Genomic DNA, 57,671 nt, shown 5'->3' on the forward strand with positions numbered 1-57,671 from the left:
TGTTTATTTGGTGTGGTAACCTTAAACTTCGAGAATTTGGGGAGGTACTCCTTTTTTGCGTGCTTAAAACCCTTGCGGTAGCAAGGGTTCTAAATTATGAAATTGACTCCGGAATGCAACAAATTCCATTTTTACGATAAAAATCAAGAAAATTGTTGTACACAGTACAATTTGCAAAAAACGAAGCCACCCATTTCTTCCCAACGCGCTCGAATCCCAGGCGCTTGTCGTAACGCAGCCTCATGACGTTGGTCAAAACCGACTCCTTCTGGTTGGCAAAATCATAGTTCCCAAAGTTGGTATTCCTACTTACCGCCACATTGAAATTCACTCACTTACCACTTGGATAAATGTGAGAAACTAATCGCCTTTAAGCTGAAGGATCCCATGAAGAGCTTGCGATTCCGTATTTCATTAGCAATTAAGCCGTTTCTAACCGAAAAAAGACCTCCCATTTTCATGAAATGGGAGGTCTTTTCCATTTTAACCTTTTACAAAATAATCCAACAACTCTGCAAATACGCAGCCGTCTTATCCTTTCACAGCAGATCCTACGGTTAGCGCCTTCTCCACTTGCTCACTAAAGAGTACATACACAAGTACGGTCGGCAAGCTCGCGATCGTCATCGCCGCGCCCATTGCTCCCCAATTGGTGGTGAACTGACCTTGGAAGAAGAGCAGTCCGAGCGGCAAGGTTTTCAAGGATTCTTTGGTAATCAGAATTAATGCCATCGTAAATTCATTCCACGCCGACAAGAAGACGAAGATCACCATCGTTGCAATCGCTGGTTTAATAATCGGCAATATGATTGTATAGAAGGTCCGGTAAATGCTGGCACCATCCATACAAGCTGATTCTTCCAACTCAACCGGAATACTGCGGAAAAAACCATAGAAAACCATACTGGAGAATGAAATATTGAAGGCAATATAAGGAACGATCAGCGCCCAATACGTGTTCGCCAGATGGAACTCACGTACGAGAATCGCCAGCGGAATCATGATCACTTGCACGGGAATGAACATCCCAATCACGACATAAATACGAGCGGCTTCCTTCCAGCGCCATTGCATTCTGGCAACGGCATAGGAAAACGTAACCGAGAGTACAATCGTACCCACAACGGTAGCTGCAGCTACCAACAAGCTGTTACTGAAGTAGACGGGTACATTGAACCTTGACCAAGCATCTACATAGTTCTCGAATCGTAGATGAGTCGGAAAGCCGAATGGATTCGTTACGAAGATTTCATTGTTATTTTTAAGCGAATAAAAGACCATCCACAGCAGTGGATACACTGACAACCCCGCATATACCCACAATAAGATGCCCAGGAGCGGATTCTTTTTACGCAATTTGAGTATTCCGTTCATCTGTCATCCCCCTTAAAATGTAATCCGTTCTCTTGCGATCAGTCGGTTAATGGCCAAAGTCACAATCAAGCATTCGATGACCAGGAAAGCAGCCGCGGCGCTTCCATAACCGAATTCACCCACACGAAACGCAGAGCGGTACATCAAATAGGTCAATGTGTACGTGGAATTCCCTGGGCCCCCGCCGGTCATAATGAACATATTAGCGAAAGCATTCAATCCGCCTGTAATCGCTAGGACCAAACAAAACTTATATGTTTCAGCCAGCATGGGTATCGTTATTGCCATGTGCGCTTTGAATTTGGAGGCGCCATCAATACGTGCAGCCTCTAGGTACTGCTCTGGAACAGACTTGACAGCCGCCAGCAGCAATGCGAACTGGTAACCCATATACTGCCAAGCATTCACGAACGCAATGGCGAAAATCGCTGTTTTGTTGTTCGTTAGCCAATCCTGACGATACGAGAAGCCGAGCGCTTCAAATATTTTATTAATCAAGCCATACTCGCTGTTATACATCGCCAGCCACAGCTGACACACCACCGTAATGGAAAGAACCACAGGAATGAAGTAGCTAATTCTTAGAAACTTGCTTCCTCTGAACCCTTCTGCGACGGCAAAAGCAAGCACGCTGCCGATGCCGATTTGAACGACAGCCAAAATACCGGCAAAAACGAAACCGTTATATAGCGATGTGTAGAAAATACTATCTTGAAACAATCGAATATAGTTATCTAGAAAAATAAAAGTGCCTTCGCTTAATCCATCCCATTCGAATGTACTGCGATAGAAAGTTTGCAAAATCGGATAAAACACAATCACTGTATACAAAAGGAGTGCCGGCAGTGTGAAAAGCATAATAGCCGCCTTATTTCCCATGAATTTGCGCATGTCATCACTTCCCTTTTTTAGTAGAAAACTCACACCGGCGCATAGCGGTCCAGTGTGAGTCTCCTTTTCCATAGAAACTTCGGTTATTTCGCTGTTACTGCCGCTTTATTCAAATCTTTCGCGAATTGATCCGCTGTATAGTTACCTGTCAACAGGTTTTGTGTGGCATCTTCAAGCGCTGCTTTGAACTTAGGATTAGACAATCCCCATGAGAACGCTGTTGTGCTTGTGATTTTCGGAATATCTTTGGATAGTTGTTCCATCATAGGAGGGAACTGTTTCACAATCGGCTTATCTACTTTGGTAGCTACGATTGGATTGCTGCGGTTTGTGAACTTGTACTCCGCATATTTCAAGGAAATGAAGGATGCCACTTTTGCTGCAAGTTCTTTATCCTTGGTGTTGGCTGATACGGCATATCCACCAGGACCACCGCTGCCGCTGAATGCTGTTTTACCTTTTTCATAAGCTGCTGCATCAGCAGCTGGAATGTACATGTAGCCTGCTTTGTCACCAAGCGCTTTTGTAGCCGCTTCGATTTCCCACTGACCGTTAATGAACATCGCTGCTTTACCTTCATGGAAGAGCGCTGCTGCTTGATCGTAATTTAAGTTCGTTGCGCCTTTTGGCAGCATGCCTGCTTTAACCAGCTCGATGATTTTCTCTGCAGCTGTTTTGTAAGCAGCATCATCTGCTTTGGCAAGGCCTTTATCAAGCTTCGTTACACCAGCTGGTTCAGCGCGTGAAACGAACATGTCATAAAGGGCTACGCAGGGCCATTTTTCTTTAGCGAAAATGGAAAGTGGCGTAATGCCTTTTCCGTTGAACGCTTTGACAGCCGTCATCAATTCATCATAGGTAGTCGGCACTTTCACACCATTTTGTTGGAACAAATCTTTGTTGTAGTAAAGCAGTGCAACTTCATTACCCGCATAAGGGAATGCGTAAGTGTGGCCGTCATCGGTTGCAAGTGTATTCAATGCGCTCGGCTGCATTTTGTCTTTGAAGCCAAATTTAGTTACGTACTCATCCAAAACTAGAATATTATTGGATTTCTTAAACGTATCGATAATGTCTAATCCTGCTCCGAAAATGTCAGGCAGATTGCCTGTAGCTGCATAAGTCTTCAGCTTCTGGCCATCATCTTGCGCTTGAATATCGAGCTCTAGCTCAACATTCGGCATTTCCTTTTTCAATTCCGCAACGGCATAATCATAAGGTGTTTTCGTATCTTCATCTGCGTACTGAGCATAAATTCTAAGTTTGACTGGCTTTGCATCCGTCTTCACGGGTGCTGCTGTTGCCGCAGCCGTTGGCGCGCTAGTTGCACCCGCATCTCTTGTTGTGTTTGTAGTTCCGCAAGCTGCAAGGCTAGTAGCCGCGAGCAAGCTTACAAGAGTAACTCCCATTTTTTTCATTCGTTGGACCTCCCAGGCATCATGTGCTTTCTCTTCTTTACAACATGAGTATAAAAGGAAAAACCCCTTATGATAATGGAATAATCGAGGGGTTCTTGTAAAATCCGCACATTTAGGAAATTTCGTTATAAGCGGTTATTCTCATACTCACTAGGGGAATATCCAAAAAATTTCTTAAAGCTTTTACTGAAGTAGCTAGGATCGTTAAAGCCGATTTTATCGGCAATATCGGCAAGACGTATGTTCCCTTTACCGAGTAAATCCTTCGCTTTATGCATTCGAACATGCGTGACATAATCAGTCACCGTCATGCCGATTTCTTTCTTGAAAACAGCCCGGAGATAGCTGGGATTGATGAACACCTGCTGGGCAATCTGATCCAATTGCAGCTCGGGATCTCCGTAATGAAGCTCGATATATTCTTTGGCGGATTGAGCAATTTTCGACGATCGGGTCTTTCGGTGCTTCCCCGTATAAAGAATAGCTTGATTAAACAATTCCTTGATCCATACAGATGTGGCGTCAATGGATTCCAACCGTTTGATTTCACTATAGGGAAAAAAGGCTTCTCCGAAGCAATCTTCAATCGGATGTCCAGTTTCTGTAACATAAGACAAACAAACAGAAACAAGTCCCATGCTAATGACATAGGTATAGTCTAAGGATAGCCGCTGATCACGAATTGTTTGGAAAATTTCTTCCAACTTAGCATCTACCTTATCCCCATTTTGCATGCGTAATTGTACGAGCAGCTCTTCATTCACTTCCGTGGGATAGAAGGCTTGAGTCCCTGACTCCAAAGCTCCTGATCCGTATGCGATAACACGATCATTCCCCAATACAAACTTATTTTGCAAGGCTTCAAGCGCCTCCAAATAAGAAGAACGGATCCCTTGATAGCCGGATTGACTCCGACCTACACCGACTGTGATCGTAAATTTCAAATATTTCTTGATCAGGAAACATAATTTCTCGTAACCGCCTAACGCAGGAGTTTCCATCTTACCATCCCCTTGGTGCTCCACCAAGCAAATAATGCGCCCCTCAGGCCCATTGAAAATCAAGTGATTCTCCGTTTCCTCGAGCGCCTCGTTCAGAATGTTCGTCACCGCATATTTCCAAAGTAAACGTTCACTCACTTTGTTCCACTTGAGATCCATGTTATCAATCTCAATACAAGCCACAACAAAGCATAATGAGTCGAAGGATTCCCCGAACTGTTGAAGTCTTAAACGGGTCTCCTCATCGGAATGGTTATAATCACCGCTTAACAAATGATTAAGAAAGCTCTCCTTCATCAACTGCTGATTTTCCTTCAGTGTGGACTTCTCTTCTTGAGCCCTCTGATGCTCCTTCTGAAGCTTAAGCAGTGTCAGCACCAATTCATCCTTCGAAAACGGCTTAAGAATGTAATCTTCAACCCCAAGCTTAAGCGCCTTTCGAGCATAATCAAATTCGTTATGGCCCGTAATCAGCACCACGCTTGTAGCTGGATATCGCTCCTTCAATTGCTCCGTCAGCGTGAGTCCATCCATAAACGGCATGGTAATATCCACAAGGGCAATATCAGGACGATGCACGTCAACTTGCTCTAACGCCTCGACCCCATTTTTGGCTTCTGCGCATATTTCAAATCCATAAGCTTCCCAATCTAATGCCGTTCGCAAATATTCTCGGAAAATGGATTCATCATCAACAATTAGTATTTTCTGCATATTTTAACCTTCCTCACTTTGAAAAGGGAGCCATAATGTAACTTCTGTGCCCTGCCCCAGTTGACTTTCAATTTGTAGGCCATAAGCATCGCCAAAATAAAGCTGTATACGGTCATTCACGTTCCTTAACCCATAGCCGACAGCTTGCTCTGGAGATTTCGGCTTCTTCACAAGAGCCTCAAGCCGCTCCGGCAGCATGCCAACCCCGTCATCGCTGACGATAATCTTGATTTTACCCTCCACAATTTCACCTGTTACTCTTAGAAGACCTAGGCTGCCCTTCGTTTTAAGACCATGGTAGATCGCATTCTCTACGAGCGGCTGAATGGTTAATTTCGGAATAAGCCCCCCGAGCACCTCACCCCGGATATCAAATTCAAAGGTAAACACATCCGAATAACGGATACGCTGGATGGATAAATAATCCTTCACATTGCGGACTTCTTCCTCGATCGTTATCATCTCTCTTCCTTTACTCAGAGCAACGCGATAGAAATCGGCCAACGCTTTGGTTGTTCGCTGTACATCCCGTGCTCGTCCCATTTCTGACAAGGTGTAAATAACATCTAACGTGTTATACAGAAAATGCGGTTTAATTTGCGCCTGAATAAGCGCTAGCTCGTATTCACGCTTCTTCTTTTGCTCAAAATTAATGTTTGTCAGCAGCTCTTGAACTCGCCTTATCATCGCATTGAAGCCCGAGGCTAATAAGCCAATCTCATCCTCGGAATTCACCTGGAATTCAATGTTCAGACTGCCTTCTTTGACCTTCTTCATATGTTTGGTTAGCCCCATGATCGGTTTGGCAATCAATTGCGACAGCATACCCGCACCAAGTAAAGCAAAAAATAAACAGATCAACCCAATACATACAATAAGGACAGTGATTTTACGCGTATCCGCGGTTAAGGATTGCAGAGGAGCCATCGAGATGAGCTTCCACCCAAAGCTCGGAACATCGGTGCTTACTACAAGTGTTTTCTCATGTTGAAAAGAGGTTAGATCCGACGTATCATCGCTGGATGTAATCCAGTTTTTCAGTGTTGGATCTGCGACGTCATGCAGCAAATCCTCCGGATGCTGCGATGAAATAACGACGCCTCCCTCATTCACGATAAAATAGCTGCCATCCTGGATCGAGCCGATTTTCTGATAAATCGCAGATAAGGTGCTTTCTTTGATATTCAGAACGAGCATACCGAGCTTTTGCCCCGTATAAATATTTACAATCCGCTTACCTAGCGTCATGACAACATCTTGAGAATCAGGGGTCAAGTAATTACGTTGCTGCATAGGAAACCAAATATTATTACCACTGGAGACGTCAATCTGTTTCAGCATTTCACTGCCCGCGATCAACTTCTGGTTCCGTTCCATAAGGAGATTAGAGCCAAAAACCCGGCCATTCGCATCTATATACGCAGCCGATTGGACATCGGGAAATACAAGCATAGCAAAGCTCAACTGATTCGTAATCTGCGTGTACATCTGTAAGCTCGTTTCCGCTGCCCCCTGAGCTTGCGGATCTTCCACGATTAATTTGTTGAGATTGATCGTCAGCATATTGGCGCAGCTTTCTACATTCGTTAACATGCCTGTGATGCGCGTAATAATGAGGGACGAGTTATCCGAAACATTTTTAATCGTCTTTTTGACAATCGCATTCGTGTACACCTGATTCGAAACAAAACCTAGTACAAATAAAGGCACGAAGATTAGAGGGAAATAAATCATGATAATTTTATAGCGAATACGTTGATTACGAAACCAAGGCATGGTTATATATTTTTGTAGAAACTGCATGGTTTGCCCCCTACTTATCAAAAACTGAAAAAACCCTATACAATCCACCGTCAGGCAATACCTGTCGGTTATATTGTATAGGATTCGCCTACTCATTGAAACTAGCCAAATCTATATGCGCATTTACACATTAATTCGTTGAATAGATAATCGCATTTCATCCGTTAATCCGCTCAAAGCCGTTGCTGAGTCAGCTATTTCTTGGGCAATCTTAAGTTGATCCTGTGTCAGCTTGTGAATGTTCAGCGTTCCGTCGGATGAAGCTTTTGCAATATTCGCTATGTCTATAACAGATGCTGTCACCTCTTCAGCCCCTGCCGTCATCTGTTCTGTTGCTGATGAGATATCATGAATTTGCTCAGACACATAACGGAACTGTTCCACGATATGGCTAAAGAACGCCTCCGCTTTCATCGTGAGACCAGCCCCGGTCCGGATCTCCCTCATACCCGCTTCCATGGCTTCACCCATAAGCTGAGATTCCTTCTGAATATTTTGCAGCAGTCCAGCAATTAAATGAGCTGAGCTTGTTGCATTGTCCGCAAGCTTACGCACTTCACCCGCGACTACAGCGAAGCCTGCACCGTGTTCTCCCGCCCGCGCGGCTTCAATAGACGCATTGAGTGCAAGCAGTTTCGTTTGTTCTGCGATATCCGAAATAGCCGATAAGGCTACCCCAATTTCCTGTGAATGGCCGCGCAGTAAGGCAGCTCGATTTAGCGCTTCTTCCGTTGCAGAAGTTATGGTAATGAATTGACCGTTCATATTCTTTACGATCGTTTGTCCGGATTCCGCGCTCTCCAGCGCATTCATGGATGCGTCAGAGGCCGTCAAAGAAGCCTCCGAAATACGTTGGATGGCCGTGGCCATCTCCTCCATCGAATGTGCACTCTCATTGGTGCTTGACTGCTGGGTATTGGCTCCTTCAGCAAGCATTTGTATCGAGACGTTAACTTTTGTGTTCATCTCCAGCAGATGATGGGCTTCCGTGTTGAAACGTTCCGTCGTCGCTACAAATTGATCCGAGGTGTGCGATACATTAGAGACAATCGTTTTTAAAATGTTATTGATGTTGCCTGACATCTTATTCATCGCCTGATAAACGGCACCAATTTCATCGATAGAATGAACAGGATTTTCAGCTAATTGCTGCTTTGCAAGGAGCAGGTCTCCCTTCGCTATGCTTTCCGCACCTGCAACAATCCGTTGTAACGGACGCAGCGAACGGGATATTAGCAGCGTAACCGCCCCAATTCCAAGTAAGGTGAAGAAAAGCATAAGCAGATACACGGATATATTCCCCATGATCAAGCTGTTAGAAATACGTTCGATGACCCCTGCCTCCGTATCGATGCCTAGAACACCGATGGTTTTACCATCAGCGCTTTTCAGAGGTGCATAAGTCGAGACATATTTACCGTATTGCGGATTTACGATCAGGGGTGAACTCGCCGAACTCCCCTTGAGCAATGCCTGAACAGCGTCTTCTGGAATATCTGTCACTTCATTGATCGGTGAAGCCGAACTTTCTCCTTTTGGTTGTCCGTCAATCATAAGGAGAGGCTGATTTTTCTCATCAATTCGAACAAGATACACATATAGCGCTCCTATTTGCGTACGGTATTGGTCTAGTTCCTGCCTGATATTCCAATACAGCTCGTTCTCCTTTGGATCTTTTAAAAATTGTTCCCATCTATTTGCATCGATTCCTTGCACATAGCTCTCTGCTAATCGAATGCCATAGCTGGATATGGCTTCCATCCCTGCTTTCTTGGCATTTCTGATTTCAATGAAAATATTGCCTGCAGATAGTGCCAAAATGACTATCATCACGGCCGCAATGATGCGCACGACCAATCGTTTTCTTATCCATGTAACGAAACGAAACATAAAAAATCCCCTCTTTATTCAACATGATTCGATTATTTTCGACATAAAATTGGGAAATCCTTCTTCCCACAAGAAATTAAATGACAAAATCGAGAGATAAAATGATTAAATTAGTCGTTTTGACCTATATCAACAATATAAAGCTGATCTGAACAGTTGCCACTGTCCGGATCAGCTTTATTTTTAGCTTCAAGCACGGCTTATACCAAACTTTCTCATTATGTACTCTGTCTAACAATGAGCTTAGGCTCCAGAACCGTCAGCTTCTTCACTTTTTCCTTCTGAATTAATCTCGATAATAATGCCATCGCTTGACTCCCAAGCTCTTCACTATGCTGCGAAACGGTTGTCAGTTCGGGATTCATCGCAGAAGCTAATTGGGTGTCATCGAATCCCGCAATCGCGATGTCTTCGGGAATCCGCAGTCCGCGTGAAATAGCCGCTTTCATAGCACCAATGGCCACGTAATCGTTAATACAAAGAAAGGCCGTTGGACAATTTGGCTGGGTAAGGAACTGATCCATCAACTTGCGGCCGCATTCCATGGAGAAGTCTCCCAAGCGTACGATTTGTTTGCGAAAAGGGAGATCATTTGCTCCTAGCGTACTTTTGTAGGCTTGCAGCTTTTCCATCGTTGTTGTCGTTTCAGCGCTTCCCCCTAAGAAACCGATGCTTCGATGCCCGCGATCAATAAGGTGCTGCATAATGAGCTGGGTACCCGCATACTCGTCCGTTTTCACCCGATGACAGGGATGCCCCGGGAGACTGCCATTAATCAAGACAATTGGAATTCTCTTCTGGATATCCACGACTTCCTGTACGAGCAGCTCGGGGCATTGGCGTGAATTAATTCGTCCCCCCATGAAAATGAGTCCTTCCACCTGCCTTTCACAAAGCAGATTTAAATATTCAGATTCTCTGCTGAAGTTGCTAAATGTATTACATAGAAAGAGTGTGAAACCCAGCTTCATCGCAGCTCTCTCTGCCCCTCCGAACACCTCAGGGAAAAACATGTTACTGCTATCTGGGAATAAAACGCCAATCATGCCCGTTTTCTTATTTACCAGACTGCGTGCCAACGCATTGGGCTGAAACTTATGCTTTTCGATAATCGCCATTATCTTCTGCCTTGTTGAGGTTCGAACGGGTGCGGTATCATTGAGAACTCGGGAAACCGTCGCGACGGAGACGTTCGCTTCTCGGGCAATATCATAGACGGTTATAGATTCCAAGACTACACTCTCCGTTACGTCAAAATGTAAAGATCGAAGGCCTGTTCAGAGACAGACCTTCGATATCTTAATCCTTATTTGCTGCTTTCAACTGTGACTTTGAAAGCATCCAATTGTTTCTGAACTTCAGCCATCAGTTTATCAAAACCAGCTGTTTTCAGCTTCGCGCGGAAATCATCAACGGCTTTGACAGGGTCTCCTGCTTTGCCATAAAGAATCGCAGGTCCCATTTGTCCAACAACTTGGGTAACGGCTGTCAACTCATTTGATACAGGTCCCTTATCGAAAACGAATCGGCCATATGGAAATGGCTTTTTGATTTTGTCATAGGATGCATAAATCGCGCCTTTTCCTGAATACTCATTGCCATCTGGAATTTCATTCTTATCGATACGTCCACCCCAGAAGTTGGAATAGAATTCGTCTCTTTGTACATCATAACCATCTGGACGGAAACGTTTGCCATCCTTGACGACGTACTGCACGCCTTCCAAGCCGTAATTCATCAAACGATACACTTCCGGGTCTTGACGAATCAGCTCGTAGACCATCAGAGCGCGCTCTGGATGCTTGCTTTTCGCACCAATGGACGTTCCGCCGTGTGTGATTGACATGGATACGAGATTGTTGCGTGTAGACGAGAATGGGAAGAACTGGAGATCCGAGCCTGGCTGCAGCTTATCCATTTTGATACGTTCACCAAGGAAGGTTTGCGTATGATGCTGATCAACACTTGTCTTACCAGCCTCAAGCTCTGAACGGTTATCGCCTTTATAGTTCAGCACGTCATCACGCCAGAAGCCTTTGTCGCCCCAATCCTTCATGAGTTTGGCAAAATTCACGAAGGTATCATCAAGAACAGGACTGTAGGCTTTATATTTCTCATCATAGGATTTACCGTAGATTAGACCGAAGAGACCTGTACTAACCGGAAGTTCAATCGCATCTGTGTAAGAGTTGATGTAGCCACCAATATTACCTGCGGCGGTACCATTCGCATCCCAAGGAACAACGCCTGGCTTCTTATCCTTCACACCTTGGAAATAGGTCTCCAACTGCTTCCAATCTGTAATCGGCGCCGTGATCCCAAACTCTTTGGCCCAATCGCCCCGATACAAGAAACCGTGATTAACCCACTGCGTATAATGATCTTCAGGAATCAGCATGATCTGATTCTTGTACTTCGTCTCAGCCCAGTTCTCTGGCGGTACTTCCTTCCAAGTTAACGGCGCATACACAGGAAGCAGCTTATCCAGCGGCTGGAAAGCACCTTTTTGGGCATTCTGCCACGTATCCAACCAATCTGTTGCAACCGTAATCAAATCAACTGGTTCTCCTGAAGCTAGCAAAAGATTATATTTGGTTTGCCAATCGGCCCATTCAACCCATTTAATTTCCAGTTTTGCATTTGCTTTTTGTTTCAAAATGGCGTTGACCTTTTCCATTACCTTTTCAAATTGACCATTTTTCGGTTTATCCCCCAGCATCACGTAGGAAATCGTTTGGAACTCGGAGGTGTCAATTTTGCCGGATGGTGCTGCTGTCCCTGTTGCCGCAGCAGTCGCTGTCCCTTTATCCGTGGAGCTAGTTCCTGTACTGCTAGGTGTGGTACACGCCGTCAAGCTTACAGCAAGCGTCGCTGCCAGAGCTACACTAAGCGCTTTCTTTTTTCTCTTGAACATACGGATTTGCCTCCCCATAATCATTTTGGTATATGCTTTGCGTCAGCCTTTAACAGCACCAACGGTAATACCTTGGATAAAATATTTCTGCACCATCGGATAAAAGAGAATGACCGGTCCCGTTGCAACTACGGCGGTAGCCATTTTCATCGACTCTAGCGGCATATCCCTTGGCTGTACATTGGAGGAGACCGATGAGTTTTTGATAAAATCGGCACTTGTTACGACGTTGTACAGGAACAATTGAAGCGGCCTATACTTCAAATCGGGTGATAGGAACAGCATCGCATTGTACCATTCGTTCCAATAACCCAAAGCAATAAACAATCCAATGGTAGCAAGCGCCGGTGTTGTCATAGGCAGGATGAGCTTGGTGAAAATCTTGAAATCACCCGCCCCGTCCATTTTGGCCGATTCTGTAATCGCATGCGGAATGGATCTAACGAAGCTTTTCATCATAATAATGAGAAAAGGGCTCATCAGTCCGGGCAGCAGGACAGCCAAATAGTTATCCTTCAGATGCAGCCACTGCGTCATTATTAAGTAAAAGGGGACAACCCCGCCTTGAAACAACGTTGTAAAGTAAATGAAGAAGGAGATCCGATTGCGATAAGGGAAATCAGGACGCTGCAAGGAATAACCCGTCATGGCTACGATAAATAGTCCAATGGTTGTTCCAATCAGCGTAATGCCGAGCGTGACCCCATAAGAGCCGATGATGACGCCAGGGTTCTCGAAGACAATTTTATAAGCAAACGTACTAAACTCTCTAGGCCACAAATTATAGCCGTGTAACGTGATTGATTTCTCTGCTGTGAACGACGTCCCAAGGACGAGAAGAAAAGGTGCTAAACAGAAGATTGCAAATAGACCAATAAAGAAGTAGCCGAATAGCCGAATGGCCACCGATGAGAAATCAGTTCCTCTTTGACGTGCGATGACTTGTTCCACGTATGTCCCTCCTAACCAATCTAAATTGATGAACACTTACATGTTGAATTAGAACAGCGTGTTTTCAGGCGAAACTTTCTTAACCAGCCAGTTGGCTGTGATGACAATAAAGAAGCCAAACACGGACTGATAAAGACTGACAGCGCTTCCTAGAGAAAAGTTAAAGTTATTCATCAAAGAGCGGAACACGAACGTTTCAATAATATCTGTCGCATCAAAAAGGGCTGTATTGTTGGCACCGACCAAGTTATAGAACAATCCAAAGTTCCCTCGGAGAATACCGCCTAATGAAAAAAGCAACAAAATAATGAACGTCGGCTTTAGCCAAGGAAGCACGATATAACGAATTCGCTGCAGGGCATTTGCCCCATCAATTTCTGCGGCTTCTACGATTTCCGAGTCCAATCCCATTATCGCAGCGAAATAGACGATTGAGCCGTACCCTGTCGATTGCCAAAGAAACGTAATGACGATGATAAAAGGCCAAATCGTTGGATTCGAGTACGTCTTAAGCGGCTCCCAACCGATCGATTTGAGAATCCCATTGAGCAGTCCAAAGTCATAACTGAGAATGTTATAAGCAATAAGGCCAACAAGGACAAAGGAAATGAAAAATGGCAGGAACATCAGTGATTGTGAAAGCTTTTTAAACCACTTTTTACGAAGCTCGTTCAGTAAAATGGCAATACCAATCTGCAATATATTTCCAAAAACAATAAAAGCTAAATTGTAAGCAATCGTATTAAACGTTAATTTCCAAAGTGCCCCAGAGGTCACTAGAAATTTGAAATTGTCAAACCCAACGAACTGACTGCCGAAGATCCCCGCAGAATAGTTATAATTAATGAATGCGAGATAAAGTCCTGGCATTGGAAGGTAAGACATGACTAAGAAAAATAAAATCGCAGGAACACACATGAGGACTAAGGTTCGATACGACCAAAATCTGCGCAGTGGGGTTATACGCTTTTTGACAGAAATAGGCGCCACTTCTAATGAGCTTGCTGATATGGCAGTTTTCATGCGTACTCTCCTTTCAATTTAAACTGCGGCTACGGGTACGAAGCGAAGAGGCTCTAGTAAGGCATCTTCAGAGGCCGATACCGCCTCCAATAAGATGGCTATTTCATTTCCAGATTCGCCACCCTGAAACCACGGTCCCGGTAAATAAAAGGATTCATCGCTGCCGCCACGGAATATCGGTCTGTTGGCACCGCCTTGCGTCCACAAGCGGCCAACTAGGTGTCCGTTGAAGAATACGGTCAGCTTCATATTGCTGCCTTTGACATATACCCTCCAACCTAATCCTTGATTATCATCAGGGAGGTCACCGTACAGCCATGACAGGGTACCCGGTATCAAGGAGATAGCTCCTTCTACGGGGAGAGCCTTAAGCGCCGAAGCTTTGGCATGCTGCAGTAAGCCATTCTCCTGACATGAGGATAATGTCCACTGGTTAGCAGCTGTTCCTTCGTAGAGACTTATATTTCCGCTAAGAGAACCATACGTTTTATCCAGAAATAGCGTTAATGTTGCCGTATCTCCCGCCCTTACATAAGGCGTAATATCCAGATAAGGATTGAGCGGATTCAATTGACCAAGTGCGTGCCCGTTCACGTAAGCATAGGCGTGCGTGAAATTACCAGGCGTGTGGAGAATCCACGTATCCGCTTCTTTCGACAGCTTTACTTGATTGCGGTAGCATTGATGGGCGGGCTGTTCTGCGGAGAGCCACCCTCCGACGCTCACAATCGGCCATTGTTGATCGTCATAGTCCGATGCTGCATAATCGTCCTTGTCCTCTCCGTATGGCATAAGCTTGAATCGCCAGTTTTGGTTTATTTCCCTAACCGACGTTACTCCAGCTATGCCCGTCAGCCCTTTCAGAGCATTTAAGTGCAAACCCGGCAAATTCGTATCATGGAAATTGGTATGTCCCCATATCTCGACACGAGCAACCAGATTTGGCTCTACGCGCGAGCCGGAAGGAATCGGAAGGAAGTGACTTCCTCCACCCGGTGTTGCAGTACCAAGGTACGTTTCACCAGAATAGACAGAAACGACATCACTTGCCTGTTGAATGATAATGCCTAGACAGCTTTTCTCAAGCGGTAGTGATAATTGCGAGGTGTACCAGGCGAAACCTCGGTAAACACCATGCTTCTCCAGATAATCGGCAGTGCCACCGATCGATAAGCTTTCGTCCGCAAGGGTATCCAAGGGATTCACTAAGCTTTGAGACCAGCTGAGTTCAACATCGCGGCTTTCGGAGACTGGTTCTACCCATTTGCCAACATGCAGCTCGCCTTCATCTTCCATATTTTCTAACATCAAAGCACGTGAACGACTCATCCCGATCAATTCGATAACGTGACCGCTTACTAAGTGAATCCGAGCAAATCTCTCTTGCTCGCCCGATTGAAAGGATACCGTTACCTGATCTCCTGTCGCAGCTTCGTGTAACGTCATTGTGCCAGCCTCTGTCTGCACTTCCGTATTAAAGCAGAGACGAATTTCGCCTTCGCCCTCCGTATGAAACACGAACAACGTGCGTTGATCAAGCTGCTTCACGAGCAGCAGTTCTGCAGTTGCGTAGGCCAGTGTCCCTTCAGCGATTCCCCAAGTCAGCAAAGGCACTTGCAAGGGGAGAATCGGACAGCGGCTAGCTTTTGCGACAAGTGTGGTATAACGGGGTATGACATCTTCTTCCACATGAAAGTAAGCGCATTCATCTTGCTCATTGACTTGGCATAGGAAGAGCAGCTCGCCGCCTTGCTTTAACGTTAACCGATATGGGGCTGAGTCACTACTTGTGAGCTCAGGCTTAGCCTCTGCCAAGGAAGCGCCATACGTTTGAATCACACGATGCAGCATTCTTCCTTCATAAGCTTCCTCTCGAATGTGTCCTTCGGGCGTTATCATCCCATGGAAATCATAATCCGAGGTAAGAAAAGAAAGAGGATTACCCCAATTGTTGGCTGCATTGGTAAAGCCAAAATTCGTCCCTGAAGCCTGCAAGTAGGGTCCAAGCAGCTTCGCTCCTGCCGATAACAATCTGCGAAGCAGGAAGTGCGAACGATTCGTCTCTGTGACGAGTAAGGGCAGCCCCCGACGAGCCAACTCCTCTCTATAGAAGAGCACCTTTTCTTCGAAAACAGGATCTTGGTCATTTGGATAGAAGTTACATGTTGGCACCACGCCTTCAGCAAAACCTGAAGCCTCGTACAAGCCGCCTTGTCCGGCGCAAGCAATGAGCGGTACGGTTATCCCATGCTGCAAAGCTAGATCTCTTAGCGCCGAGATGTACCCTTTGGGATCAGAGCAAGGATAGAAATCAAGCTCGTTGTCTAATTGGACAGCAATGATGGTGCCACCTTGACCCGCTTCATACTTCTTCAGGATGGGAAGAATCTGTTCATACCACCTGGCCACATGCTGCAAGAAGGCAGGATCGTTATCCCTTAAGCGAAGATTCTCTTTCACGAAAAGATAAGCGGGAAGTGCTCCCCCATCCCATTCCGAGCAAATATACGGCCCTGGTCGTGCAATCACCCATAGTCCTGCATCTGCAGCATCCTGAAGAAACTGAGCCGCATCCTTCTCTCCGGTAAAATCCCAAACCCCTTCCGCTACCTCATGATGATTCCAAGGAAAGTACACATCAATAGCGTTATATCCAAAGGCTTTTACTTTATTTAGTCTCTCTTTCCATAAACCGCGTGGTAATCGAAAATAAAATAAGGAGGCACAAAGTATAATTTCTGATTTTCCATCTATACGCAGTGCTTCTGACGATAATTGAATCACTGCTTCCTCACTTTTTGCTAAATACAATGGTTACCCCCCTTGATCTACCCTCATTCATTTATGAAACCCGTTTCATCCGCTTGGGATGTCTAGCTTGCTGTTCTTTATGAAGTTAGTATAAGCTGTTTTAAAAGCGCTTACATTGAAAGAAACATCAAGTTATATAACAAAACTACGAAGATATAGCCCCACGCAAAATAAAAAAAGCTCCGAATTTTATCTAAATTCGCAGCCTCTTGCATTCTATATAACACTGATTTCTTATACAATTCACAGAATTTATCATTATTCATCTCGAACCATTAACCATTGCGCCTAAATTCCTTGACCGTTTTCCCTTCTAGCTCTTTAAATACTTTGCAAAAGTAAGAAGTTTCTTGAAATCCCGTTTTCTCAGCAACTTCATATACTTTCCATGCAGGGTCTTGAAGCAGCTGTTTCGCTTTCTGAATCCGGCATCGATTCATATATTCAACAATCCGCATCCCCGTCTCGCTTTTAAACAAATTAGATAAGTAATTCGCGCTCAAATGGAGAACTTCTGCGAGTCTTGCCACCGTGATGTCTTCAGCATAGTGCTCTTCCATATAGTCGATTGCTCCTTGGATTTCCTTCCGCATCATCGTGTGCTCAGCCTTATTCCCAGCAATTTGCTTATTCAAGTTTAGAAATAACGGCTTCACTTGCTGTAGAGGCTGAAGGGCTTCTATCGCCTGGCTAACCTGTTTATAATCATGTTCAAACTGATCTGAGAACCTGTTCCTCTCCATTGCCAATGTTCTCAGCTGCATCATTAACTCTGCTAGCAGGCTCCGCAGCTCGGCTATAGGCGGCTTCCTTTGAATGAGGCCTTGAAACAAAAGCTCAGTTTGCGTTTCAATAGCAGTGAATAAACTACTTTTCATCGCTGCAACCAGAGGCTGAATCGTGATTCCGGCCAGCGTTTCAACCTTGTCATTGATCTGAAGGGACGTGTAGGCATAGAGTTGGCCCGTTCCTTCATAAACGTATTGATCTAAGGCAGTTTCAGCTTGCTTATACAGCACTGCCCAATCCTTCAATCCATAGCCGATAGAGCTAATTCCCATTGTTACAGAGGCGATCTTCTTCATCCGGGTATATAGCTGCGATGCTTGCCGGAGTGTCTCCTCCATACATTTGTGTTCACTCTTCTCCTGCGGAAAATATGTAATGACCGCAGTTCTCCGCTCCGAAATCGGTATCACCATGTTTGAGTCCACGGCCTGTTCTTCGTTAGAAGCATCGACAAGAACTTTAAAGCTAGCGTCGATCAATACAACTGCCGTAGGACCTCCATGAATGGGAAAATGAACGGCGCTCGCTTGATCTTCGATGTCCTCCATTCGCTTCAACTCGCCTAAGAGAAGCTTACGCCCCAACAGGCATCGCACCTCTTGAAAGCTGGCATCACGAATACTGGCTTGTCTTTTTCGCCTATTTTCTTCCATAATCTTACCGCTCATTTGTTCTAATAGCTGCTGTAAAGCGGTAGGTTCGAGGTCATGCTTTAACAAATAATCCTCAGCCCCGAGTTTGAGGGCTTCCTTCACGAACCGGAAATCATCGAAGGAGCTGAGTGCCACAATTTTGATAGATTCATCCTTTTGTTTGACCTGCTGAATTAGATCAATACCGTTCATTTCGGGCATTGAGATGTCCGTCACAATGAGATCAACCTGTTGATGCTGCAGTAGTTCAAGTGCATGTACACCATTGAGTGCTTCGCATACAATCTGGAAACCATAATCTTCCCAACGAATGATCGTTTTAATCGCATACCGATATATCGCATTATCTTCAACGATCATGGCGTTCAACATGCTCATTCCTCCTTTGACGATGCGTTCTATGCGGAATTCGAACAATAGCTTTCGTACCTAATCCTGGTGCACTTTCGTAGCTAAGGCCATATTTCTCCCCATAATACAGCTGAATACGTTCATTCACATTGTGAATGCCGATACTCGTCACTCCAGGAACCGATTCTTTACGTGTTGCTGTGTTCAATAGATTAAGCGCCTGTTCAGCTTCCATACCAATTCCGTTATCTTCGACAATGAGTAGGAGCTGCTTCTCTTCTATGCGTGCATATAGTACAATACGTCCACTCCCCTTGGACATTTCGATGCCGTGAAGAATCGCATTTTCGACAAGCGGCTGGAGAATGAAATAAGGCACCTCACTTTCCAATAACCGTTCATCCACTTCATAGTCCATATGAAAGGCATCGCCATAACCAATTTTTTGAATATAAATATAGTTTTTTAATTGGTTAATCTCTTGCTCCAAGCTGTGAAATTCACCGACACGCCGTACCGAGGATTTCAACAATTCAATAACTGAGGTGACCATTTGCTCAATCTCGGCTTGATGGTTCATACGAGCGTACCATTTCACAGTACCTAGTGTGTTATAAAGGAAATGAGGATTAATCTGACTCATGAGGACGGTAAATTCAGCCTGTTGTTTGGCAATTTGCTCTTTATACACCGTGTTTATTAACTCGTTAATCCGAGACAGCATAAAATTGAACCGTATCGATAAACTCCCAATCTCATCTCGCCCAAGCGGGATAATGCGGACATCGAAGTTGCCATCTTCGACCCGGCGCATCGTTTGTTCCAAGATTTTGATATTTCGCGTCGTAGAATTTGAAAGTAATACGGCAATTCCGGTAGATATCAGAACGGCAAGCAGCGAAACGAGAGCAATCACAAAAACTAACACGCGTGTATTAGACAGAAGCTCTGACATCGGAATAAAACAAAGCACCCGCCAGCCCAACGTTGCTGTTCGTTCTTGGACGAATAAATAACTCCCCTCCCCAGCATTATCGACATTTGCCATAGAGACATCATTTTCCTTAAGCGGATGACTTAGGCTCCTCGAGATCAGATTGTCCATGCCAGGGGTCCCGCCACCCGCTAGCAGTTCATTCAAAGGATTGAGAATTGCAACATTATTTTGCTTAATAATTGAGCTATTACTCCCCAGGGATAAGAAATAATCCGAATCGATACTGATTACAATCGTGCCAAGACTTTGATCTATTTGACTCAGATCAACGAAATCTCTGATAAGGAACACTTCTTTTTGCTTTCTCAGAGAAGGCGACCAGCTGATGCTTAGGTCATGATTTTTCAAATAATCAGAAGATTTGCTTGTCATCGCGGTTACTTCTTCATGATTTAGTGTATGATCCAAGCCTTTTTTATTTTCCCACCAGTACACCTGTCCCTTTCGTGTTTGAATCATTATTGCGTTCATGTATGGATTTCCATTCCCGTACTGTGCCAGCAAGAACTCCATACGGCTGCGGAAAGCTGGATAGTTGTCACCTGTAACTTGTTCACCTTGTTCAGCAGCAATTTGCCGAATATTACTGTCACTAAGGACATATACGGAGGAAGTGAATGCTTCCTTCGCCCTAATTTCAATATTGTCGGAAACTTGATGAATGACCTGCATCGAAAGATCTCTTGTATTCGATTCAATGAATTTCGTAGAGGCATAGATGGCAACTCCGCCAATCGCTGATGAAATGAACAAGATAAGAATCATATTAGATAGAAATATTTTCGTTCGGATGCGAAAGTCCTTGACCCGATCTAAGTTCCACGTGGTGGCTGTCATACGCAGATCTCCTTGCCGTCATTTAGTTGGTTTACGAATCCGATCGAATGCTTGATCCAACTCTTGAATACAAAGATCCACATTGTGGCTTCGATCAATAACGAATTTCGTGAGAGCATTGACAAACACCTTTTGCAGATCCTGATTCATAAAATCTGTCGGCAAACTCGACCAGTCATACGTTTTGCCTGTTTGGATATACGTTTCATCCAGCTCCACATAAGTCGGATCAAAGTCATTCGGCAAGCCTTTAATCACAGACAAAGCCTTCTTATTCGTCTGAAAAATGGTCCCCATTTCCTTCGAGGCGAACAGTTCCAGCATTTGAAGCGCCGCTTCCTTATGAGATGATTTGGGATTGATCACAATCCCACCTGTTGATTTTAATCCAAACTTGGCATCTTGGGGATCATTTGAATAAGGAAAAGCGAACAGTCCTAAATTACTCGCAGGATTCTTGGATTTAACACCGTCTACCGTCCACGTGCCATTAATAATCATGCCGGCTTTCCCCTCAGCAAGGAGCCCTTGGGCTTGGTTCCAATCGGTTTCGAACGGCTTGATGTTCACATAACGCAAGCGTTCTCCATAGCGTTTCAAAATGTCTTTGAAGTGAATTTGATCCTCAGCGAACGAAGTTCGACCTGCTTCAATCTCAGCAATCCAGTTGTGGCCGGCAGCGTACTGATTAGCCAAAAGATCCGCTGCTATGTCCCAAGTCAGGGTCCAACTATCCTTGTAGCCTGCTGCAATAGGAATAATTCCTGCCTTCTGCAGCGCCTCACACGCAGCTAAGAATTCCGGCCATGTTGTTGGCGGATTTAGAATGCCAGCGTGGGCGAAAGCTTCTTTATTGTAAATGACACCCGCTCCATTCACGTCTATCGGGAGTGCCCATATTTTCCCATCGGCTGTCTTCACACCATTCAGGAACCTATCGTCGATTTGCGATAAAAAAGGTTGACCCGTTAAGTCCATCGCATATCCTTTATGAATAAGATCCTGAGCGGATTCCATATTATCCAGCATATAGATATCTGGCATGTTATTCGAAATCACACGCGTGCGAAGCAAGCTCATATAATTGCCGCCATCCACGCCTGTCAGCGTAAACGCATAAGAAGGATGTTGTTTAGTAAATAGCTGTGTCCCCGTCTCCAGCCATTTCCGCGCACCTTCCTCATCAAAGTGATGTATCCACGCAAGCGTCTGCTCCTGGGGCTGCTGTTTAGGAACGACTGTTACTGTTTGGGTTTGACAAGCGGTAAGTATCAGAGTTACAGTCATGCCTAGAGCTAACAATCGAGTCTTCATTCATCCCCCTCATTCCATGATAACGTTTACAAACAGTATAACGGACATGGCCGATTAAAAAAACAGCCTATTTCCTCTTCAGAGAAAATAGACTGTTCTATGTTGTATATACAAGCGAATCATCACTTATTGAATTCTAGTTATTCCTATCTTTCATTCACTGAATTCCAACCATCATTGGCTTCAATGATATTCATCATTTTCTTCATCGAAAGTTGGATTTGTTCAGCGGAGGGCAAGGGTAAGTTGCAGTACGTTTGCTTCACAACATCCGTTAACACAGAATCGAACATGCAATCAATTTGCTCGTTTTTCAATATGAATTCCCTCCTTATTTACTTAATTTTGGAAGAATACCTATCCTTATCATATATAGAAACGCCTTCGATAACAGCGCAATATTTTCTTTCGCAAACCCACATTTTTTTCCATAAATGCGCAGCTTTTTTTGCGTATAACGAAAAAAGACGCAAAATCAGATCAATAAAATCTAATTTGCAATCTTTTTGTGAAATTTGGTAAAATTAAGGAAAGACTTGAACAGCGACGTTGAATTCACCATTCGGATCCCCTTACCAACTGAGGAAGGAAGTATCAGATGATTAAGAAATCGAAGATTCTGATCGTAGATGATCATCCCTTAATGGCGGAAGCGACATCGAATACACTGCAGCAAATCGAGGGCATACAGATTATAGGGATAGCCGGTACGGGCAAACGATGCTTGGAACTCGTAGATTTGCATGTACCGAATATTGTTTTTTTGGATTATAATCTTCCGGATCAATACGGCGATGAGGTTGCCAAAATCATTAAAGCGAAATATCCCGCCATCCACCTTGTCATTTTTTCGGGCATAGAATTATCCCATCTTTACAATTATTTGATCGGACTTGAGGTTAGTGCTGTTATATCTAAGGAATCTAGCGGTACGCTTATTAAAAGTTTAGTTACCCTTTTGTTAGAGAATTTCACGGTAATACCCGTCCCTGTTTTCCATAAAATGAGAGTGGACAGCGGCAATTTGCATCAGACCGATTCATTGGATGACGATGAAGTACATATGATGACCATGATTGTCCAAGGCCTAACCAACGAGCAAATGGCCGAGGAAGTCCATATGAGTAAGCGAACCGTTGATAATTATATACGCAAAATTTATGACAAATTAGGCGTCAAATCAAGGGCGCAAGCAGTCGATAAATTTAATCAATTCAAGCATATTTATGAAGTTAACCGCAGGCCATAGATGGTTGATGCGATGAATGATACAAAAAAGACTGGCCTCTTCGTGATGAAGAGACCAGTCTTTTTAATTGCTATTCTATTATGGTTGGGAATCTTCTCGATGATGTTGATGATGCTCCACAATATTCGCCGCTTCCATTAATTCTCGCATGACATCAGACTGCAGCTGTGGGTTGATATAAAGACCTTTTACAAATAACTGTCCCTTTTCACTAGAGGTATATCGCGGAGGAATTTTATTTAAAACCAAAGCAAGCACGTCTTCTTTGCAAGTAGTGCAATCGCATTTCATTTCATAGTTTTTTTGAAACTCATCAAACAAATTCATCACTATCGTTTCCATTGCATTGAAGACTGCCATTGTGGGTACCCCTTCTTAATTCAACTATATCTCTATTATAACTCATATCCTCCTAATCAAAAAGTTATCAAAATAAAGAGGGGATGTCCCGTAAGCGTACACATTCACTTAGGGGCACAGAAAACAGATAAAAATGAGGTGGCATGGCTCTTGCCGTCTCATTTTTATCTGTTCCCAATTTATTCACATTCTCAACAAATAATGGAGTAAGAACCCGAGCCAAGCTCTAACCGCAGCTCTCCATCACTTTCCGCAGCTGATAGAACTCCTGATGCTGTCTGGGCTGCTTGACCATTAACGGTAGCCATAGCTAATGCCGCTCCTCTCAAGGTTGCAAAACCTGTCGTATTCGGAGGTAGTTGGAACTCATAGACTACTCTGCCATCGGCCTCTTTCTTCCATTCACTGCGTATCTTGCCGTAGCTAGAAAGGAGCGATGCTTTCGCATATTCAAGGCCGGAGTCTGGTCGCGGACGGAAATGAATCCGTTTGTATCCAGGCTGCTGATCATCGGAATCGAGACCTGCCACTACGCGGTACAGCCAATCCCCAATGGATCCATATGCATAATGGTTATAGGAGTTCATATCATCACTCCAGAACGATCCATCCGGTTTGATGCCATCCCAGTGCTCCCAGATGGTGGTTGCTCCCTTGTGAATCGAGTACAGCCATGATGGATAATCTTCCTGCTGAACCAACTTAACAGCCAGATCATGGTAGCCATTCTCGGATAATACATGGCACAGATATGGCGTACCTACGAAACCGGTCGTCAGGTGATTCTTCTGATCCTCGACATATTCGGCTAACGTCTTTGCTAATCGATCACGCGTACTTCCTTTCACGAGTCCAAACATTAGCGGGAGCACGTGTGCTGTCTGTGTATGCGCGGCCAAACGCCCGCTTGGTGTAAGGAATTCTTGTTCGAAAGCTTCAACAATGCGCTCATAAAGTTCACTATACTTAGCCGCATCCTCGCTGCGTTCCAGCACTTCCGCTGCTTTCACGAAAAGTGAAGTCGAATAGGCATAGAAGCATGTCGCGATTAAGTCTCTAGGAGTCGCTCCTACGTAGCTGCCTTCTTTGGCATCAAGCCCAAGCCAATCACCAAAGTGAAAGCCTGTATTCCACAGATACTCATTCTCTCCTTGGCTTCGCATGTACGTAATCCACGCTTTCATGCTGTCATACTGCTCCTCCAGAACACGCTTATCGCCATATACTTGATACATCGTCCACGGGCATATGACCGCTGCATCCCCCCATGCAGAGGAAGAGTGGTCATTCGGACCAAGTACGTCTGGAATGACGAATGGAACACCGCCATTTTCATGTTGATCCGCTTTTAAGTCGCGCAGCCATTTGGTGAAAAATAGAGCCACATCATAGTTAAAAGCTGCCGTGCGAATAAATACTTGCGCATCCCCGGTCCAACCCAGTCGCTCATCCCGCTGCGGGCAATCGGTCGGTACATCCAGGAAGTTGCCTCTTTGTCCCCACACAATATTCTGCTGAAGTTTATTCAATAAGGGATGGGAACATTCAAAAGTGCCGCTAGCTGCCATATCCGTATGAATGACATGACCCGTGAAACGCTCTGCATCGAATGCTGCATCCTTGGGCCAGCCTACGACTTTGACATATCGAAAGCCCTGAAACGAGAAATGGGGTTCATATTGTTCTTCCCCGCCACCTTTGCATACATAAGTAACCGTCTGCTTCGCATGACGCAAATTCCCAATATAGAAGTTCCCTTCTTGATCCAGCACCTCTGCGTGTAGCAGCTGAAGACGAGTTCCAGCAGGAAGCTCCAATCGCATGTGCACTTTTCCAACCATATTTTGCCCAAAATCAAGCACGGTTTCACCAGAAGGCGTTTCAATAACGGTTATCGGCTTCAAATGCTGGGTAATGCGTGATGGCTCATTCTCTTGCATGACTAGGATCTCTTTGGAATGTTCAAGAACCGTTACCGGGCACCAATTTTCATCCTGATAAGTCGACCTGCTCCACCCGCTAAGCTCCAAGTTTGCATCATAGGTTTCCCCATGGTACAGCTCAGACATCCGAACTGGTCCTAGAGAAGCACGCCAGGAAACATCACTAACGGTTATTTCCGAAGTTCCGTCTATGTATTCGATATGCAATTCGAGGAAAAGAGCTCTAACGTCCCCAAAAATATTTTGTTGATTTTTCCAAGCCAAACTACCTTTATACCAACCGTTTGCCAGCACGGCGCCAAGGGTATGTTTTTCACCTTGCTGAAGCAGGCTTGTTACCTCATACGTCTGTACCTGCAGACGGTGTCGGTAGCTGGTCCAACCGGGTGTGAACTCCCAATCCCCGACACGAGCGCCGTTGAGTTCAAGCTCATATATGCCTAGACTCGTTGCATAAATAGTCGCTTTACGAATTCCCTTACGTGCTGTGAATGTCTTCCTCAAATAGAAAGCTTCTTCTGCGTCGGGATCCATGGAAGCTGCGTCAGGTGTAATCCACTTGGCTGACCAGTCTGCTGGACTTAGCTGTCCCATTTCCCAGAAAGCGATCTCACTCCAAGGCGATTGCAAGCCAGACTGATCCCATACTTTGACTCGATAAAAGTAACGAATTCGCGGCAGCAGCTCTTGACCCTCATAAACAACAAGCACAGATTGTTCCGATTGTATGTGACCGGAATCCCAAACCAAACGACTCGGTTCGAATGAATTTTCATCCAAACTAACCTGGATCTGATAGGCTGATTGCATGGTATAATTGATGTCTGAAGCTAGTTGCCAAGAAAATCGAGGCAGAGTCGTATCCAGTCCAATCGGGTTGACGCGGTATTCGCATGTTAAATTAACAATATTGAGTGTCGCCATTTAAAAACTCCTCCTATTTTTATCGGAAATGTCTTGTGTCCAATTCATAAAGTAAGCATCAATATGTCCTATTGTAGAGCATCATATGACGCAATATGAGGGTGGATTCAGACAATCTTATAGGTAGAATACGACACGGATTATTTATTTTTTCGGCTTCCCCTCAATTTAGGAATCGCATGCGAATAGTATACAGTTATCGTAAAATCACGAAGGGGTAGGAGCTTAAGATGTTACAAAAAACACACAGTATTGCCGGATTCATTTCCGCGGAAATCGTTCTCACTTATCAAGATATTAGTTTCTTCACATGGGATGCCGCCGGGGCTCTTTTACTTGGATGTTTGGCAGGCACGCTAGCGGATGTTGATAAGCCAGGTTCTACAATGGCGAAGGTTCTTTTTCCTTTATCTGCTCTGCTGCGGCTGCTCAAGGTAAAGCATAGAACCGTCACGCATTCCTTGCTTTTTCTACTACTCTTAGTTGTCATTGCAATGCCCTTATCACCTTTATATTTCTGGGTATTCATCCTCTCTTACGCGTCACACTCGTTTATCGATTTATTCAATGATAGAGGGGTTCAGCTCTTCTGGCCTATTCCCTACAAGATTCGTCTACTCCCAAAATGGATAGCTATTGACACGGGTTCAGTGAGCGAGACCGTTTTCCGCTGGCTACTTCTGGCCATGAGTCTATTTATCCCTTTTTGGACTTATGTACTTCCTCAAATCATGAGTCATACCGCTATGTTTTAATGCGTTGCAACAATGTAATCCCCATTGGCATTGAGCAGAAACTGCGCATGATACGCTCCTTGAGCATCGGGCTCAGCTAAGCTCTGCACGATCTCGCCAACAGCAGGAACACCTAAGAAGTCGTTCAATCCCTTCTTCATCTTCGATTGGAAAAGGATCTCGACTTCTTTCCCCCGATTTCTCGGAGAAATAACAGGGTCGCTCAAATGAATCGGATTATTCTCATCCAACAATTCAGAGTGGTGCAGCAGATCGCTCGGAACTTCCAAATTGTCTGGAACGGAGACCAATAGAACCGTCTCCGACTCATTGGTCTTTACTTGCATGACCGTTCCTGCCACATAGGTTGGACCCTGTTGGTTTTCTTCCATCGACATCAACCTTTTTTCAGGTGAAATGAAAGCACACAGCACAAACAGAGGAAATAAATGAATGAGACTTTTCTTGAACTCTTCCTTGTAGCGGCATTTTGACTTCTTCATTCTATGCTCCTCCCTTGAGATTCAATTAAATTTTACGATTCATTTCATTCGTTAGTTATCATTACCCCGTTCATAAGTATTTGAAAACTTAATGTAACGATTTTGTTGAAAAAGAAATTAGACTGTTCCAAAATTCATTTTCGAATGTTATTCCTCTCTCCCCTTTACTGTATAAGACTATGCTGTGTGACCAGAAATTGCTGAGGAACGTCGATGCGCTATTTGCACGAAAAACACGCAAAATCATGCAGAAGAGGAACGACAATGCGCTATTTCACGAATTTCACCTTAGAATCGGTTCTATTGTTCAAATAGCGTATCCACGTTCCTCCTATTCGATTTTTATCACTGTTTTCCCAAAATAGCGCATCGACGTTCCGCTAACTAGCGGTCGGGTGATTTCACTTGTCATCGGCAGAAAAACAAAAAAATGAGAAGGCAAGTAACCTTGCCAACTCATTTTTTTTTGTGCCTCTAAGGGGACACCCCTTCGCTTGATTGCTGTGACTACTTCGGCATTCATGCCAGATCCCCCATTTCCTCGCGCTGAGAGGCAATCTCAAAAATAGTATCAACGACAAGAGGAAGATTATCTCGTAATGAACTAGCTCCTAGAACCGATCGAGCGTGGGCCCCCTTCTCACCGAATACTTCCTGCATAAGATCAGAGAACCCGTTTAAAACCAAATGATGTTCGGCATAATTAGGATCTGCATTGACGAAGCCTTGAACCTTTACGACTTGTGTAATCCTATCCAAGCTGCCAAGTGCATGTTTGGCTGCAGCAAGCACTTCAAGGCCTGCAAGTCGTGCCAGCTGGTAGCCTTCTTCTGTTTTGTAATCCAACCCAAGCTTCCCTTTCGGCTTCCCCGTAGGCCCTTTTCCAGAAATAAACAACAGTTGACCGGTTACAACATAATTAACATAGTTTGCAGCAGGGCCGCTGCTCTCAGGCAGCACAATACCTAGTTGGTCTAACTTCCACTCAATTGATTCTGTCACTATACTTCACCTCTGACGATAGATATTGATAATTGCTTATCCTAAAGTCTATACTAAAATTGACCCTGCTATTAGGTTCAGTTTTCCATAAAAATTAGGGGTCAGATTCGAGGACTACCATGTTCGATATTTTGCTTACAAGCGATGCACAAGGTCCACTTTATATACAGTTATATCGACATATCCGAGGTCTTATCCAGCGCGGTGATATCCCAGACGGCACGAAATTACCTTCCATTCGCACGCTCAGCCAACAGATACATTTTAGTAAAAATACGATTGAAACTGCCTATCAAATGCTTATTGAAGAAGGATATGTGATTAGTAAGCCTCGTTCAGGTCTTTATGTAGTCGCTCCCTTCTTGCATCCACCGATCCCTAACCAACATGCATGCAATCTACCGAAAGACATACAAAACTCCAACATGAATTCTCTGCAATCTCCACACGAAACTCCTATTGATTTTAGTCTATTAGAAATCGACAGCGAGTCTTTCCCGCTTCAAGCGTGGAAGGCTTGCTTAAACGAGTCCATTTCCTACAACAGCGGCCGCATTCACCAATATGGCGACAACAAAGGGGAATATGCGCTGCGGCTGCAAATTGCCCATTATTTAAAGCAGTCCAGGGGTGTATCCTGCTCTCCAGAGCAAATCGTTGTTGGAACGGGAATGTCTAACAGCCTGCATCTCCTCTCCAAGCTAATCGGACAATCCGCACGAGTCGCTTTTGAGAAGAATGCCATAGCTCAGGTCGGTGATATTTTTACACAGAACGGATATACGGTTGTCCCTTTTCCGCTAAGTGAAAATGAGTTTTCTATTGCTGAGATCATTCCTACAACTATTGACGCGGTATACGTTACTCCATCCCACCGGCCTTCAGGAAACCCTTTATCCTATGCGATTAGGCAGGAGCTAATTCACTGGGCCTATCACAATCAAAGCCATATTATTGAGGATGATTATGATGGTGAATTCCGTCATGCCGGCAAAACCATTCCTTCCCTTCAAGGACTTGATCGGCATGGTGTGGTCATTTATATCGGAACATTTTTCAAAGCTTTCACGCCTGCATTACGTATGAATTATATGGTGCTGCCTCTTCAACTTTTGCCTAAACTTCATCCTATGGAACGCACGCTCTCTAGCCCCTCACGTATGGATCAACTCGCCATGGCTCTGTTCATGGAACGCGGACATTGGTACCGCCATATCAGGCGTATGCGTAATACGTATCGGAAAAAACATGATAGAATCCTCCAGCTAATACACACTCATTTAGGCTCTCTTGTTCAAGTAGAAGGCGGGGGAGTTGGACTGCACATTGAATTGACGGTCCATCTTGCATGTTCAGCAGAAAAGTTAAAAGACCTAGCCCTTTCAAAAGGGGTCTGTGTATACAGCTCTCAACTGGCAGAATTAATGCCCCATAACAAAAAGCCCAAGATTTACTTGGGCTTTGGCGGAATAACCATGAAGAATATGGAGCGCGGGATTCAATTATTAAAAGAAGCTTGGATACGATGATTATTGCATCGGAACCGATATTTGGAAACAGATGCAGCCGTCTGCCACAGACACTTCGATGGTTCCTTTGTAATACTCGATTCGTTCCTTCACAACCGATAGACCAAGACCCTGGTGATCACCTTCACCTTTGGTGCTGTAGCCAATCGTGAACATTTTGTTATAATCATCCAGCTGGAATTCGGGATCAACAGGGTTCGTTACGGATATGGTTAAATGGTTTGACTCCGACCATCCGTTAACCATAACTTCACGTTCGTCTGGCGGGAATTTATTGACCTCATCAAACGCATTATCAATCAAGTTCCCAATAATTTTCACGATATCAACAGATTTCACACCTAATGACAAGCCTTCTAGGCCGGTAAAATGGTAATTGAAATCGATTTTGGTTCTCATGGCAAGCGCAATCTTTGCTTGGATAAGAGCTGCAATAGCCGGATGCCCGATTCGAATGATATCGTTCACTTCGTTGATTTCCTCAATTAATTCTTTCATGTATTTCATTTGGTCTTCTTTTTTTCCTTGAGACAGCAGAGCATACATGGTTTGTACATGGTTTAGAAAGTCATGCCGTTGACTGCGTATCGTAGCAAACATGTGATCCACGTTTTGAATGTACATTTCTTGTGTGGACTGGACAGCTGTTTCTCGGCTTTTCGTAATAAATCGGAATACCAAATAGATAAGCACACAGCTAAAAATCGTAAATAAAACAATGAGAACTGTAAGCTGAACGAGCTGCTTGTTTAACGTGCGTTGAATCGTTTGATAATCCGAGACGATGGTAATCACATAAGGAACTTCCCTTTGAACTTCGGTCAATTTTTCCTTAACAGGAACATACATGAACGTTTTCAGAATAGGCTTCCCATTCCAATTTTCCACTACGCTAACTGGTTTATTTTCCAGTATAGACGCCTTATAATTATCCAAATCTTTCGTACTCGTTATGTTATATGTACCAAATAAAACCGGGCGGTCATAGACCGAGATAAATGGAACCCCACTACTGTCTTTATACTCAATCGGCTTTGTACCAAAAGTTACCCCGTTCAGTCCCGATATTTCCATAATATCTGGATTCGAAGCGAGCGTTTTCTTCACGATCGTATCCGCGCCTACGATTTGCTTGAATTTCTGAATCTTATCCGCATTGACAAACACACATATTAAATAATTCGTGCTTCCATCATAAAAGTACCCAAACTTACTAACATTGCTCGAACCTGAAGCCGGAACCTCATAGATACCCGACCAGAAATTAGGCAGCTTTTGCCCCTCAGCAATCGTAACTTGATGATTATCCAGAAGCTGGCTAAAAGCCGTAAACCAATAACCGAATGATTTGGTACTTGTAATCTGCAGCTCCTTGGGCTCGGATGACTTACCTATCATAATATCATCACCATTTCGCTTCATCAGCGAGAAACCATCAACACCCGCTTCCCTGGCAAGCTCAATTAATTGTTCATTCGTAACTTTATCAATATCCGGATCTAACTGACTCTTGGCGAATAGCGCGACTGAACGAAGATTCTCACCAATCAAATCTTCTACAAAAAATGAACCTTCCTCTGATTGCTCAATGGATGTGCGAATTTGACTCGCAGTCGATTCCATGCGTTCAGATAACGCTTGCGTTAGGAGAGATTTCGTGAACCAATAGTAAGAGGTGTTATTCGTTACAAGTAATAAAATAACAATAGCAAAGGTAACATAAATGACTTTGGTGTTGATTCTCATGAAGTTTCACACTTTCTTTTTTTATGTAAACTGAATATTACAACACAGACATGAAATAATTTTCGACACAAATCGAGGAATTACCCCTCTTTCAGTAGTATAGTTGGATACGAAAGCGTTGTCTATCTATTAATATACACGCATCAAAACGTTTGGTAATATAGGGAAGAAATCAATAGAATTCAGATCATGGGGGACGCAATATATGACAAAAACAGCATTAATTACCGGAGCCTCTTCTGGCATTGGCGAAGTTTTCGCGAGACGATTTGCCGAGAAAGGAAACCATCTCATTCTAGTCGCACGCTCCAAAAATAAATTGGATCAACTAGCTGTAGAGCTTTCCACTGTGTATGCTGTTAAAGTCCAGGTTATTGCGATCGATTTGAGCGTAGAGAATGCTGCATCCGAGGTCTTTAAGCAAACTGAGCAGTTAGGCACGCACGTCGATATTTTGGTCAACAATGCCGGATTTGGCTTGAGTGGCGAGTTTTTAAATCATTCACCCGAGATCTATCGGCAGCTGATGATGCTGAATATAGCTTCGGTCGTGGAAATGACTCATTACTATTTACCGAAAATGGTAGCAAAAGGAGATGGGACCATCATTAATCTGGCATCCTTGTTATCCTTCTTCCCTTTTCCGTATTGTTCTGTTTATAGTGCAACGAAAGCTTTCGTTCTGTCTTTCACTGAGTCTCTATGGGAAGAATATCGCCATAAAGGAATTAAATTGTTGGCTCTGTGCCCAGGCCCGACGGATACCAAATTTTTCGATACAGCCAAAGATGTTGAAACCAACAATAAACGGACACCCGAACAAGTTGTAGCTACAGCTATGAAGGCACTTGGACGTAATAAAACCTACGTCATTGACGGCAGCGTAAATAAGTTCAATGCTTTTCTGGGACGCGTCCTCCCTAGGAAGACCATTGTCAAATTGTTCGGATCTGCCATCCGTAAATCAATGACAGCCAAGTAGTACATGCAGTCCATTCTCCATTTGGAATTGGGCTGCATTTTTTATTGATCAGAGCTTGTTTTTCACGAGAACGAATGTTTGCTATAATGAATTCAACGAATAGCAATTCCGGAACATAACTATTTTCCAAAAGGAAGGATCCAGGTAATGAGCTTTCAGCTGACAGATGGGGTCATTAAGTTGTTGTGCGGCCGGTTTTCTTATGAAAAAGGAGAAGTCTACTACCATGAAAGAAGAGTGACTTTCCTACATGAAGATCCTGAAACACCGCTCTATGAAGCCACGGTCGAAGGATATAACGGCACCTGCCAAGTGACCGTTGAAGAGGATACAAACGGGGATGTTATTGCCCATTGCACCTGTCCTGCGTATGATCCGGACGATAAATACTGCGAGCATATCGCTGCCGTGCTGCTGAATATTCATGCTATTCAGCAAGTACCTCGAGTTGGCGGTACAACATTAAGGTCTTTTGGACACTCAGAGGGAGATCGGAGATTGACGAGCCATATATTGGATTTGTTCGGGAACAAACCGCAGCGTCCAAGCCGTTCACAACCTCTTTTCGATACAAGAACAGTACTAGAAATGGAGTTTACCTGCAAGCCCTTCCAATACAGCTATCGGAAGTTCATGTTCGGGATTGAGATGAAGGTCGGTCCTAAAAAACGGTATATCGTCCAAAGGTTAAGAGAATTTCTTGATCATATTGAGCGGAGAGAAGCCTATGTATTCTCAAAGCATTTCACATACGACCCTAAGCTCCATAGTTTTCAAAAAGAAGATGATGCGGTCATTAGGAATCTCATCGAAATCTATCGCAATGAGCAGATGTACCTTGAGACTTCAACTACGTACTCTGTTCGTACGAATCATTTGAGTGGCGATCGGATGCTGCTGGTTCCTCCTTTCTCATGGACAACCTTGCTTCCCGCGCTTACCGAGGCTTCGTCCGTAAAACTTGAGCAGGATAACCGCACATTCGATGGAATCCGTGTATCGGGTGAACCCATCCCGCTCCACTTTGAATTCGACCAAACAGCGGCCGAAGGCTTCCAATTGGATGTCCAAGGTTTGGAAAAGATTACGGTAATGGAATCGTATGGAGTTGTCGTATCCGAAGGAAAGCTGATGCAAATGCAAGCCGAACCGTGTAGGCGTCTTTCAGAGCTTAAGCAAATGCTCGAAAACTCCAGCAAGCACCAAATTCAGATTCCGCCCGCGCAAATGGAACCTTTTATGGAAAAAGTGATTCCTGGCCTGATGAAGCTAGGCAGTGTCCATATCGCTGGGGCCATTTCCGACCGCATTATGCGAACGCCGTTAAAAGCTAAGTTGTATTTGGACCGAGTGAAAGATCGACTGCTTGCCGGTCTGGAGTTTCAATACGGCGATATTGTCATTAACCCGCTAGAAGGCAATGAACAGAGGCGCGCAACCGACCGCATTCTCATGCGAGACGGAGATCAGGAGCGACGAATTCTGGAGCTTATGGAGCAAAGTACCTTCGCTAAGATGGAGGAAGGATATTTCATGGATGGCGAAGACGAGGAATACGAATTTCTGTACCACGTCGTTCCGCAGTTGGAGAAGCTGCTGACTGTTTATGCCACCTCTGCCGTGAAAATAAGACTTCTAACCGGACATGCCCCGCCGATAGTCAAGGTTGATGTGGATAAACGAACGGATTGGCTGGCATTCAAGTTCGATATGGAAGGTATTCCGGAATCGGAAGTCCGCAATCTGTTGAAATCCCTTGGGGAGAAACGCAAATACCACCGGCTGCCGGACGGGGCGTTACTGCCGCTCGAAAGCGCGGAGTTTCAAGAAATTGTCCGCGTCATGAACGAAATGGGCATTACTAAGGAGGACGTGAAAGCCGCAGAGATCCGCCTCCCCTTAGTCCGCGGGCTCTATTTGATGGACTCCGAGAGGCAAGGAAATACCGTTAAGCTGGGCAGAACATTCCGCCAGTTACTGGAAAACATGCGGAATCCGGATAATCTGGATTTCACGGTACCGGCTAGTCTGGAACTTGTTCTTCGGGATTACCAGAAGTATGGATTCCAATGGCTGAAGACGCTAGCCCAGTACAATTTCGGCGGCATCTTGGCAGACGATATGGGCCTTGGAAAAACCATACAAAGCATCGCTTTTATTGTCTCTGTGCTGCCCGAGATCAGAAAGCAGGCGCTGCCGGCGATCATTGTTGCTCCCGCTTCTCTCGTCTACAATTGGCTCAATGAGCTGAAGAAATTCGCGCCAGAGATTCGGGCTGTTATCGCCGATGGGAGCAGAGGAGAGCGCAACAAGGTTCTGAAACATGCGTCCCAAGTCGATGTTCTCATTACCTCATACCCGCTTTTGCGAAGGGATATCGAGCTGTATGCGAAACAATCGTTTCATACGCTTATTTTGGATGAGGCTCAGATGTTCAAGAACCACACCACGCAGACGGCCCAGGCGGTGAAGGCGATTCAGGCTGAGTACCGTTTTGCCCTTACTGGAACTCCAGTGGAGAACAGGCTTGAAGAACTTTGGTCCATCTTTGACGCGGTGTTCCCTCGGTTGTTCCCAGGGAGAAAAGCATTCAATGACTTATCCCGTGAAAGTGTAGCCAAGCGGGTCCGACCGTTTCTGCTGCGCAGGTTGAAGACCGACGTTCTCAAGGAACTGCCGGAGAAGATCGAGTCGCTGCAAGCTTCCGAGCTGCTGCCGGAACAGAAGAAGCTGTATGTCGCTTATTTGGCCGAACTGCAACAGGAAACACTGAAGCATCTGAACAAAGACAGCTTTAATAAACATCGGATCAAAATATTGGCCGGCTTGACCCGACTTCGCCAGCTGTGCTGCCACCCGTCTCTATTCGTCGATGATTATGCCGGAAGCTCGGCCAAATTCGAGCAGCTCATGCAGATTATCGAAGAATGCAGAAGCGCCGGCAAGCGGGTGCTGATATTCTCGCAATTTACAGCGATGCTGGGGATGATCGGGCGAGACCTAGGTTATCAAGGAGTGCCATATTTCTATTTAGACGGTAAAACCCCTACGGCCGAACGTGTAGAGCTGTGCAATAAATTTAATGATGGCGAGCGAGACCTGTTCCTCATCTCATTAAAAGCCGGCGGTACTGGACTAAACCTAACTGGTGCCGACACTGTTATCCTCTACGACCTATGGTGGAACCCTGCTGTAGAACAGCAAGCTGCGGACCGTGCACATCGTATCGGCCAGAAGAAGGTTGTGCAAGTGATCCGACTTGTTGCGCAAGGCACCGTAGAAGATAAAATGTACGAGCTCCAACAGAAAAAGAAGAATCTGATTGATGATGTGATCCAGCCGGGACATGAAGCATTGTCCGCTTTGACGGAGCAAGAGATTCGGGAGATTTTGATGATAGGATAATGAAAAGGCAAAAAGAAGGACGATCCAAGGTCATTGTAAAATGATTGTGGAAGCCCTTCTTTTTGTCAATTATGAATGTGGTAGGTTTACTTAGCTACTATTTCAACGTTCATCTTCCAAATGATTCTTTCGCCGATACGTACAACAACATTCACTTGGTGAGTTCCCGGTGTCAGCGGACGAAATGCTTTCAAGCTAAACAAAGCAACTGACGAATCACTAGCATCTGGCTTGTTAACGATCCCTTCCGTTTTGGAAACATGTGATTCTCCACCTTGATCTCCATTCTCCTCCAAGTACATCTGAAGGGGCATCTGACCGGACTTATAATCTTCCTGGCTGGTCCAATCATAAACAAATACTTGCATTTCTAAATGCCCCTTCTCCGCGCGGGTCGGGAATTCTCCTGACTTCACGTTATAATTCTTCTCAAACAAACTGTATTCTTTGCCCGCAAATACCTGCGTTAATCCAAAAAGAGCTTGAACGTCTTTCAAATTAAGATACCAGCTATCGCGGGAACGACGCGGCAGCTCTGCCAATTGAACACTTTTATCCTTAGTACTGTGCCAATAAATCAACGCATTCTTAGCCCCAGCTTTAAGCTCAAAAGAGTAGTCATCCTTGCTCAAAGTGACGGCATCCGTGCCTTGCACCTTTTCAACTTTGTATTGAAATTGTTCGGCAAGTTGGATGACATCCAAATAAGATTGATTATTTTCCGTATACCCAATCCGCTGACCATTGTAAAGTTGTAACCCATCTTTCGCGGCAGGGGCAATTCCTAGACTATTCGTATTTATTTTTGAAATATGAGCTACCGTTTGTGTATCTTCATCCCAAATTGTATCTTGCAAGCTGTCCCAGTACGGAATCCATCCGGTTCTCCCATCGACATGAGCTTTCAGCCATATGGGCCCGCTGTAGGGTGAATTCCAAGCCTCGGTAACCTCCACTGTCTGATCACGCAGCAGTAATGTAGATGAGCTGAACGGAGTTTCCGGATAGCGCTGCAGCTCCTTTGGATCTTTAACCAAGACTTTCCAATGAACAGGTATGGCAGCTTCAGGCTCGCCAACATTTTTGTTTATCCATCCTGTGCCTTTGGATGAACGTACATGGTACCAAGTACTGTTGTACCAAATCGGATAAGGGCCTCTCCCTGTATATAGTCGCTCTTCGATTTTCTCGAAAGCAGTTACCGTTTCACCTGCTATAACGGCATCTTCCTTCTTCAGTCCATCCCATACATCATGAATTAGCGGCTTTTCACGCACGATATCCATGGTTTCATTCGTACTCAGGATCGAGACTCCCTTTTCGCGTGTCCATGTAGCTCCTTGATCCGTTTGAACTTCGAATGCACGATCATAGATGGTTGTGAACTCCCTTGTGATCGTGTAATCGCCTGCCTTGGAGTTTGACCAATCTTGCTGCTGCTCGCCAACCCCCATGGCAGTACCGAGATCACTATTGGCAGGTAGTCCGTAATAATGTGCTTTTCGCTGCACCTTTTGTACAGTCCCTATTTGATTGACGGGTATATGCGCCCACAGATCACCTAACCAAGTGGTGTGCACCTTCATCCATGCTTTACTAGTGGGGTCGTTCGTATAGAACCACTGTTTTTCGGCCGCAACTACTTCAACCTCTTGTGCGGATAAGGAGGCTGCTGGTCCGCCTTTGGTGCTTTGACTGCGATATAGCGGAGTTTCTTCCAATAGTGTAATTCGCTTAGGCGGCTCCATGTCTATTTCCCATGGATTTGGCCTGATCCACCTCGGCCCGAACATCGTTTCAATCTTCCAGGTGGATAAACCAGTCGACCACGAGCTTTCTACAGTGAGCACATTTACCTCCTGAGGGGCAAAAGTACCTTCCGGCTCATCATCGGGCTGATTAGGAGATGCATAATAGGGCGTCTCGGCCAAAAGCTCAATCGTGGCAGGGAATCTAATTCCTTCTGGCGCGTAGGATCCTCCATAAATGGGTTCAGCTTTCGTCTGATGCGCCAAACTGCCCAATCCTAGTCCTACAGCGAGGATCGCGATAGTGAAGATTTTCATTTTACTCATTTGGAACAATCACATCCTGACTTGAATAAATTAGGGAAAACTTACCATTTATTAGACGCCTGTCATAGTCACAAAGTTGCTTACATCCAGCCCAGCTTTTGAAAAATGCACAAGTTAGACAGTCACCTTGTCTTACTTACTTTACTTGCCTCAGTTACTTTAGTAGTATATCTAGTATCGAATACATGAGGAGCTGCAAAATATATGTCAAATGATGAAATCATTCTAACTCCAGAAGGATTACGCAGTTTAGAATTAGAGCTTGAAGATCTCAAAACCGTCAAACGTAAAGAACTAGCCAGCCGTATTAAGACAGCGATTAGCTATGGCGATCTCAAGGAAAACAGTGAATATCATTCCGCCAAAAATGACCAATCTTTTATGGAAACCAGAATATTGACGATTGAAAGAATGCTGAAGAAAGCTAAAGTGGTTACGAATATCGGCACATCCAAAGTTCAAGTTGGCTCTACTGTTATTCTCAATGATGTGGAATTTGCTGAGAAAATTGAGTATAAAATCGTCGGTACTCAGGAAGCCGATGTGAATGAAAATAAAATTTCCTACGAGAGTCCACTTGGCGTTTCCCTCATGGGCAAATCGGTTGGGGATGTCATTAGTGTGAATGCACCGATGGGTGTCATTAGCTATGAGCTGCTTGAAATCAGAGTGTAACTCTGACGCAATCCTTTTACTTAACAAAATAAAGGCATTGTCATGCAGCGGCGGCTGCACGGCAATGCCTTTTTGATATGTCCACAAACCTTACTCACCAATAGCTTGAATGATTCCCAAAGCCTTTTCCATTTTCTGAATATAGGCTGTCTCATGGCTGGAACACATAAATTTGATGTTGGACTGTCCATCGCCAATTAATTGGTCTCGGTCACTGAGCAGCTGTATCAACCGGTTCACAGTACCCGAGCTTCCATCAACAATTTGGATGTGACTTGGCAGTATCTTTCTTAGAACGCCCCTATAAAAGGGGTAATGTGTGCATCCTAGAACAACAGTCCCATACATCCTTAGGTCGAAGGGCTCCAGCTTGGCATGAAAATAATCAGTGATTTGTTGACTTTCCACATTTAATTGTTCACAGAATTCAACCAATTCCGGCAGCGGTACCGAATCCACCATACCCAGATCATCTATACGAGAAACTAGCTCTCTATATTTCGATTGCTTGAGGGTTAGAGGCGTAGCAAAAACGAGCACTCTTTTACCTGATGAACGATTCATTTCGAGGGCAGGCTTTACCGCGGGTTCCATCCCGATGATCGGTATCTCATAGGTTTTTCTCAATTCTGCAATGGCTATACTGGTTGCTGTGTTGCAAGCAATGACGAGGGCTTTAACCTCTTCTTTGATAATCATGTCTACGGATTTTTTGACAAAAGCAAGAACCTCGTCCTTCGATTTCGTCCCGTAGGGAACATGAAGGGTATCCGCAAAATATAGAAAATCTTCATGAGGCAGTTGCTTCATGGCTTCGTGTAAGACGGTAATACCGCCTATCCCTGAATCAAAAAAAGCTATTCTCATTATCTTCACCCTATATGTATTGTTTCTTTACTATAGTAATCCTGCCGTAATAAGTCCGTTTCGAATGCCATCTTCATCCACATGTGTCGTTACATGATCGGCATAAGGAAGTAAGTCTTTGTGGGAATTCCCCATCGCGATACCGAATCCGACATACGAAAGCATCTCCATATCATTTAAACCGTCACCAAAAGCAACAGCTTCTTCGGGCTTCAATCCAACAAGCTCCAAAAGCGCGGCAATCCCTTGGGCTTTCGAACCACCTGCTGGTAATACGTCTATCGCATGCTGGTGCCACCGAATCAGCTTAAATTCCGTTTGCAGCTCCTCGTACAAATGCTCATCCGTGTCTTCAATATGCAAGAAGATTTGATAAATATCATTTGTTTTCCAGAAATCCGGGTCATACGCCGGCAAATCAACCTTCAATGAGGAAACCGATCCAACAACAAAAGGATGGTCCTCTGTATCCGTGAAGAAGTTATGCTCTCCTTCAAATACGAGGGAATGCTTATGCTTAGCTGCCAGTTTGACCAGTGCTTCTATGCTGCTCTTAGCGATAATCCGTCTGTAGAGCGGTTCACCACGGTAAACGGCATAGCCGCCGTTCAAGCACACATAGGAATCAATCCCAAGCTGTTCAGCCAAGGGTTTGATGAAGTAGGGTGCTCGTCCTGTTGCAATAACCGGTTCAATCCCTTGCTGCTTTAATTGTTGAATAGCTATGATCGTACTAGCAGGAACTTGTTTTTCTTCGTTAACTAATGTGCCGTCAATATCGAAAAATACAATTTTATACACGGTATGGATCTCCTTTTCATTAGGGAACAGCACGGCTGCTCCTCTTCTCTCTATCTCTCAATTAAACACCAAAAGCGGAGAAAAAACAAAGAAAAAGAGAATCCCTCAGGCTTCTCTCCGCCATGTTTATACAATTTCATCAATAATCCCAAATGATAAAGCCTCATCAGGGCTCAAATACCAATTACGTTGATGCTCCTGTACACGATGCAGCTCGTCTGTCTGCAGCTTCGTTTTCGATAAGATGTACTCATCATAAATGTTTTGCAGCCTCTGCGTTTCATCCACACGATTCTTCAAGTGTTCCAAATGACCGTCGATATGCGTAGATACAGAATGATACATGAATGTGCTAAGTCGGCCAGCGTACCTCTTATGGCCGCTGACAGCGATTAGTAAACTCATGCTAGCAGCAAGTCCATACACGTATGTATGCACCGGCGTCTTACTATTTTCAATCACATTGATCAATCCTAGACCATCATAGACACTCCCCCCATTACTATTAATAATTAAGTCGATGGGCAGACGCTTGAAGTCTTTTTCTTTCTTATCTTTGTCATCATCATATTGATTAATTCTCATGATTTGCTCGACTATGGTTTTCACAGAGCTTTTATTAATGCCATCGAATAGATATAAGGTCCTGTCACTCATAGCATGCCTCCTGTCCTTATGGCCTACTGATACGTTAGTCTATTCTCGTTTTATAGACTTTGTAACTCTTTTCCCTTTCTTTTCTGGATTTTTGGGCAAAACAAAAAGGTCAACCAATTGGTTGACCTCTCAATCCCCTTTGACATGCTTGTATATCATGTTCGAAATATTAACGAGTTTTGAATCTAGCAAGCGATTCTTGCAGTTCCTGCGCCATATTGCTTAAATCTTCTGCTGAGGCAGATATTTCCTCCATAGTCGCGTGCTGCTTCTTCGACCCTTCAGAAATGCCTTGTCCGTGGTCATAAGACGCTTTGGTCATGTGCACAATTTCGCTCATGGACGCCGTTACTTCCTCGGTTCCAGCCGACATTTCCTGAGATGCGGCTGAGACTTCCTGGATTTGGTCAGAAATTTCTTGGAACGTCGAGGTAACACGGTTAAAGACCTGCCCTGCCGCATCAATAAGTTCGGAACCCTTCTCTACGTCCAGCACACCTTTATTCATTGCTTGTACCGCTCTTGATGTCGACGACTGCACTTCCCGAATCAAACTCGAAATATCTGCTGCTGAGGATGACGACTGTTCAGCCAGTTTCTTGACTTCGTTCGCCACAACCGCAAACCCGCGTCCTTGTTCGCCAGCTCGTGCCGCCTCAATAGAAGCATTGAGGGATAGCAGCTGGGTTTGACTTGTAATTTCGGTAATGACCGACACAATTTCACCGATTTTTTGTGAGTACGATTCAAGTGCTCTCATATCATCCGCCGATTTCCCGACGGATTCATTAATGAACTTCATCTGTTCGACAGCCTGATTGATCGCAATGCGGCCTTGCTGAACTTCCTGAAGTGAAGCATGTGATGCTTCTGTCACGACCGACGAAGATTCTGCAATTCTTTGTACGCCAATAGCCATTTCCCCCATCGCGGTCGATGTCTGCTCTGCTCCTTGCAACTGGCCTTTACTCGCATTGAACACTTCTTGAATCGATTGGGCGATCGTAGTGGCAATGTCGACCGATTCCGCAGAGCAAGCCGTAAGCTCCTCCGACGAAGCGCCTAACTGTTCCGCGGTGTATCTAGCTTTTCCAACAATGTCTGAGAAAGAATCGAGCATTTGATTCATGTTATCGGCAAGCTGTCCGAGCTCGTCACTTCGCTTGATAGCAAGACGTGGTGTTAAGTCCCCTTCAGCCATCTTCTTCACGGCTTCCGTAATAGCAATAACTGGTTTCGTTGTTTTCGTCGAGACAATCAGTGCGAAAGCCGCTACTACGATAGTCGTAATCACTGTCAGCCAGATCGATACTTGATTGGCTGTTTTTACCGAGCTGTATACTTCTGCATTCACTAAATTCGTAACCAAGCGCCAGCCTGTTGACGGGATTGTATCAAAGCTAATTTCTGTTGCGACCCCATCCTCACCGGTAAATTGAAACGTTCCTTTCTCTTCTTTCAAAACAGTCTCTTTAAACTTAGCTGCTTCCGCAGGCGTAAATACATCCTCCATTTTTTTGCCCACTTTACCTGCGTCAGGATGGGTCAAGAGCAATCCGGAAGGAGACATTAAATATCCGTAGCCTGTCTGGCCAATTTTTATTGTCTTCGTGTAGACGGTTAGGTTATCCGTTGTTAATGGACAGAATAATCCACCGATATAGTTTTGCTTATCATCAAGCAGCGGGACAAAGACAATGATGACATTTTTACCTGAAGCTTTACTGACGAGCAAATCACTACTCACAGGCAGCTTCGTCTGCTTGGCTTGCTTAACGTAATCGCGTTCGCCTATAGGAATCTTTTGACCTGCTGAAGTAAGCGCAATATCGTCTTTATTTGCATAAACATACTGTTCAACTTCTTTGTTGGCTTGTTCAAATTTCTTAAGCGTCTTCATAATTTCTTGTTCATTGCCACTTTTGATCTCATCAAACTTTTGCATTTCTTTCAAAATCGCTATGTGCCGCTGGATAGAATAATCAATGGCTGTTACATTGGCTTTAACGACACTTTCTTCCTTGGAGTGAACTTCACCAGTCACCACATTCTTCAAATAGTAGGAAGAAAAAATAATACTAAAAAGCATCGGTACTAACGCGATAACAAGAAACATCGCCGTCATTCTTGCTTTAAACGACTTCAATGATACGTTTCTTACCCATCCTTTTACATTCGCTGTTCTCTGTGGCTTCATTCCTTCTTACTCCTCCTTTGTTAAGCAAGTATCCCACTTAAGCAGCCGTGGAATCTTGCTCTTCTGGTGAAAAAGCTAATAACAACTTACATTTGATCATTAAACTTTCATGTGAATTCGATGCATTCTGACAAAATCCTCTATATTTCGACATAATCGAAATCGGATTGAACGAAAAAAAGCATGTCAATCCGCGAGGTTTTCACGGTTTGAACATGCTCTTTCTTACCCGACTAATCTGCATCTATTTCAACTAACTGAACAATAAAGATTGAACCTTTGCCGAGCTCCGTATCAACAACTACTTTCCCATGATGTGCTTCAATGATTTCCTTGACAATAGATAACCCAAGACCTGTTCCTCCGATTTTCCTGCGATCCGAATTATCGACACGGTAAAACCTCGTAAACAGTTTGTCCAAAGCATCGGCTGGAATGCCAAGACCATAATCTTGGATCTTGATTATTACTTTACCGTTATCGGTTTCCACATAAATATCAATTTTCGTCTCACCCGGCGAATACTTAATCGCATTGGAGATCAAATTATGGAACACTTGCTTTAAACGGTCTTCGTCCCCTTGGACAAAAATACGCTCGGTTGCCGCATGCAGCTCAGCATCATGATTATCTTTTCCCTGCCACTGCTCAACAATTTCGCGGAGTAATAGAACTGCATCCAAGGATTGGAAATGAAACTCTTGCCGGCCCGAATCCAACCGCTGCAAATCAAGAAAATCGTTTATCAAATTCGATAGCCGTAAGGATTCCTTATGAATCGTCTCGATATACTTGACGCGCTTCTCTTCCGTCACTGCACGTGTTGCCAGGATTTCGATAAAACCTACAATCGAGGATAGCGGTGTCCGAATTTCATGAGAAATAATGCTGACAAACTCATTTTTCAACTCATCGATTCGCTCTTCTTCCGTACGATCTCTAAATCCGACTAAATGTCCCCTGAGCGTATCTTCCATTTCACCTGAAATAGGATTGACATAACATTCATAGTGCCTTGTTTCGCCTTTCAGCGTCAATCTAGATATTCGCTTTCGAAAAGGCGGGATGGATTGTTCGAAATAAGCGTCGATGACCTCATCAAAAGCAGCGTCTGAGGTTTTCATTCCTAAACAATAGCTAGACATTAGTTCTCCGCTTTCGAGTGGACGTTCAAAGAAATGTTCCACGCGGCGATTTGTAAAGATGACCCGTCCTTCTGTATCACACATGATGATGGCCTCATGGCTGGATTCAAGCATCCGCTCAATAATATCGTTTTGTTCTGAAATCTTTCTCTCAGCCTGTTGGCTTTCATCAAGCAGCACCTTATATTTTTCTTTACTATCCTTCACCTGCTGGAAAAGCTCTGTCATTCTCAGATACATTTTGGTAAACTCATAAATCATTCCCGCAAGTACAATATTTGCACATACAAAGGTGTTCCACCTAGCCACATACCATCCCACACTAAAGCGCCCGCCGCCACAAAGAATAATCGCCACATCCAGCATTGAAGCCAGTACGGCTACACATAGCCAGGTCGAAGTAACTGTACTCGCTTTCGTTCTTTTGTAGAAGACAATTAATGTAATCAAAGTAATGAGGACAATAGGCAGCCCAAGACCGTATATAAATAAGGGTGTTAGCTTACCTTGAGACAGTACAATTGGCAGTTGATTTTTGAAATGTGTGGTAATAAAAGTAAAGACTGTGATTAGTAAAACGACACCCAGCAGTGTGTAAAGGCCTAATCTCTTAGCCTTACGGGCACTATAACGAACATTCGCATATTTCGATTCGATTATCATATAGAGGGCAATCGCTAGAGGAAAACCTGCGTGCAAGATCACGTATAGCCAAGCCGAAGTTTGTGTTCCTGCATGGAACAAGCCATTTTCAGCGAAAACACGAGGAAACGTGAGGATATAGACCAAACTCATACCACTGGAAAACAGATACAATGCAAACAGGACGAGTACCGCCGGTGATCGATTGATTTTGAATTGACTATAAATCACGTAAGCAGTAATGAATTCGAAACAAATAACCGTGGAAAAAATGGCCGGCTGATAGGCCTGGAGCTCAACCAACTGTATCCTTACAAACGGGACAGAAAGTAGCGAAATCATAGCCACGATAGCCCCAATAATAAAAGCAAACCGCCGCTGCGAAGGATTGGACTCCATCGTTATTAAATTATATATCGTTGCTGGTGATGCTTGCTCTTGAGTCATAACAACCTCCGCGAATTGATCATCCTATTTCACAAGATTCGACAAAGTCTGGCCCACTTCCTTCTTGCAAAAAGCCTCACTTCTTCCAGTTGCAAGAAGTGAGGCTGCCTATGTAAACTCATGCTTCTTCTTTCATTTGATACTGATAGTGCTCAAGGGAGACATTCCGATTATCCGTAACTATGACACCTTCAGCTTGCAGCAGAAAACTTTGCATATGAGAACCTTCATCATCCATGATAGCAATCTCTCCCTTTGCGTTAATGACTCTATGCCAAGGAAGGCGATGCTTCTTGCTCATGGCATGCAAAATTCGTACGACTTGCCGAGCCGCCCTTGGGCTTCCAGCGAGCCCAGCGATCTGACCATAGGTCATAACTTTGCCCTCGGGGATTGACCGAATGATGTGAATAACCCGCTCCGTAAAAGGTGTCATTCTACAGTAGCAAACTTGATGCATACCGGTTTAGACACATTTAACACATTTCCGTTAGGAACAAGCTTCCCTGATTGAGAGTCACGTGAGAACGATACAATATGATCCGAATCTTTGTTAGCTACCAGCAGAAATTGTCCATCCGGCGATATCGCAAAATTACGCGGATGCTTCCCTAACGTAGGTGCGTGCTCCACCACCGTTAACTTACCCGTAATTGCATCAACGGCATACACGACAATACTATCATGGCCGCGGTTAGATCCATATAGGAACTTTCCATCTGGTGAAACATGAATGTCAGCGCAGGCATTTTCCCCATCATAAGACTCTGGGAGTGTGGAAATCGTTTGGATTTCGGTCAGTTCTCCTCGTTCTTCATCATAACTGAAGGCCGTGACAGTGGAGCCAAGTTCGTTAATCACATAGCCAAAAGCATAGGACGTATGGAAAGCAAAATGCCGCGGACCTGAACCGGGGGCTATATGCACTTCATTATGAGGAATAAGCCGTTTGGCAGGGATATCGAGCTTGTACATGATAATCTTATCCAAGCCTAAATCACAGACTCCCGCATAACGGTTTGCCCGATCCAAGAAAACTGAATGAGCACGCGGTCTATCCTGCACCGATAGGACGCTTGCTCCTTGGTGCTGCTGGATATCAGCCGTTTTGCCTAAACGTCCGTCCGCTAACACAGAAGACAAGCCTACCATACCCCCGTGGTAACTGGATACCATCACCACTTGGTTCGTATGGTCTAATGTAATGTGGCACGTTGTTGCAGGCAGTGTGATCTCGTTGTTCAGAAACGTTAATTCACCTGTAGTTGAATCAATATCATAAGAAGATGCCGCCCCGCAGCGCTGTTGATTCTCGTCAACACCTTCTGATAATGCATATAGTTTCCAATTTCTCGCGTCCACAGTCAAGAACGTCGGGTTTTGCAAACCATTTACTTGATGGGTGACTTCAAAGCTCCCATTCACTTCATCGTATTGGCAGGAGTATACCCCAGGATTATTCGAATCCGCATATGAACCTATAAAAGCTAACGTTTTTTTCTTCTTTTCCAAAAATGCCACACTCCCATTCTTCTGTTATTGATATCAGCATTATCTCAAATCCACTTCTAAGGAGCAACAAAACTTAAACTTATGTATGAACGATCGGTTGAGGCGTGCTGCCGATCCCATAGAAAAACAAATGCACCATTTCCTCGATCAACGTGTCTATATTCCCATGTATACTGGCATATTCCAGCATAGTGTCCGCCTGACTCGTCAACATTTGCATATACATCATGATAGTAGATGTAGAAAGCGCCCCGGTGATTTCCCCATTTTTCTTGCCGTCTTCAATGAGCTGAATGACAAGCGGAACACCCTTGGCCATATATTCTTCTTTGAGAAAGTTTCCCATTTCCGGATCGTCGTGCCATATCTGCTTCATGACCTCAAGACTGAACGTTCTCGACGATTTCTTCTTCTGGAAAACGATGTACTCGATCTTCTCCTTCAGAGAGTGATCGCCGGAGAGAAACTCACCAAATTCTTTCAATGCCGTCCTTGCATAATCTTTGAACACTTCCCGCACCAAGGCTTCCTTGCTGCCGAAGTAATTATAGATGGTTACCTGCGATACGCCAGCCGCTTCGGCGATATCGGCGATCCGCAGTTTTCTGGGATCGGACGTATTCAGCATATTCAAGGTTGCGTGCATGATTTTTTCTTTTTTTTGCTGGGCTCTTTTTTCATAGCCGTTCATTCGGATCACCCGTTTTTTTGGAATAATGAAATTATAGCATAAATATATTTCAAAAGTATTGACGGTACTAACATTCAGGAGTAACATAAGTTTTGAAATTATTCATAAATAATATTTCATAACTTTCATATTTGGAGGTGGCCGCGCATGTTGACTGTTCAGCAGCTGACCAAAACATTCCCGAACGGAAAAGGGATTTTTGACGTATCTTTTTCGGTCAAAAAAGGTGAGGTGTTCGGATTTCTTGGTCCGAACGGGGCCGGCAAATCCACGACGATCCGGCATATCATGGGATTCATGAAACCGGATAAAGGCTCAGTGAAGGTTGGCGGGCTGGACACCTGGGCTAAGCAGGGTACCGTCCAGCGGTATATCGGTTATTTGCCAGGAGAGATCGCGTTTATCGAGGGCATGTCCGGGCGAACGTTTTTGGATTTTATGGCGGAAATGCAAGGGTCGAAGCATTCGGCGCGGCGGGAGGAGCTGATCGACCGCTTCCAGTTCGACGTCCGGACCCCCATCCGCAAAATGTCCAAAGGCATGAAGCAGAAGGTCGGCATCGTCGCCGCTTACATGCATCAGCCGGAGGTGATCATCCTGGATGAACCGACATCGGGACTCGACCCGCTTATGCAGAAGGTGTTTATCGACCTCGTACTGGAGGAGAAAGCCCGGGGGACAACGTTCTTGATGTCGTCGCACAGCTTTCCGGAAATTGAGCGGACATGCGACCGTGCGGCCATTATTAAGGACGGTGTCATCCTTACTGTCAAAGATATCCACGAGCTGCAGTCGATGCAGCGGAAATTGTTCGAATTGACGTTCGAACGTGCAGAGGATGCGGAAGCATTCGGGCGGACTTCCGGCATAACCGTCGAATCGCGTGAAGGTAATCGCGTGCGGGTGGCTGTACAAGGAGAGTATGCTCAGTTCCTCTTAGAGACGTCTAAGTACCCTATTCGAAACTTGGACGTATTCACGCAAAGCCTCGAAGACGTGTTCATGAACTATTACGACCGGAAGGGGACATTACAATGAATTCCTCTCTCTATAAACACATGATGAAGATTCATATAAAAGGGATGATGAACTATGCGTTCGGATCCGCTTTTTATATCCTGCTCATGTTCTGGCTGTTCCCGAGCTTCGCAGGAAATAATGCAGCCCTAGACGAGTTGATCAAGTCCTTGCCTCCCGGCATGACCAATGCGTTCAATTTGGGCAGCGGCTTCGGCACCGTGGAGGCATTCATCTCAGGCGAATATTACGGACTGCTGCTCGTACTGATCGTTTCGATTTTCTGCATCATGTTCAGCACACAGCTGATGGCGAAGCTGGTTGACCAGGGATCCATGGCGTATTTGTTGGCTACGCCCACCACCCGCGGGAAAGTAGCGATGACGCAAGCAGCCGTTTTTGTGACTGGGCTTTTGTCCATCATGGCGGTTACGACATTATGCGGGTTTGCGGGATATGCCCTGTTTATAGGGAACTTGAGCGACTTTCACGGAGCGGCATACCTGCGTATGAACCTGGCGGCGTTATTGCTGTTCTTCGCGGTCGGCGGAATCGCCTTTCTCGTCTCTTCTTTAGCCAACGACGAAAAGAAGGCGCTCGGGATATCAGCCGTGCTTACCTTCGGGTTTTTTAGTCTAGATTTCATCGGCAAACTGAGCGAAAAGATCAATTGGCTGCGCAACCTGACGTACTTCTCATTGTATGATCCGAGCGGCATGATCGGCGGGCAGACGGGAACCGCGTTTGCATGGTCGGTATTGATTGTGATTGGGCTTGTGACCTTTGCAGCGGGAATCACGCTGTTCCGCAAACGTGATTTGCCTTTGTAAGGCGGTATCGATGGTCTGCATCGCTTGGAAAAAGCCGCTCTGGTTGCAGTGAGCTTGAACTGTGACACGTAAGATGGACACTTTGAAAAAAGTGCTCACTTACGGGTTATAGTTCAGATTCTGCCTATGAGCGGGCTTTTGATCATATTTTTCACATATGCTCGGTGATTGCATTCAACGTCGTCTAGCAGCATGCTTACTATCTTCGCAAGATCTCTTCAGCATTGGGTCCGCAATTCGATCGGAAGGCCGAGTTCACCCGTGTCGGGACGAGTACGTCATCAATACTACTGAAAGGGAACGTACGAGCGCTATTTATGCTAATTTTGCCTATTTAGCTACCTTGAAGGAACTACACGCCCTTATTTCCCCTTTTTGTTCGGAATTTCCGCCAAAAATGCAAAATAGCGGATCTACGTTCCCTCTGATCACGAAAATGCAGCCATATTGATAAATAGCGTCTCGTAGTTCCCTTTTACCTCTCGGCGACCGATCCTTGAGGCGAATTATTGCTTTAAATTTACTTCTCGCCTCAATTTCATAATGCTAACTCAGTCCCCTAGCGTTTCCACACCTCGCCTGCCGATCCTATAAAAAAAGAAGGCCAGACTCATCGTCTGCCCTCTTCTTCTATTCATTATACTTTACGTGAAGTCAGCTTCGCTTGTGTGAGGAGCATGAGGTAGTCGTAACCGCCTGCTTTGGAATCCGTTCCCGACATATTGAAGCCGCCAAAAGGATGTACGCCCACCAATGCGCCTGTGCATTTGCGATTAATGTACAAGTTGCCGCAGTGAACAGTGTCTAATGCCTCAGAAATCCGCTCCTCATTCGTGGAGAAGTAGGAGCCTGTCAAACCAAATTCCGTATCATTGTACATCGCGATGGCTTCTTTCCAATCCTTGGCTTTAGCAATGGCCAAGACAGGTCCGAAAATCTCCTCCTGCATAACGCGCGCTTTGCCATTTACATCGCCGAACACAGTTGGCTGAATGTAATAGCCGTTTCCTTCGGCCTTATTACCACCTGCAAGCAGTGTTCCTTCGGTTTTCCCAATTTCAATGTAATCCAAAATTTTATCATAGGAACCTTTATCAATTACCGGACCTGCTGCGAAATTGTGCTCAGGCAGGCCGCTTTGCAGCTGGTTCGTCAGAGCAACTACTTTGTCTACAACTACGTCGTAAACAGATTCTACAATGATTGCACGTGAACCGGCCGAGCATTTCTGCCCTTGGAAGCCGAAAGCAGAAGCCACAATCGCAGCGGCAGCCGCATCGAGATCTGCTGTTTCGTCCACGACAATACCATCTTTGCCGCCCATTTCCGCAATCACACGCTTGATCCAAATTTGACCAGGCACCACATCCGCGGCCAACTTGTTGATGCGCAAACCAATCTCCTTGGAGCCAGTAAAGCTAATGAAACGAGTTTTCGGATGTGTGGTTAAATAGTCTCCTACTTCCGCACCGCTTCCTGGAATGAAATTAATTACGCCGGCAGGAAGTCCAACTTCCTCCATAAGAGCCACGAATTTGTGAGCAATAACAGGCGTTGTTGAAGCTGGCTTCAGCAAAACGGTGTTACCAGAAACAACCGCCGCAATGGTCATTCCAACACAAATCGCTAGCGGGAAGTTCCATGGCGGAATAATAACGCCGACGCCTAATGGGATATAACTAATTTGGTTGTTTTCACCAGGAATTTTAGCTAATGGCTGCGTCTCGTTGATTTGGCTCAAACGAATCATTTCACGCGCGTAGAACTCGATGAAATCGATCGCTTCTGCAGTATCTACATCCGCTTCAACGTAGTTTTTACCTGACTCTAGAATCATCAACGCTGAGAACTCATGCTTGCGATCACGCATTAGCGCAGCAGCTTTAAATAAATACTCCGCACGCTCTCTAGCAGGAACCTTTTTCCAAGTTTCGAATGTTTCGAGGGCAACGTTCATCGCTTTTTCAGCAAGTGTCTGATCCGCTTTGCTTACGTATCCAATGATTTCGTCTACATTCCCCGGGTTAATCGAAGTGATTTTAGCATCTGTTACAATTTTCTCAGTACCGATATATAGCGGGTATTCGCGCCCTAGCTCACTTTTCACTTTGGCAATAGCAGCTTGCATCGCCTTCACATTTTCCTCTAAACCAAAATTAGTAAATGGCTCATTTGCATATGGACTAACCTTTGTAAATGTATTCATATTATTGCTCCTCTCCGAATGGGAAACTTGGGTGTTATTTAAACATATTTTTCAGAACAAACCAGACATTTGCTGGGCGCTCTGCTAACCTTCTCATGAAATATCCGAACCAATCTACACCGTAAGGGACATAGACACGAACCCGATATCCTTCTTTCACTAATTGCTTTTGCAAATCTTCACAAATCCCATAAAGCATCTGGAATTCAAACTGTTCGATAGAGATAAGATTTGACCTTACAAATTCTTTCGTAAAATGAATGATCGCCTCGTCGTGGCTCGCAATAGCTGTATAATGACCGTTCAAAAGATGCTTTTGAATGATTTTTTTATAATTTTCATCAACCGCGCTTTTTTCTGGAAAAGCAACTTCCGGAGATTCTTTATAAGCACCTTTTACAAGTCGCAGATTAGCTCCGAGTGAATGCAAATCATCGATATCCTGCATAGTGCGGTACAAATAAGCTTGAATGACGATGCCTACATTGTCATATTCTTGTCGAAGCTCTCTATAGATATCGAGTGAGATTTGACAATGCGCATAATCCTCCATATCAATTCGTACGAAATTTCCATGCTGACGAGCACAATCAAGAATTCTTTTCATGTTATTTACACAGAGCTCTCTACTGATATCTAGCCCAAGTGAAGTCATTTTAAGCGAAAGATTGGATTTGACGCCTGAACTAGCAATCGCATCTAGCGTTTGAATACACATCGCTGTTAATTCCAACGCTTCTTCTTCACTAAAGACGAACTCTCCCAAATGGTCTAGGGTCGCTATTCGGCCATCTTGATTAAGCTCGCGAACAGCTTGAATAGATTGCTGGATGGTCTCTCCTGCTACAAAACGCGCTGCACCAAAGCGTAAACCATACTTTTTGGCTAATCGATTGGCAGTTCGGCTTTTGCCTAAAGATTGAAACATATTTTTCATGATCGTTTCCATCTGTTATTCCCCCAAAAGGAATTATACAATAGTGTTTAATTAATAATTTTATTATACACTTAAATTTAAATTTTGAACACTATTTGTTTATGTTGGTATATTTCTTGCATGTTGAACAATTTTTGTTTCTTTACCTCTATCATACTCACCTTCTCGGCTTCTTGTGTTGAATCTCTCTTGCTTTCATGGTAAATTTAAACCAAATAAATGGTACAAATGAGGTCAATTATGTTCATAAATGAACACTTTCCGTTGAACAACCCTATGATCACACTCCCTGTTGAAACAACGCTTGAAGAGCTTTCTTCCTATTTAAACAATGGAACGGCAGTTATTGCCCATTCGCACGACGAAATATGTTTATTTGCACCGGAAGATGCTGGCCTTATGACGGCCTTTTCCGCTAGAAACATCCAAGAATTGGTAGAAAACAGCAAATACTTTGTATCCACGATTATTACTGTGGACGATAATACTCCTTTGCCGCTTGTGTCTCAACGAACAAATCGACCGGTACTTTTCAAAGATAAGGATGGAACCATCGGGGGATACTCTGATTTATCCACGTATCTCAATTTCGTCCTTTCCGAGCTGCAAAAGTGGTCTGCCTATTTCACCGCACTCGCAGATACCGTCACCGATGCTGTCACGGTCGTTGATCGAGCCGGCGCTGTGATTTGCTGGAATTCCGTCGCTGAGGATCTTTATCATCTTCCGGCAGTAGATATTTTGGGCAAACGCATTGGCGAACACTTTGATATCGAAACACTGATGGTCCTGAAAATTTTGGACGAAGGCCGGATGATTCGTAATACCTACCACCGTCCTCGCCCGGACACCCACGTCCTTATTAATGCGTCACCGATCAGAGATGCTCAAGGGCATATCATTGGAGGCATTGCAACCGAGCAGGATATTACACAATTGGTACGATTGAACGAACAATTAACAACCGTCGATTCCTTCGGACTACCACATAAAGATCAGGCTGAAGATCTCTTTACCTTAATCAAAGGAAAAGGACCTGCTATCGGCAAAGTCATCCAATGGGCCAAAAAGGTGGCAGCAACAGAAACACCCGTCCTCCTGATTGGAGAATCGGGTGTTGGCAAAGAACAGCTTGCTCATATTATCCATCAGTCGAGTTCAAGATCCGAGCAGCCTTTCTTGACAATTAATTGCGGCATCGTTCCCGCAGGTTTATTGGAAGCTGAATTATTTGGCTATCAAGGGGGCGCCTTCACGGGAAGTGAAAGTGGACAAGCCGGCAAATTGGAGCTAGCCAAAGACGGCACGTTGTTTATTAATGAAATCGAGAAGCTTCCATTAGAGCTTCAAGCTAAGCTTTATCATTACATTACACAGCAAACGATCGTTCGCTCCGGAGGAAGTCAACCTATCAGTGTGCGTACGCGAATCATAATCGCAACTACACAAGATTTAGCAAGCAAGCTGGTCAATCAAGAATTCCGCTCGGATCTGTACTATGCACTCAATGTCATTTCCATTCGGATTCCGCCTCTAAGAGATAGAACCGAAGACATTCCTGCGATGGTCCAAATGTATCTCAAACAGTTTTCACTGCAATACCAGAAGCCTGTTCCTACACTTTCGCCAGAGGTCATCTTAGCTTTCACCAACTATTCATGGCCAGGGAACATCCAAGAATTGAAAAATGTCATCGAGCGATGCATCATTCTTAATGATGAAGACCTGATCACTTTGGAACATTTGCCAGTCACTTTACAGGAGCAGCAACCAAGCCTTACTTCTTCAGAAGGAGATGCTGCGACAACTTCATTAAAAGCGAAGGTGTCTGATGTTGAAGAAATCCATCTGATTGAAGAAGCTTTGTCCAAAACGGCAGGCAATAAAAGCGCAGCAGCCAAACTATTAGGCATCTCCCGCGGCACCCTTTACAACAAGATGAAGGAATATCAGCTGGAGTAATATGAGTTGATGAACTCCCTCGTATTTCGAGGCCATTGAAAAAGGATCATGAATTCTACCTAGTAGATTTCATGATCCTTTATATGTGTAGGGAGTAATCGGATGGTCGTCATTACTGTATTATTTGTGTTAAACGGTAGAATCGCGTTGCAATTTCCGATACACTACAATTACTTAGATGTTCATCAATCGTCATTGGGGAGGAAATGGGTTGGACACCGCTGCAAAACCACAGCAAAGCAAACGAAGAGCATTGCTTGAAGTATTTTTCGTATCAACAAAATTAGGATTGACGTCATTCGGTGGACCCATTGCCCATCTGGGCTATTTTCACAACGAATATATTCAGAAACGTAAATGGATGGATGAGAAAAGTTATGCCGATCTCGTTGCTTTATGCCAGTTTCTCCCGGGACCAGCCAGCAGTCAAGTAGGTGTTGGAATCGGTACCATTCGGGCTGGATTGTTGGGAGGCGCAGTTGCTTGGCTTGGGTTTACTTTACCTTCTATTATCCTCCTACTACTCTTTTCCCTGCTGATGAAAGCCATGGATGTTAGCAGCACTGGCTGGATTCACGGTCTCAAAATCGTCGCTGTTGCCATCGTCGCACAAGCTGTTCTCAGCATGGGGAAAAAGTTAGCATCAGATAAAAGCACGGCCTCCATAGCTATCGCGGCAGCTTCAGTAACCTTGTTATGGCAGACGGTCTATAGCCAAGTTGTTATTATTTTACTCGCTGGACTCATCGGGCTATTTGCCTTCAAAACCGTTTCGAACCAAGATAACAGTACCATTCAAGTGCGTGTTCATCGCTCTGTTGCGATCCTTTGCTTGATCATGTATGCGCTGCTGCTTCTGCTTCTACCAATTTTCAGCGGTCTATGGCATTCGCAGCTCTTATCCCTTTTTGATTCGTTTTATCGGGTCGGTTCCTTGGTCTTCGGCGGCGGCCATGTTATTCTCCCCCTTTTGGAACGCGAAGTTGTCCCGCAAGGTTGGGTAAGTAAAGAAGTCTTCCTGGCTGGATATGGGGCTACGCAGGCAGTTCCGGGTCCGCTTTTTACATTTGGCACGTATTTGGGCGCCATGTTTGACGGATTCAGAGGGGCTATCGTGGGAACCTTGGCCATTTTCCTGCCTGCTTATCTCTTGATTATAGGGGCTTTGCCTTTTTGGAATTCCTTACGAACAAATGTCAAAATTCAAAGTGCTTTCGTAGGCATAAATGCGGCCGTTGTCGGCATCCTGCTCGCGGCACTTTATAACCCACTTTGGACAACCGTCATTATTCGTCCTTATGATTTTGCACTGGTTATCGTATTGTTTGGCCTTTTGGTATTTTGGAAATTACCGCCTTGGTGCATCGTCCTCTTAGGCGCTGTTGTGGGTCAAGCTTTGTATTATTTATAAAAATGAATCATTACTTCGCATATACCAGTGTCTCACCCGGTTGGAAAATATGAAATTTCTGCCCCGGATGCTTCTGATATAAACGGTCAACGAAGGGGGCGATCCCTTCACTATTGTTTGCATACATATCGAAGTGCACAGGCACAACGATATCGAACTTCAGGTGAGCTGCTAAGTCTGCCGCTTCCAGAGCGTTCATGTTGCCGACGACACCGAGGCGGTTGCGGAAAATGTCCCTTCCGTTAATCGGCAGAAAACCTACATCGATAGTGAAGCCGGTCAGCGCCTCGACTAACTCCTCTGTCAGAAGCGTATCCCCTGCATGATAAATGAACAAGCCGTCCCATTGTAAGACGTAGCCTAAGTAGTGATCCCAGCCTTCGCCATCTCGCACACGTTCCTCGTGCCAAGCCGGAATGGGGTGAATGATCAGATCAGCGCCGTATTGAAATGCCTCATGGGTCCCAAGCGCATGCAGCCGCTCTGCTGAAATGCCGATCGCCTCCAGCGAAGGCAAACACGATTTCGGAGCACCAAACTGACATTGGGGAGATGCCACCGCGATTGCTCTCAGCGTATCTGGATCCATGTGGTCCATATGCTCATGCGTACAAAGCACAAGATCCAAATCCGTTAGTGTCTCCGGCTTCACAGGAGGAACATATCTCCGCTGCCAAAAACCCTCCGGAAACCCAGAAAGATGATCAACAGAATCCGTCAAATAAGGGTCTATCGCTATAGCGAGATCTTTTTTACGCAGAATAACGCCGACCTGGCCGATATACTGAATCTTTAAATGTCTATTCTCATTTGTCATAGAACCTCCCCTTTCCGTTCCTCATGCTGTACTCCGAATGAATGCGTCTTCGTACCTCTTACACCTGGCTTTACCGCAAAAATCCCTCCAGCATGTGGTTGATCCCCCGCCTGATCCTCCTGAAGACCCTTTCGGGCGGTCGTAACGTACAAGGTGTCTAGCTCGTCTCCACCGAAAATACAGGAGGTTACTTTAGCTGCAGGAATGGCAATGCTGTCTATCTTTTGAGCTGTTTTTGGATTCCAACGGGACACCTGCCAACCATCCCAATGGGCGATCCAAAGCATCCCTTCTTCATCGATCGTCATCCCGTCAGGGAACCCTTTTTCACTCCGAAAATCGATCCGTATTCTCGGATTGCTAATTTCCCCTTTATCCGCCTCATACTCAAATGCGAGCACTAGCTTTTTCATAGAATCGATATAGTACATTTCTTTCTCATCTAAGCTCCAAGCGATCCCGTTGGAAACGCCCACTCCCTCGTAAACCTTGCGATAACTGTGATCCGTTTCTAGCACATAGAGTGCACCTGTTGCCTCTTTTTCAATAATCTCCATGGTGCCCGCCCAGAATCGCCCGTTAGCATCACATTTCCCATCGTTAAACCGATTTTCCGGTAAATGTGATTCTGGATCAACAAGAGGCGTAAGCTTTCGCTGCTGCATCTGGTACGT

44 protein-coding genes (1 of these 44 running past the window's edge) are annotated in these 57,671 nt (G+C 44.7%); 10 read left to right on the plus strand and 34 right to left on the minus strand.

The genetic code is table 11. The features are described from left to right. Positions 1 to 531 precede the first annotated feature (531 nt). The 15 genes from AC58U0_RS32800 to AC58U0_RS32870 form a co-directional block, all read right to left on the minus strand. On the minus strand, positions 532 to 1,374 hold the full coding sequence (locus AC58U0_RS32800) for a carbohydrate ABC transporter permease (protein ID WP_057305317.1): 843 nt from the start codon (positions 1,372 to 1,374) through the stop codon (positions 532 to 534). Between the two features lie 12 nt (positions 1,375 to 1,386). Continuing rightward, entirely contained in the window at positions 1,387 to 2,265 is an 879-nt protein-coding gene (locus AC58U0_RS32805) for a carbohydrate ABC transporter permease (RefSeq protein ID WP_497382968.1), read from the minus strand. Positions 2,266 to 2,348: 83 nt separating this feature from the next. After that, a complete protein-coding gene (locus AC58U0_RS32810; protein ID WP_497382970.1) occupies positions 2,349 to 3,683 on the minus strand; it encodes an ABC transporter substrate-binding protein in 1,335 nt (444 codons plus the stop codon). 125 nt (positions 3,684 to 3,808) lie between these two features. Further along, positions 3,809 to 5,398 (minus strand): response regulator, encoded by a 1,590-nt coding sequence (locus AC58U0_RS32815; protein ID WP_497382971.1) that lies wholly within the window; start codon positions 5,396 to 5,398, stop codon positions 3,809 to 3,811. Between the two features lie 3 nt (positions 5,399 to 5,401). Then, positions 5,402 to 7,201: a sensor histidine kinase gene (locus tag AC58U0_RS32820; protein WP_497382972.1), complete on the minus strand. Its 1,800-nt coding sequence runs from the start codon at positions 7,199 to 7,201 to the stop codon at positions 5,402 to 5,404. A 123-nt stretch (positions 7,202 to 7,324) separates the two neighbouring features. Further along, positions 7,325 to 9,091 carry a methyl-accepting chemotaxis protein gene (locus AC58U0_RS32825; protein WP_497382973.1) on the minus strand — a complete coding sequence of 589 codons (1,767 nt, stop codon included), beginning with the start codon at positions 9,089 to 9,091 and terminating at the stop codon, positions 7,325 to 7,327. Between the two features lie 218 nt (positions 9,092 to 9,309). Then, positions 9,310 to 10,323 carry a LacI family DNA-binding transcriptional regulator gene (locus AC58U0_RS32830; protein WP_497382974.1) on the minus strand — a complete coding sequence of 338 codons (1,014 nt, stop codon included), beginning with the start codon at positions 10,321 to 10,323 and terminating at the stop codon, positions 9,310 to 9,312. Between the two features lie 74 nt (positions 10,324 to 10,397). Beyond that, on the minus strand, positions 10,398 to 12,005 hold the full coding sequence (locus AC58U0_RS32835) for a DUF3502 domain-containing protein (RefSeq protein WP_497382975.1): 1,608 nt from the start codon (positions 12,003 to 12,005) through the stop codon (positions 10,398 to 10,400). Between the two features lie 42 nt (positions 12,006 to 12,047). Next, entirely contained in the window at positions 12,048 to 12,956 is a 909-nt protein-coding gene (locus AC58U0_RS32840) for a carbohydrate ABC transporter permease (RefSeq protein ID WP_057305326.1), read from the minus strand. Positions 12,957 to 13,004: 48 nt separating this feature from the next. After that, on the minus strand, positions 13,005 to 13,874 hold the full coding sequence (locus AC58U0_RS32845) for an ABC transporter permease (protein WP_414858671.1): 870 nt from the start codon (positions 13,872 to 13,874) through the stop codon (positions 13,005 to 13,007). Between the two features lie 123 nt (positions 13,875 to 13,997). Continuing rightward, positions 13,998 to 16,790 (minus strand): beta-galactosidase, encoded by a 2,793-nt coding sequence (locus tag AC58U0_RS32850; RefSeq protein WP_497382976.1) that lies wholly within the window; start codon positions 16,788 to 16,790, stop codon positions 13,998 to 14,000. 275 nt (positions 16,791 to 17,065) lie between these two features. Then, positions 17,066 to 18,604, minus strand: a complete 1,539-nt coding sequence (locus AC58U0_RS32855; RefSeq protein ID WP_497382977.1) for a response regulator transcription factor — start codon at positions 18,602 to 18,604, stop codon at positions 17,066 to 17,068. Beyond that, positions 18,582 to 20,417, minus strand: coding sequence for a sensor histidine kinase (locus AC58U0_RS32860; protein WP_497382978.1), 1,836 nt, complete (start codon positions 20,415 to 20,417; stop codon positions 18,582 to 18,584). The genes AC58U0_RS32855 and AC58U0_RS32860 overlap by 23 nt, the downstream gene beginning before the upstream one ends. Positions 20,418 to 20,435: 18 nt before the next feature. Next, positions 20,436 to 21,731 carry an ABC transporter substrate-binding protein gene (locus AC58U0_RS32865; protein WP_497382979.1) on the minus strand — a complete coding sequence of 432 codons (1,296 nt, stop codon included), beginning with the start codon at positions 21,729 to 21,731 and terminating at the stop codon, positions 20,436 to 20,438. A 146-nt stretch (positions 21,732 to 21,877) separates the two neighbouring features. Continuing rightward, a complete protein-coding gene (locus AC58U0_RS32870) occupies positions 21,878 to 22,048 on the minus strand; it encodes a hypothetical protein (RefSeq protein ID WP_497382980.1) in 171 nt (56 codons plus the stop codon). A 281-nt stretch (positions 22,049 to 22,329) separates the two neighbouring features. On the opposite strand from AC58U0_RS32870, the gene AC58U0_RS32875 reads away from it, so the two are divergent. Continuing rightward, positions 22,330 to 22,980 carry a response regulator transcription factor gene (locus AC58U0_RS32875; protein ID WP_057305332.1) on the plus strand — a complete coding sequence of 217 codons (651 nt, stop codon included), beginning with the start codon at positions 22,330 to 22,332 and terminating at the stop codon, positions 22,978 to 22,980. Positions 22,981 to 23,058: 78 nt separating this feature from the next. On the opposite strand, the gene AC58U0_RS32880 is transcribed toward AC58U0_RS32875, so the two are convergent. Together AC58U0_RS32880 and AC58U0_RS32885 are read right to left on the minus strand one after the other, a co-directional pair. Further along, complete coding sequence (locus AC58U0_RS32880; RefSeq protein ID WP_497382981.1) at positions 23,059 to 23,340, minus strand: late competence development ComFB family protein; 282 nt, start codon at positions 23,338 to 23,340, stop codon at positions 23,059 to 23,061. Between the two features lie 191 nt (positions 23,341 to 23,531). Next, positions 23,532 to 26,207 carry a family 78 glycoside hydrolase catalytic domain gene (locus AC58U0_RS32885; protein WP_497382982.1) on the minus strand — a complete coding sequence of 892 codons (2,676 nt, stop codon included), beginning with the start codon at positions 26,205 to 26,207 and terminating at the stop codon, positions 23,532 to 23,534. Between the two features lie 230 nt (positions 26,208 to 26,437). On the opposite strand from AC58U0_RS32885, the gene AC58U0_RS32890 reads away from it, so the two are divergent. Continuing rightward, positions 26,438 to 26,962: a metal-dependent hydrolase gene (locus AC58U0_RS32890; protein ID WP_497382983.1), complete on the plus strand. Its 525-nt coding sequence runs from the start codon at positions 26,438 to 26,440 to the stop codon at positions 26,960 to 26,962. Here the strand turns inward: AC58U0_RS32890 and AC58U0_RS32895 are convergent. The 3 genes from AC58U0_RS32895 to AC58U0_RS32905 form a co-directional block, all read right to left on the minus strand. Then, entirely contained in the window at positions 26,959 to 27,444 is a 486-nt protein-coding gene (locus AC58U0_RS32895; protein WP_497382984.1) for a hypothetical protein, read from the minus strand. The two genes, AC58U0_RS32890 and AC58U0_RS32895, sit on opposite strands and share 4 nt — an antisense overlap. Positions 27,445 to 27,775: 331 nt before the next feature. Next, the gene (locus AC58U0_RS32900) at positions 27,776 to 27,967 is read right to left on the minus strand and encodes a hypothetical protein (protein ID WP_497382985.1); all 192 of its coding nucleotides are present in this window, start codon (positions 27,965 to 27,967) and stop codon (positions 27,776 to 27,778) included. Further along, positions 27,964 to 28,446, minus strand: coding sequence for a RidA family protein (locus tag AC58U0_RS32905; protein ID WP_497382986.1), 483 nt, complete (start codon positions 28,444 to 28,446; stop codon positions 27,964 to 27,966). Before AC58U0_RS32905 ends, AC58U0_RS32900 begins: the two co-directional genes overlap by 4 nt. Positions 28,447 to 28,565: 119 nt before the next feature. On the opposite strand from AC58U0_RS32905, the gene pdxR reads away from it, so the two are divergent. Then, entirely contained in the window at positions 28,566 to 29,975 is a 1,410-nt protein-coding gene (pdxR, locus tag AC58U0_RS32910) for a MocR-like pyridoxine biosynthesis transcription factor PdxR (RefSeq protein ID WP_497382987.1), read from the plus strand. Here the strand turns inward: pdxR and AC58U0_RS32915 are convergent, their stop codons facing one another. After that, entirely contained in the window at positions 29,976 to 31,721 is a 1,746-nt protein-coding gene (locus AC58U0_RS32915) for a sensor histidine kinase (protein ID WP_497382988.1), read from the minus strand. Positions 31,722 to 31,926: 205 nt separating this feature from the next. Between AC58U0_RS32915 and AC58U0_RS32920 the strand changes: the two genes are divergently transcribed. Then, the gene (locus tag AC58U0_RS32920; protein ID WP_497382989.1) at positions 31,927 to 32,703 is read left to right on the plus strand and encodes an SDR family NAD(P)-dependent oxidoreductase; all 777 of its coding nucleotides are present in this window, start codon (positions 31,927 to 31,929) and stop codon (positions 32,701 to 32,703) included. Between the two features lie 147 nt (positions 32,704 to 32,850). Next, positions 32,851 to 36,108 (plus strand): DEAD/DEAH box helicase, encoded by a 3,258-nt coding sequence (locus AC58U0_RS32925; protein WP_497382990.1) that lies wholly within the window; start codon positions 32,851 to 32,853, stop codon positions 36,106 to 36,108. Positions 36,109 to 36,194: 86 nt separating this feature from the next. Here AC58U0_RS32925 and AC58U0_RS32930 read toward each other — a convergent pair whose 3' ends face one another. After that, on the minus strand, positions 36,195 to 38,183 hold the full coding sequence (locus tag AC58U0_RS32930) for a hypothetical protein (RefSeq protein WP_497382991.1): 1,989 nt from the start codon (positions 38,181 to 38,183) through the stop codon (positions 36,195 to 36,197). A 204-nt stretch (positions 38,184 to 38,387) separates the two neighbouring features. Here AC58U0_RS32930 and greA point away from each other — a divergent pair, with 204 nt between their 5' ends. Then, entirely contained in the window at positions 38,388 to 38,858 is a 471-nt protein-coding gene (greA, locus tag AC58U0_RS32935; protein ID WP_057305342.1) for a transcription elongation factor GreA, read from the plus strand. A gap of 90 nt (positions 38,859 to 38,948) precedes the next feature. Here greA and murI read toward each other — a convergent pair whose 3' ends face one another. From murI to AC58U0_RS32975, 8 genes are all read right to left on the minus strand, one after another. Further along, on the minus strand, positions 38,949 to 39,725 hold the full coding sequence (gene murI, locus AC58U0_RS32940) for a glutamate racemase (protein WP_497382992.1): 777 nt from the start codon (positions 39,723 to 39,725) through the stop codon (positions 38,949 to 38,951). 30 nt (positions 39,726 to 39,755) lie between these two features. Then, positions 39,756 to 40,535 carry a Cof-type HAD-IIB family hydrolase gene (locus tag AC58U0_RS32945; protein WP_497383016.1) on the minus strand — a complete coding sequence of 260 codons (780 nt, stop codon included), beginning with the start codon at positions 40,533 to 40,535 and terminating at the stop codon, positions 39,756 to 39,758. 117 nt (positions 40,536 to 40,652) lie between these two features. Next, positions 40,653 to 41,183, minus strand: coding sequence for an ATP-dependent Clp protease proteolytic subunit (locus AC58U0_RS32950; RefSeq protein ID WP_497382993.1), 531 nt, complete (start codon positions 41,181 to 41,183; stop codon positions 40,653 to 40,655). 169 nt (positions 41,184 to 41,352) lie between these two features. Further along, the gene (locus AC58U0_RS32955; RefSeq protein ID WP_497382994.1) at positions 41,353 to 43,380 is read right to left on the minus strand and encodes a methyl-accepting chemotaxis protein; all 2,028 of its coding nucleotides are present in this window, start codon (positions 43,378 to 43,380) and stop codon (positions 41,353 to 41,355) included. Positions 43,381 to 43,613: 233 nt separating this feature from the next. Beyond that, positions 43,614 to 45,614: an ATP-binding protein gene (locus AC58U0_RS32960; protein ID WP_497382995.1), complete on the minus strand. Its 2,001-nt coding sequence runs from the start codon at positions 45,612 to 45,614 to the stop codon at positions 43,614 to 43,616. Between the two features lie 118 nt (positions 45,615 to 45,732). Then, entirely contained in the window at positions 45,733 to 46,050 is a 318-nt protein-coding gene (locus AC58U0_RS32965) for an MGMT family protein (protein ID WP_497382996.1), read from the minus strand. Continuing rightward, on the minus strand, positions 46,047 to 47,126 hold the full coding sequence (locus tag AC58U0_RS32970; protein ID WP_497382997.1) for a lactonase family protein: 1,080 nt from the start codon (positions 47,124 to 47,126) through the stop codon (positions 46,047 to 46,049). The genes AC58U0_RS32965 and AC58U0_RS32970 overlap by 4 nt, the downstream gene beginning before the upstream one ends. A gap of 79 nt (positions 47,127 to 47,205) precedes the next feature. Beyond that, positions 47,206 to 47,817 (minus strand): TetR/AcrR family transcriptional regulator, encoded by a 612-nt coding sequence (locus AC58U0_RS32975; RefSeq protein ID WP_497382998.1) that lies wholly within the window; start codon positions 47,815 to 47,817, stop codon positions 47,206 to 47,208. Positions 47,818 to 47,964: 147 nt separating this feature from the next. Between AC58U0_RS32975 and AC58U0_RS32980 the strand changes: the two genes are divergently transcribed. Both AC58U0_RS32980 and AC58U0_RS32985 read left to right on the plus strand, forming a co-directional pair. Further along, positions 47,965 to 48,855 carry an ABC transporter ATP-binding protein gene (locus tag AC58U0_RS32980; protein ID WP_497382999.1) on the plus strand — a complete coding sequence of 297 codons (891 nt, stop codon included), beginning with the start codon at positions 47,965 to 47,967 and terminating at the stop codon, positions 48,853 to 48,855. Continuing rightward, positions 48,852 to 49,664, plus strand: coding sequence for an ABC transporter permease subunit (locus tag AC58U0_RS32985; protein ID WP_497383000.1), 813 nt, complete (start codon positions 48,852 to 48,854; stop codon positions 49,662 to 49,664). Before AC58U0_RS32980 ends, AC58U0_RS32985 begins: the two co-directional genes overlap by 4 nt. Before the next feature lie 637 nt (positions 49,665 to 50,301). On the opposite strand, the gene pruA is transcribed toward AC58U0_RS32985, so the two are convergent. Both pruA and AC58U0_RS32995 read right to left on the minus strand, forming a co-directional pair. Continuing rightward, complete coding sequence (pruA, locus tag AC58U0_RS32990) at positions 50,302 to 51,870, minus strand: L-glutamate gamma-semialdehyde dehydrogenase (protein ID WP_497383001.1); 1,569 nt, start codon at positions 51,868 to 51,870, stop codon at positions 50,302 to 50,304. A gap of 34 nt (positions 51,871 to 51,904) precedes the next feature. Then, positions 51,905 to 52,819 (minus strand): proline dehydrogenase family protein, encoded by a 915-nt coding sequence (locus tag AC58U0_RS32995; protein ID WP_497383002.1) that lies wholly within the window; start codon positions 52,817 to 52,819, stop codon positions 51,905 to 51,907. 228 nt (positions 52,820 to 53,047) lie between these two features. On the opposite strand from AC58U0_RS32995, the gene AC58U0_RS33000 reads away from it, so the two are divergent. Beyond that, positions 53,048 to 54,769, plus strand: a complete 1,722-nt coding sequence (locus AC58U0_RS33000; RefSeq protein WP_497383003.1) for a sigma-54 interaction domain-containing protein — start codon at positions 53,048 to 53,050, stop codon at positions 54,767 to 54,769. Between the two features lie 178 nt (positions 54,770 to 54,947). Beyond that, a complete protein-coding gene (chrA, locus tag AC58U0_RS33005; protein ID WP_497383004.1) occupies positions 54,948 to 56,180 on the plus strand; it encodes a chromate efflux transporter in 1,233 nt (410 codons plus the stop codon). Between the two features lie 10 nt (positions 56,181 to 56,190). On the opposite strand, the gene AC58U0_RS33010 is transcribed toward chrA, so the two are convergent. Then, positions 56,191 to 56,997 carry an MBL fold metallo-hydrolase gene (locus tag AC58U0_RS33010; protein WP_497383005.1) on the minus strand — a complete coding sequence of 269 codons (807 nt, stop codon included), beginning with the start codon at positions 56,995 to 56,997 and terminating at the stop codon, positions 56,191 to 56,193. Continuing rightward, a protein-coding gene (locus AC58U0_RS33015) for an SMP-30/gluconolactonase/LRE family protein (RefSeq protein WP_497383006.1) crosses the window boundary here: on the minus strand, positions 56,994 to 57,671 show its 3' portion. 234 nt of this gene lie beyond the right edge of the window; 678 of the gene's 912 nt are visible here — the last part of the coding sequence; the start codon falls outside the window, past its right edge; the stop codon is at positions 56,994 to 56,996. Before AC58U0_RS33015 ends, AC58U0_RS33010 begins: the two co-directional genes overlap by 4 nt.

This window comes from Paenibacillus sp. J31P190 (genome assembly GCF_059692075.1).

Excerpts from the sequence above, each read along its gene's own strand:
- AC58U0_RS32860 (WP_497382978.1), bottom strand. The coding sequence starts at position 20,417 with ATGACAGCCACCACGTGGAACTTAGATCGGGTCAAGGACTTTCGCATC.
- AC58U0_RS32800 (WP_057305317.1), bottom strand. The coding sequence starts at position 1,374 with ATGAACGGAATACTCAAATTGCGTAAAAAGAATCCGCTCCTGGGCATC.
- AC58U0_RS32995 (WP_497383002.1), bottom strand. The coding sequence starts at position 52,819 with ATGGAAACGATCATGAAAAATATGTTTCAATCTTTAGGCAAAAGCCGA.
- AC58U0_RS32975 (WP_497382998.1), bottom strand. The coding sequence starts at position 47,817 with ATGAACGGCTATGAAAAAAGAGCCCAGCAAAAAAAAGAAAAAATCATG.
- AC58U0_RS32900 (WP_497382985.1), bottom strand. The coding sequence starts at position 27,967 with ATGAATGCCGAAGTAGTCACAGCAATCAAGCGAAGGGGTGTCCCCTTA.
- AC58U0_RS33010 (WP_497383005.1), bottom strand. The coding sequence starts at position 56,997 with ATGACAAATGAGAATAGACATTTAAAGATTCAGTATATCGGCCAGGTC.
- pdxR (WP_497382987.1), top strand. The coding sequence starts at position 28,566 with ATGTTCGATATTTTGCTTACAAGCGATGCACAAGGTCCACTTTATATA.
- AC58U0_RS32815 (WP_497382971.1), bottom strand. The coding sequence starts at position 5,398 with ATGCAGAAAATACTAATTGTTGATGATGAATCCATTTTCCGAGAATAT.
- greA (WP_057305342.1), top strand. The coding sequence starts at position 38,388 with ATGTCAAATGATGAAATCATTCTAACTCCAGAAGGATTACGCAGTTTA.
- pruA (WP_497383001.1), bottom strand. The coding sequence starts at position 51,870 with ATGAATACATTTACAAAGGTTAGTCCATATGCAAATGAGCCATTTACT.
- AC58U0_RS32890 (WP_497382983.1), top strand. The coding sequence starts at position 26,438 with ATGTTACAAAAAACACACAGTATTGCCGGATTCATTTCCGCGGAAATC.
- AC58U0_RS32845 (WP_414858671.1), bottom strand. The coding sequence starts at position 13,874 with ATGTGTGTTCCTGCGATTTTATTTTTCTTAGTCATGTCTTACCTTCCA.
- AC58U0_RS32865 (WP_497382979.1), bottom strand. The coding sequence starts at position 21,731 with ATGAAGACTCGATTGTTAGCTCTAGGCATGACTGTAACTCTGATACTT.
- AC58U0_RS32835 (WP_497382975.1), bottom strand. The coding sequence starts at position 12,005 with ATGTTCAAGAGAAAAAAGAAAGCGCTTAGTGTAGCTCTGGCAGCGACG.
- AC58U0_RS32880 (WP_497382981.1), bottom strand. The coding sequence starts at position 23,340 with ATGGCAGTCTTCAATGCAATGGAAACGATAGTGATGAATTTGTTTGAT.
- AC58U0_RS32895 (WP_497382984.1), bottom strand. The coding sequence starts at position 27,444 with ATGAAGAAGTCAAAATGCCGCTACAAGGAAGAGTTCAAGAAAAGTCTC.
- AC58U0_RS32960 (WP_497382995.1), bottom strand. The coding sequence starts at position 45,614 with ATGACTCAAGAGCAAGCATCACCAGCAACGATATATAATTTAATAACG.
- AC58U0_RS32805 (WP_497382968.1), bottom strand. The coding sequence starts at position 2,265 with ATGCGCAAATTCATGGGAAATAAGGCGGCTATTATGCTTTTCACACTG.
- chrA (WP_497383004.1), top strand. The coding sequence starts at position 54,948 with ATGTTCATCAATCGTCATTGGGGAGGAAATGGGTTGGACACCGCTGCA.
- AC58U0_RS32955 (WP_497382994.1), bottom strand. The coding sequence starts at position 43,380 with ATGAAGCCACAGAGAACAGCGAATGTAAAAGGATGGGTAAGAAACGTA.
- AC58U0_RS33000 (WP_497383003.1), top strand. The coding sequence starts at position 53,048 with ATGTTCATAAATGAACACTTTCCGTTGAACAACCCTATGATCACACTC.
- AC58U0_RS32920 (WP_497382989.1), top strand. The coding sequence starts at position 31,927 with ATGACAAAAACAGCATTAATTACCGGAGCCTCTTCTGGCATTGGCGAA.
- AC58U0_RS32875 (WP_057305332.1), top strand. The coding sequence starts at position 22,330 with ATGATTAAGAAATCGAAGATTCTGATCGTAGATGATCATCCCTTAATG.
- AC58U0_RS32930 (WP_497382991.1), bottom strand. The coding sequence starts at position 38,183 with ATGAGTAAAATGAAAATCTTCACTATCGCGATCCTCGCTGTAGGACTA.
- AC58U0_RS32825 (WP_497382973.1), bottom strand. The coding sequence starts at position 9,091 with ATGTTTCGTTTCGTTACATGGATAAGAAAACGATTGGTCGTGCGCATC.
- AC58U0_RS32950 (WP_497382993.1), bottom strand. The coding sequence starts at position 41,183 with ATGAGTGACAGGACCTTATATCTATTCGATGGCATTAATAAAAGCTCT.
- AC58U0_RS32925 (WP_497382990.1), top strand. The coding sequence starts at position 32,851 with ATGAGCTTTCAGCTGACAGATGGGGTCATTAAGTTGTTGTGCGGCCGG.
- AC58U0_RS32855 (WP_497382977.1), bottom strand. The coding sequence starts at position 18,604 with ATGTTGAACGCCATGATCGTTGAAGATAATGCGATATATCGGTATGCG.
- AC58U0_RS32915 (WP_497382988.1), bottom strand. The coding sequence starts at position 31,721 with ATGAGAATCAACACCAAAGTCATTTATGTTACCTTTGCTATTGTTATT.
- murI (WP_497382992.1), bottom strand. The coding sequence starts at position 39,725 with ATGAGAATAGCTTTTTTTGATTCAGGGATAGGCGGTATTACCGTCTTA.
- AC58U0_RS32820 (WP_497382972.1), bottom strand. The coding sequence starts at position 7,201 with ATGCAGTTTCTACAAAAATATATAACCATGCCTTGGTTTCGTAATCAA.
- AC58U0_RS32985 (WP_497383000.1), top strand. The coding sequence starts at position 48,852 with ATGAATTCCTCTCTCTATAAACACATGATGAAGATTCATATAAAAGGG.
- AC58U0_RS32885 (WP_497382982.1), bottom strand. The coding sequence starts at position 26,207 with ATGGCGACACTCAATATTGTTAATTTAACATGCGAATACCGCGTCAAC.
- AC58U0_RS32965 (WP_497382996.1), bottom strand. The coding sequence starts at position 46,050 with ATGACACCTTTTACGGAGCGGGTTATTCACATCATTCGGTCAATCCCC.
- AC58U0_RS32980 (WP_497382999.1), top strand. The coding sequence starts at position 47,965 with ATGTTGACTGTTCAGCAGCTGACCAAAACATTCCCGAACGGAAAAGGG.
- AC58U0_RS32810 (WP_497382970.1), bottom strand. The coding sequence starts at position 3,683 with ATGAAAAAAATGGGAGTTACTCTTGTAAGCTTGCTCGCGGCTACTAGC.